The following is a 54129-nucleotide window of genomic DNA, read 5'->3' as shown; positions in this document are numbered from 1 at the left end:
CGAGGCGCAGTCCTGGCGGTGAATGGACACGCCACGGCCCTGGGTGATGTAGCCGACGATGGGGTCACCCGGCAGCGGCTGGCAGCAGCCGGCCATCTGCGTGAGCAGGTTGCCGACGCCCTCGATCTGGATATCGCCGCGCCGCCCCGGACGCAGGCTCTGACTCCGGCGCGGGATCAGCTCGAGCTGTTCGGTGCCGCGTTCCGGCTCCACCAGTTGCTGGGCCAGGTTGACCGCATGAGCCAGGCGCAGGTCGCCGGCACCGAGGGCGGCGTACATGTCCTCGGCGGTCTTCAGGTTGCACTTGTCGGCCAGCTTGGCGAAGTCCACGGTCGGCAGCGCCAGGCGCGCCAGGTCGCGTTCGAGCATGGCCTTGCCGGCGGCGACGTTCTGCTCGCGATCCTGCAGCTTGAACCAGTGAACGATCTTGGCCCGCGAACGGCTGGTGGTGATGTAACCGAGGTTGGGGTTGAGCCAGTCGCGGCTCGGCGCGCCCTGCTTGGAGGTGATGATCTCCACCTGCTCGCCGGTCTGCAGGCTGTAAGTCAGCGGCACGATGCGCCCATTGACCTTGGCGCCACGGCAGTTATGGCCGATCTGGGTGTGCACGCGGTAGGCGAAGTCCAGCGGCGTGGCGCCCTTGGGCAGGTCGATGGCGTGGCCGTCCGGGGTGAACACGTAGACCCGGTCCGGCTCGATGTCGACGCGCAGCTGCTCGGCCAGGCCGCCGATATCGCCCAGCTCCTCGTGCCACTCGAGCACCTGGCGCAGCCAGGCCATCTTCTCTTCGTAGTGGTCGGAGCCGCCCTTGACGTCGGTACCCTTGTATTTCCAGTGCGCGCACACGCCCAGCTCGGCTTCCTCGTGCATGGCGTGGGTGCGGATCTGCACCTCCAGCACCTTGCCGTCCGGGCCAATCACCGCGGTGTGCAGCGAGCGGTAGCCGTTCTCCTTGGGGTTGGCGATGTAGTCGTCGAACTCCTTGGGAATGTGCCGCCACAGGGTGTGGACGATGCCCAGCGCGGTGTAGCAGTCGCGCACCTCGGGCACCAGCACGCGCACGGCGCGCACGTCATAGATCTGGCTGAACTGCAGGCCCTTGCGCTGCATCTTCCGCCAGATCGAATAGATGTGTTTGGCGCGGCCGCTGATGTCCGGCTTGATGCCGGTGGCGGTCAGCTCGTCGCGCAGCTGCTGCATCACGTCGGCGATGTACTGTTCGCGATCCAGGCGGCGCTCGTGCAGCAGCTTGGCGATCTGCTTGTACTGCTCGGGCTCCAGGTAGCGGAAGGAGATGTCCTCCAGCTCCCATTTGATATGGCCGATGCCCAGGCGATGGGCCAGCGGCGCGTAGATGTCGAACACCTCGCGCGCCACGCGGTGGCGTTTTTCATCGTCGGCATGCTTGACCGCGCGGATCGCGCAGGTACGTTCAGCCAGTTTGATCAGGGCCACGCGCACGTCGTCGACCATGGCCACCAGCATCTTGCGCAGGTTCTCCACCTGGGCCTGGGAGCCGAGCACCAGGGAGTCGCGCGGATTCAGCGAGGCGCTGATGGCGGCCATGCGCAGCACGCCCTCGATCAGCTTGGCCACCACCGGGCCGAACTTGTCGTTGACCGCCTTGAGTGTGGTCTTGCCCTCGCGCACGGCGCGGTAGATCACCGCGGCCACCAGGCTGTCCTGGTCGAGCTTGAGGTCGGCGAGGATCTCGGCGATCTCAAGGCCCGTCTGGAAGCTGGAGTTGCCCTCCGCCCACAGGTTCTGCGCGGCATTGGCCTGCTGCTCGACCTCGCGGGCGAACTCGCAGGCCGCCTTCAGAGCCTCGCGATCCAGCGCCGGGTCGACGCTCAACGTATGGTCCAGCCAAGCCTCGAGGTTGATGCTGCCGTCGAGGTTGATCGGCTGGTGTGCTCTCACCTGTACCATCTTCTGCCTTCCCTACGGCGGGCCTGAACCCGCCGGATTAGCTCTGACCTTCTATGGGTCAGTCGGATTACATGAGCTTCCTAGCCCATCTCGAATAACGCCATCGCCTCCACATGTGCCGTCTGCGGGAACATGTCGAGAATCCCGGCCCGCTTCAGCCGGAAACCCTGCCTGACCAGTTCGGCGGCATCGCGCGCCAGGGTCGCCGGGTTGCATGAAACATAAACCAAACGCCGCGCGCCCAACACGCCGATCTGCTTGACCACCTCGAACGCACCGTCACGCGGCGGGTCCAGCAGGATCGCATCGAAGCCTTGGGCGGCCCAGGGTTCACCGGCCAGCGGGTTCGACAGGTCGGCACGGAAAAAGTGCAGGTTGCCCAGGCCATTGCGCTGCGCGTTGTCGCGCGCCCGCTCGACCATGGTCTGCACGCCTTCCACCGCCACTACCTCGCGTACCTGCTGGGCCAGCGGCAGGGCAAAATTGCCCAGGCCGCAGAACAGGTCCAGCACTCGCTCACCCGCCTGCGGCGCCAACCAGTCTAGCGCCTGTTCGACCATCGACTGGTTGATCAGGCCGTTGACCTGCACGAAGTCGCCCGGGCGGTACTGCAGCTCCAGGCTCCAGGGCTCCAGACGATAGCCCAGGCTCAGCTCGGGCTGATCCGCCTCCGGCTCACCGGCACCGTGCAGCCACAACTGCGCGTCATGCTCGGCGCAGAAATCACGCAAACGCTGCACATCCGGCTCGCCCAACGGCGCCGTGTGGCGCAGCAGCACGGCCGACTGAGTACCGTGGAACAGCTCGACGTGACCGAGCGCCTGCGGCTTGTCCAGGCTACGCAACAACTGCGGCAAAGCACGCAGGATCGATTGCAAGGGCTGTACCAGTACCGGGCAGTCGTCGATGGCGACGATGTCCTGGCTAGCGGCGGCGCGGAAGCCTACCTCCAGACGCTTGGCCTTGACGTCCCAGCGCACGGCGATGCGCGCGCGGCGGCGATAGCCCAGCTCCGGCCCGCTGAGCGGCGCAACCCACTCACCGGGTTGCAGCTCGGCGAAGCGCTTGAGCTGCTCGGCCAGGGTGCGCTGTTTCAGGGCGAGCTGTTCGTCGTGGGGCAGATGTTGCAGGGTGCAGCCGCCGCAGGTGCCGGCGTGGGCACAGGCCGGCTCGCGGCGCAGCTCCACGGCGCGCAGCACGCGCTCGGTGCGTGCCTCGACCACCTGGGCACGGGCATTCAGCACGCGAGCCTCAACCTCCTCGCCCGGCAGGGAGCCGGCGACGAACCAGCTGCGCCCCTCGACGAAGGCGATGCCACGGCCGTCATTGGCCAGACGCTCGATGGTCAGCTTCTGCTTCTTGCCCACCGGTACCTGGGCCTTGCGCTCGCCACCGGAGGGCTGGAAGCGCAGCGACTTGTGCTTGGCCATGGTTATTGGTTGAACAGGCCGGAAGACAGGTAGCGGTCGCCGCGATCGCAGATGATCGCCACCATCACCGCGTTCTCGGTCTCGCGCGCCAGCTTGAGCATGGCCGCCACGGCGCCACCGGAGGACACCCCGCAGAAGATGCCTTCCTCGCGAGCCAGGCGGCGCATCATGTCCTCAGCCTCGGCCTGGGTGATGTCCAGTACGCGATCCACCCGCGCGGCATCGTAGATGCTCGGCAGGTATTCCTGCGGCCAGCGGCGGATGCCGGGGATGGCCGAGCCGTCCTGCGGCTGCAGGCCGATGATCTCGATGGCCGGGTTCTGTTCCTTGAGATAGCGCGAAGTGCCCATGATGGTGCCGGTGGTGCCCATCGAGCTGATGAAGTGGGTGATCGCACCCTGGGTCTGGCGCCAGATCTCCGGGCCGGTGCCGCGGTAGTGCGCCTCGGGGTTGTCGCCATTGGCAAACTGGTCGAGCACCTTGCCCTTGCCTTCGGCCTGCATGGCCAGGGCCAGATCGCGGGCGACCTCCATGTTGTCCACCAGGATCAGCTCGGCGCCGTAGGCGGTCATCGCCGCCTTGCGCTCGTCGGTAGAGTTGTCCGGCATGATCAGGATCATCTTGTAACCCTTGATCGCCGCCGCCATCGCCAGGGCGATGCCGGTGTTGCCGCTGGTGGCCTCGATCAGGATGTCGCCGGGCTGGATGTCACCGCGCAGCTCGGCGCGGGTGATCATCGACATGGCCGGACGATCCTTCACCGAACCGGCCGGGTTGTTGCCTTCCAGCTTGACCAGCAAGTGGTTGCGTTCGCTGCCAGGCAAGCGTTGCAGGCGGACCAGAGGGGTGTTGCCGATGCAGTCGGCGATGGTGGGGAACTGCAGGGTCATGGCGAAGCGGCCATCCGTTCGTGAAACAGGTGCGCCATGATACCGGCAAACAGCCGCCGACCCCAGATCGGCGGCGACTTCGGCTCAACCGCCCAGCAGCCAGAACAGGCCCCAGAGCGGCAGAGCCCCTAGCGGCAGCAGTGCCGCCAGGCGCGGACGATAGGGCAACAGCAGGACCAAAGCGAAGCCGGCCAGGCTGATCTGGCCGAACCAGCCGACCGGGCCCATGGCCCAGCCCCAGGCCGCCACGCAGGCGGCGAAGCTGGCCAACAGCAGCGCCCAGCCGGCGAAACGCAGGCCGCGCCGCAGCGCTGGTGCCGGCAGGCGCTGCCAGACCTGCTTGTAATGCCGCTCCATGCCCTGGCACAGACCAACCATGCCGGCGTAGGCCAGCAGCACGCCGCCGAAGAATGCACTCAGCATCTCAGTTCACCTCCAGGGCAGGTTGCACCTTGCGCCGGGGCACCGGCTTGTCGCTCGGCCGGCCGACGCGCCAGGAGGCCCAGGCCAGCAGCGCGCCGCAGGTCAGGCTGGTCAGCTCCAGTAGCAGACGCGTGTCATCGGCCCAGGGCTGCTCCAGCGTCAGCGCGCTGAGCAGCGGCAGCGCCAGGCAGAGTGCCGCGGCAGCGCCCAGCTGCTCGCGCCAGGCCTGCTGGCAGGGGCGCAGGCAGGCATGCAGCAGCGTCAGCAGCCACAGGCCGAAGAACACCTGCACCTCCCAGCCGGCTCGGCCGGCCAGCTCCACCGGAAGCAGGCGGTTGGCCCAGAGCATACCGACGCAGGCGATGCCCAGACCGGCGATCACCGCGATATTCACCCGCTCGGCGAAGCCATGCATACGCGCGGCCAGCGCGCCCTCGGCATCCGGACGGCGGCGGCGTTTGACGGTGAACAGCACCAGGCCGGTGGCGATCATCGCGCTGCTGAGCAGGCCGCAGACGAAGTACAGCCAGCGCATCGGGTAGCCACCGAACTGGGCGAAGTGCAGGCCAGCCATGACCCGCTGGGTCAATGGCACCGGGCGAGCGACGTTGGGCGTACGCAGCACCGCGCCGCTGACGCCATGGAACTGCATGCTCTGCCCCTTGGTCAGCTCGATGCGATTGCCCAGCACCGGACGCACCTCGATCAGCGCATCGGCCCGCCCCGGATTGCGGATCGACAGCCCGGCCACCGGCCCCATCAGGCGCTCGGCCTCGGCCAGCAGAAGCGCCAGGTCGGTCAGCTCAGCCTGTGCATGCTCGCCACGGGCCGGCGCACGTTCACGCTCGCGCCCACCGACACCCCGCGCCTCGCCTTGCTGTTCGGTACCGCGCACCATGCGTTCCGCGCCCTGCCCTTCGCGTGGCGCTCGCTCCTCACGTTGCTCGCCACCCTGGCCGCCACGGCCAAAGGCGGCTTCGCGATTGCCGTCGAACAGCGCATCTACCGCCGCCGGCATATAGATGAGGTAGAAAATCACCAGACCGGTGTAGGTGATCATCAGGTGGAACGGCAGCAGCAACACGCCACTGGCATTGTGCGCATCGAGCCAGGAGCGCTGGCCCTTGTTCGGGCGGAAGGTGAAGAACTCCTTGAAGAACTTCTTGTGGATGACGATGCCGCTGACCAGCGCCACCAGCATAGCCACCGCAGCTAGCCCGACCACCCAGATTCCGATGTTGCGCGGCAGGTTGAGGGTGAAGTGGAAGCGGAAGAAGAAGCCGCCGCCGGCGGTCTCGCGCGGGGTGATCTTCTCTCCAGTACGCGGGTCGAGCACCTCGCCGCCGCCACGGCGCTGCTCGCCGGCAGAGACGGTGAGGCCCGGCGAGCGCTCGGTCGGCAGGCCGATGTTCCAGGCGCTGGCGTCCGGGTGCTTGGCTTGCAGGTAGGCCAGCGCACGCTGAGCGGCATCGACCTGGCTGACGGCGTGGGCGGGAATCTCCGGGCGCATCCACTCGTCGATCTCCTTGTCGAACACCGCCAGGGTGCCGGTGAGGAAGATGGCGAACAACAGCCAGCCGAAAATCAGCCCGCCCCAGGTGTGTAGCCAGGACAGTTTCTGGGTGATGGTCTGCGGCTTGCTCATGCCAGCGCCCTCACCAGCTGCGGCCAGAAACCGACCAGCGCCAGCGGCGCTGCCAGGGCCAGCCCCAGCCAGGCGCGCGTCGCGCTGCGGCAGGCGAAGGCCCAGAGAATGGCCAGCGGATAGATGATGAAAGCCGGCAGCGTGGCAACCACCAGGGCGTCCTGCGGCGTCAGCGGCAACAGCCGGGCAAGAAACGCGGTGAACGCGTAGGTGAAGGCGTAGCCACCGAGGATGGCGGCCAGGGTGCGGGACAGTACAGGCATCACGGTCATTCCTGTCATTCGTTCTTGGTGTTCACTGCCGGCCAAACAGACGCAGCGCCTGCTCCAGCGACGCCGGCAGCATCGGCCCGTGTTCCAGACCGGCTATTTCCTGGTACTGCACGTCGAGCCCCGGCAGCCGGTCGAGGCGCTCGGCCATTTGTGGCAGCGCAGTGGCCGGCAGCGAGGCCCTGGCCCGCGCACCCGCACTGTCCTGGTCGCGATGCCGCTGCCCTTCGGCGCCGCCGCGCATGAGTACCAGCTGCGCTACGGCGCCCTTTGGCAGGCGCTTTTCCAGTTCCAGCACCAGGCCACCCTGCCACCACAGCGACGGGCTGGCGGCGTAGTAGTGCTGGAAGCCCTGCGGCGCCGCGAACAGGCTGTCGAGTACGAACAACCCGCCGAAGGAGTGGCCCCACAGGCCCTGGCGGTTGCGATCCAGCGGATAGCGGCTTTCGACCAGCGGCTTGATGCGCTGCTCGATCAGCTGGCGAAACACCTGCGAGCCGCCCGCCGCACGCCCCTGGTCATCGAGCAAGGCTTCGCCCGGCTGCACGGCTGGGGTGTAGTCATAGGCACGCGCCGCCACGTCGAAGCGCAGCTCGGTGGCATAGCCGATCATCACCAGCAGCGGCGGATTGCCCGCATCCAGCTGCTGCAGCCACGGCTCGCGCAAGGCGGCCAGCGCGGCATTGCCATCGAGCAGGTACAGCGCCGGATAACCTGCAGTCGGTGCCGCTCGTTTGGGAATGCCGAGCACCACGCGGTAATGCCGCTGGCCGTCAACGGAGCCCAGCTCGTAGCGCTCGAAGCGGTAATAGGACGAGCCACTATCGGCGAGGGTCGGACCGACCTTCTGGGTCAGGTCCGGCTTGCCCATGGCCAAGGCCGGCAGCAGGGCCAGCAGCACCAGGCCACCATAGATGGCGCGATTGCCGGGGATGGCGCGGGCAACCCGGTGCGCAATGTTCCAGCACCATGCACTCAGGCAACCGTTTGGGAGTGTTGTCATCGAGGTCTTCTCACACAAAAGCTCCGTCAGGCGAGCCTGACGGAGCCAAAGACCCACTCATCTGAGCGGGCCAGGAGCCCGTGCAATCAGAATGCGGCGGTTACCGAAGCGAAGTAGGCGCGGCCCGGTTCGTTGTAGGTGTTGGCACCTGCGCCGCCGGAGTTGTTCTCGCGGAACAGCTTCTTGTCGAACAGGTTGCTGACCCCGGTGGAGAAGCTCCAGGTTTCGTTCAGCTCGTAGTTGGCATTCAGGCCGAACACGCTGTAGCTGCTACGCGTCTCGAGCTCGCCGCCGCTGGCCGCGGCGCCGCGCGAGGTCAGGCTGCGCGGTTTCTGCTCGCCGTAGTGGGTCATGCTGGCGGACAGATCGAGCGATTGGGTCACCGCCCAGTCCAGCATCGAGTTGATGGTGTACTCGGGGATGATGGACAGCGGCTCGCCGGTTTCCTTGTTCTTGTTCTCGATCATGTAGGTGAAGTTGGTGCTCCAGCTCAGCACCTCGCCGGCGTTGCCGAGCAACGGCACGGTCAGGTTGCCTTCCCAGCCGGAAACGACTGCCTTGGAGGCGTTCTCCCAGCGGAACACCTGGCCCAGGCCGGAGGTGCCTGGCAGCACATAGAGCGGATCGGAGCCGTTACCCATGCCGGCGACGATCTTGTTCTTGTAGTCGTTGTGGAAGTAGGTGACGCCGGCAATCCAGCCATCCTTGTCGAAGGCCAGACCGAGTTCCTTGTTGACGCTGGTCTCGGCATCGAGGTTGTCGTTACCCAGCACGTAGCAGCCATTGCCGAGGTTCGGGTAGTCGATCGGGCAGCCGTTGCCGTTGGTGCGGTACACGTAGTTGGGGTTGGACTGGTACAGGTTCGGCGCCTTGAAGGCACGCGCTACACCGCCCTTCACGGTCAGGTGGTCGGTGAGCTTGTACGAGCTGTTCAGGCTCGGGCTCCAGTTGCCGCCGAAGTCGCTGTGACGGTCGAAGCGCAGGCCGGGCGTGACGATCCAGCGCTCGCCGATCTCGATGTTGTCCTCGACGAACAGCGCATAGTTGTCGGCATCGGACTCGCCGCTACGCACACCGGTCTGCACGCCGGGAACAGTCACGCCCTGCATGCTCTGGGTCATGGAGTACGGGTCGTTCAGCTCGTCGCGGATGGCCTCGGCGCCCAGGGTCAGCACCTGGTTGTAGACGAATTCCAGCGGCAGGTTGACCTCGCCAGCCAGGCGATAGGACTTGAGCTCGGAAGTCGACATGACCGCGGTGGTGTTGATGCTGCCTTCCGGGCCACCGGCCAGGCCCTCGTTGAGGCGGCGGTTGCGGGTGTTCTCGTAGCTGGCCACCAGCTGCGAGGTGCCCCAGTCCCAGTCGCCACGGTGGGTCACCGAGGCATCCTGGCGGTACATGATGTTGGTTTCCGCACCGGAGTTGGCCAGGTCGGTGATCAGCTGGGTACCTGCGGTACTCACCGCGCGATCACCCGCATAGATGTTGCCCTGACGGCTGAAACCACCTTCGAACTCCAGCACCTGCTGCGAATCGAGGTCCCAGCGCAGCAGGCCGTTGATGTCCTTGTTGCGCACACCCTCGCGGCCAGCCGGCGGGGTCACGCCGGTGGCGTACTCCTCGTTGAGCGACAGGTCATCGGCGTCGGTCTTGTTCAGGTTGCCGTACAGGCGGTAGGACAGCGAGTCGACCAGCGGACCCGCCAGGTTGAAGCTCATGCGCTCGGTGGTGCCTTCGGCATCGTTTTCCGGCAGGTTGTAGTAGGTGGTGACCGAGCCACTGTGCTTCTCGGTCGGCGCCTTGGTGATGATGTTCACCACGCCACCAGCGGCGCCGGAGCCATAGCGGGCGGCAGCCGGGCCACGCAACACTTCGATGCGCTCCACTGCTTCGGCCGGCACCCAGTTGCTGTCGCCACGGCTGTTACGCTCACCGCTGCGCCCCATACGCACCGAGTTGCGCGAGCTGACCGGCTTGCCGTCGATCAGGATCAGGGTGTTCTCCGGGCCCATGCCGCGGATGTCGATCTGGCGGTTGTTGCCGTACTGGCCGGTAGAACTGTTGCCGGTCAGGTTGACGCCCGGCATCTTGCGGATGAGTTCGGAGAGATCGTTGACCGGCGGACGCTTCTTGATGTCCTCGGCGGTGATCACCGATACGCCGGGCGCCTGCTTGAGCTCCTCCTCGGCGGTGCCCAGTACCTCACTCTCCCCCAGCTGCAGCAGCTCAGTGCTTTCTTCGGCGGAGTCCTTCGTCTCGGCCAGCGACATGGACGGGGCGGCAGCGGCCAACAGGGCCAGAGTCAGGTAACTGAGCTTGAATCGGCTTTGCATCAACGTCTCTCCGTAAGCGTTTGGATGGCTTGTAGGGCGAGCACGAGACGGTGGCCGCCCGCTCGGTCTGACGCCGAGCGGAGCAAATGCTATTTATTCTCAGTTGAGAATAAAGCTTATTTACGTTCTATACACTTGCCAGGCTCAATTGCAGGCGCAAACCTTCGGCGCCGTTTTCCGCCCACAGCTCGCCGCCCTGCATGCGCACCGCACCACGGGCGATGGCCAGGCCCAGGCCGAAACCCTCGCCACCCGGACGCGAGGCATTGAGCCGGGTGAAGGGATGGAAGATCGCGCCCAGCTGCGCCGCCGGCACGCCGCCACCCTGATCTTCGATAGAGAGACGCCAGCGGCCATCTTTGTGCCGACCGGACAAACGCACCATGCCCTGCTCCGGCGAATGACGGATGGCATTGCGCAGGATGTTTTCCAGCGCCTGAGCCAGGCCATTGAGGTGGCCGCGCACCCGACAGTCGGACGGCAGCTCGCAGCGCAGGCGCTCGGCCGGCCAGCCACTCTCGAAACAGGCGTTCTCGGCCAGCACGCCCCATAGGGCCGGCACATCGATGTCCTCGAGCTGCAGGTGCGGACGTTCGGTGTCCAGCCAGACCAGCTCGAGGGTGCCATCGACCAACTGCTGCATGCACTCCAGCTCCAGTTCCAGGCGCCGCCGCAGGGTCTGGGCGTCATCCACGCACTCGGCGGCCACGCGCAGGCGCGCCAGTGGTGTACGCATCTCGTGGGACAGGTCGCGCAACAGCTGGCGCTGGTAGCCCACGGTGTGCTGCAGACGCTCGGCCATATGGTCGAAGGCCCTGCCCAGCTCGCCCAGCTCGTCGCGGCGCCGGCTCACATCGCCCGCGCGAGCGCTCATGTCGCCGCCACTCAGTGCCTGGGCCTGGCGCCGCAGGGCCACCAGCGGGGAGATCAGCAGGCGATACAGCAGCAGGCCGAACAGCACTGCCAGCACCGTTGGCAGCACCTTCTGCAGCAAGATCAGATAGAGCCCCAGGTGCTGGCGCGGGCTGAGCCGCTCGGGCAGCTGCATCACTAGGCGCGCCTGGCCATCGCTGAACGGGATGTAGAGATTCGGCCGGCCATCCGGCCGACCCATGCTGCCCGACAAGGGGCGGATGAAGCTGAGTCGACTGGCAATTTCCGCCGGCACGGCCCGGTCGGACAACGAGTGATTGCTCTCGTCGACCACTACGGCCCAAGCCTGCTCACGGGCCTGCAGTTGCTCGAGATACTGCCCCAGGGCCTGCGGACCACCGCTGCGCAGGCTCGCCTCGGCCTGCGTGGCGTAGACCTGCATCTGCTCACGAGCTTCGCGCGGCAGGCGCGAGGTCATCTCGATAACCCGCCAGCCGAGATCGGAGGCCAGGCTCAGCAGGAGCAGGCAGAACAGCCCGAGCAGCCCCGCCAGCTTCCAGAACAATGAGTGACGCAGCTGCATGCTCACTCCTCGTCACTGCGGAACAGGTAGCCCTTGCCCCACACCGTCTCGATACGCCCGGCCTGGTAGCCCACGGCCTGCAGCTTGCGGCGGACGTGGCTGACATGCATGTCCAGTACCCGATCATGGGCAGAGAACGGGCGGTTCAGCACCTGCTGATAAAGGAAGGCCTTGCTCTGCACCTCGCCGGCATGGCGCATGAACAGCTCCAGCAGGCGGTATTCGGTCTGGGTCAGCTGCAGCCAGTTACCCTGGTAGCGCGCATCGCTGCGTCCCTCGTCGAGTTGCAGCCCCTCCGCGCTGACACTCTCCGGCTTGCGCCGCTCATAGGCGACCCGCCGCAGGATGGCGTCGATGCGCACCTCCATCTCGGCCATGGCGAAGGGCTTGGGCAGGTAGTCGTCGGCGCCCTGGCTGAAGCCGGCGATGCGATCCTGCTCGGCGCCCAGGGCGGACATCAGGATCACCGGCACACCGCGGCGCCGGCGCAGTTCGGCCAGCGCCTCCAGGCCGCTGCGTCCGGGCAGCAGGATATCCAGCAGCACCAGATCGAACGGCTCGGCACAGGCCAGCGCCAGGCCGGCCTCGCCGTCGCCGCGCAGGGTCACGTCGAAGCCACGGCGGCCGAGGTGATCCTGCAGGTGCGCGGCCAGCACCGGATCGTCCTCGATGGCCAGGATGCGTGCGGTCGAGTTCATGATAATGGGCATCTAATGAGAATTGATCTCGACTATTCTGCCAAAAGCCACTGCAGATTCCCACCGCACGAATCGCTAAACTCCCGCTATCGCCTGGATGGAGACTGCCGTGTTCAAGGACCTCGGGATCAAGGGCCGCGTACTGCTGCTCACCCTGCTACCCACCAGCCTGCTGGCGTTGGTGCTGGGCGGCTACTTCACCTGGACGCAATTGGCCGACCTGCGCAGCCAGCTGCAGCAGCGTGGCGAGCTGCTGGTGCAGCACCTGGCGCCGCTCTCCGCCTCGGCCCTGGCGCGGGGCGATGCCGCGCAGCTCGAGCGCCTGGCCGAGGAGGCGCTGAACCAGCCCGACGTGCGCGCCGTGGGCTTTCTCTCCGCCGAGCGGCAGAGCCTGGCCAAGGCCGGGCCGCACATGATCAACCCGGCGCCGCAGACCACCGTCGAACCCCTGACCACCACCACCAGCCAGGACGCCACGCGCTTCCTGCTGCCGGTGTTCGGCCGCCACCAGAACCTCGCCGGCAGCGTCGAGTCGGACAGCGCCGACCGCCTGCTCGGCTGGGTCGAGCTGGAGCTGTCGCACCACCGCACCCTGCTGCAGGGCTATCGCAGCCTGTTCGCCAGCCTGCTGCTGATCATCACCGGGCTCAGCGTCACCGCCCTGCTCGCCCTGCGCATGAGCCGCACCATCAACGACCCGCTGCGCACCATCCAGCAGGGCGTCAACCAGCTCAAGGACGGCCAGCTGGAGACCCGCCTGCCACCGCTGGGCAGCCATGAGATGGACCAGCTGGCCGCCGGCATCAACCGTATGGCCGAGGCGCTGCACAACGCCCAGGAAGAGCTGCAGCACAGCATCGACCAGGCCACCGAGGACGTGCGGCAGAACCTCGAGACCATCGAGATCCAGAACATCGAGCTGGACCTGGCGCGCAAGGAGGCCCTGGAGGCCAGCCGCATCAAGTCCGAGTTCCTGGCCAACATGAGCCACGAGATCCGCACCCCGCTCAACGGCATCCTCGGCTTCACCGGCCTGCTGCAGAAGAGCGACCTGACCCCACGCCAGCAGGACTACCTGGGCACCATCGAGAAGTCCGCCGAGAGCCTGCTGGGGATCATCAACGAGGTGCTCGACTTCTCCAAGATCGAGGCCGGCAAGCTGGTGCTGGAGAACCTGCCGTTCAACCTGCGCGACCTGATCCAGGACTGCCTGACCATCCTCGCCCCGGCCGCCCACGACAAGAATCTCGAGCTGGTCAGCCTGATCTACCGCGACACCCCGCTGGCCCTGCAGGGCGACCCGCTGCGCCTCAAGCAGGTACTGACCAACCTGGTCAGCAACGCGATCAAGTTCACCCGCGAGGGCACCATCGCCGTGCGCGCCATGGTCGAGGACGAGAGCGACGACCGCGCGCAGCTGCGCATCAGCGTGCAGGACACCGGCGTCGGCCTCTCCGACGAGGACCTGCGCGCGCTGTTCCAGGCCTTCAGCCAGGCCGATAACTCGCTCAGCCGCCAAGCCGGTGGCACTGGCCTCGGCCTGGTCATCTCCAAGCGCCTGATCGAGCAGATGGGTGGCGAAATCGGCGTCGACAGCAGCCCCGGCACCGGCTCGGAATTCTGGATCAGCCTGACTCTGCCCAAGGCCCGCGACGACGCCGACGACCTGCCACGCGCACCACTGCAAGGCCGCCGCGTAGCCCTGCTGGAGAGCCACGAGCTGACTCGCCAGGCCCTGCAGCACCAGCTAGAAGACTGCAGCCTGGAAGTAGTTGCGCTCGACAGCCTGGAGCAGTTGCTGGAGCGGGTGACACAACAGCGCGAGAACGGCCAGCCAATCGACCTCGCGGTGCTCGGCGTCAGCCTGCAGGAGCTGCCGCCGGAGCAACTCGGCAAGCACCTGTGGCAGCTCGAAAACCAGGCCTGCAAGACCCTGGTGCTCTGCCCCACCACCGAACAGGCGCTGTACCACGAGGCGCTGCCGGAGCTGCAACTACAGGCCAAGCCGGCCTGCACGCGCAAGCTGTTGCGCGCCCTCGGCGAACTGGTCAGCCCGCGCGCCTTCCGCGCCGAGCCACTCGCCCCGCTGACCAGTCGCGCACCGCGCCTGCTCTGCGTCGACGACAACCCGGCCAACCTGCTGCTGGTACAGACCCTGCTCGGCGACATGGGCGCCGAGGTAATGGCGGTGGACAGCGGCTACGCCGCTGTCGAGGCGGTGCAGCGGCACAACTTCGACCTGGTGTTCATGGACGTGCAGATGCCCGGCATGGACGGCCGCCAGGCCACCGAGGCGATTCGCCAGTGGGAACAGGAAAACGAGCGCAATCCGCTGCCCATCGTCGCCCTCACCGCCCACGCCCTGGCCAACGAGAAACGCCTGCTGCTGCAGGGCGGCATGGACGACTACCTGACCAAGCCGATCAACGAGCGCCAACTGGCTCAGGTGGTGCTCAAGTGGACCGGCCTTGCCCTGCGCAACCATCCGCAACCGGCCACGGCCGCACCGCAGATCGCCAACGCCAGTCTGCGCGTGCTCGACCCCGAGGAAGGCCTGCGTCTGGCCGCCGGCAAGGCCGACCTGGCCAGCGACATGCTGGCGATGCTGCTGGCCGGCTTGCATGCCGACCGCCAGGCCATTCGCCAGGCCCGCGACGGCGGCGAGCGCAGCGCCCTGCTCGAACGAGTGCACCGCCTGCACGGCGCCACGCGTTACTGCGGCGTGCCGCAGCTGCGCGCCGCCTGCCAGCGCAGCGAGACCCTGCTCAAGCAGGATGACCCGACGGCGCAGAGCGCCCTCGACGAACTCGACGCCGCCATCGCCCGCCTGGCCGAGGAGGCCGCGGTAGACGCCTGAGGACCGCCCATGCGCATCACCCTGTTCAGTGCCAAGTCCTATGACCGCGCCAGCTTCGATGCCTGCGCGCTGCCGCCGGGCTGGCAGCTGCGCTACCAGGACAGTCTGCTGAATGCCGATACCGCCGCCCTGGCCGCCGGCAGTGAAGTGGTCTGCGCCTTTATCAACGACGATCTTTCCGCAGCGGTGCTGGAGCGCCTGGCGGCTGGCGGCACACGGCTGATCGCCCTGCGCTCGGCCGGCTACAATCACGTCGACCTGCAGGCTGCCCAGCGCCTGGGTCTGGCCGTGGTCCGGGTACCGGCCTACTCGCCGCATGCGGTGGCCGAGCACGCCGTGGCGCTGATCCTGGCGCTCAATCGGCGCATCCACCGCGCCTATAACCGCACCCGCGAGGGCGATTTCAGCCTGCACGGTCTGACCGGCTTCGACCTGCACGACAAGAGCGTTGGCGTGATCGGTGGCGGGCAGATCGGCCTGGCCTTTGCGCGGATCATGGCCGGCTTCGGCTGCCGGCTGCTGATCAGCGACCCCTACCCCATCGCCGGCCTGGAGCAGATCGGCGCCCGCCAGGTCGGCCAGGACGCGCTGATCGCGCAAAGCGACGTGATCAGCCTGCATTGCCCGCTGACCGAGAGCAGCCGCCACCTGATCAATGCCGCAAGTCTCGCGCAGATGAAGCACGGCGCCATGCTGATCAACACCGGCCGCGGCGCCCTGGTCGACACCCCCGCGCTGATCGACGCGCTGAAGAGCGGCCAGCTCGGCTACCTGGGCCTGGATGTCTATGAAGAAGAGGCCGAGCTGTTCTTCGAGGACCGCTCCGACCAGCCGCTGCAGGATGATGTGCTGGCGCGCCTGCTGACCTTTCCCAACGTCATCGTCACCGCCCACCAGGCCTTCCTAACCCGCGAGGCGCTGGCCGCCATCGCCAGCACCACCCTGAACAACATCGCCGCCTGGGCCGCCGGCGCGCCGGTCAACCGGGTGACATCGGCGGCGTGATAGCATCCCGCGCATTTCCGGAGGCGCCATGACCACCCACGATTTCCGCTACACCCTGCTCAACCCGCAACACACCCTGACCGAGTGCCGCGCCCTTTCGCCGGGCCGCTACCAGGTCACCGGCAACGGTGGTGCCATCCAGGCCGGCGACACCCTGCTGGTGACCCTCAAGGGCAGCCGCGACCTGTCCATGAGCCTGGCCGTGGAAAAGGTCCGCCACTTGATCAACCCGCCCGGCCAGTGGCTGGCGGTGGCCAGCGGCCCGGCCTTCCGCGAGCTGGCCATCCACAACTGGCAGGTCGACTGCGACGGCTGCGACAAGCGCATCGATCTGGAATTCGCCGTCGACGCCAGCCTCGGCGCCAAGGCCCAGCCGGCCGCCGCCGAGGCCCGCCTGAGCGAGCTGGGCTGGGCCAGCCGCGCCGGCAAACACTTCTGCCCCGCCTGCAAGGAGAACAGCGCATGAAACACGCCCTGGCCCCCACGCTACTGGCCGTTGCCCTGGTCGGCTGCGCCAGCGATCGGCCACAACTGGAAAGCGAGAAGACCTACCAGGTGGAGTGGATCGGCGAACGCCCACTGATCGACCGCAGCCACCTGACCATCACCCTCGGCGAGGATGGCCGCGCCTACGGCAGCGCCGGTTGCAATCACTGGTTCGCCGGCTACAGCCGCGACGGCGACAAACTGACCTTCGCCCAGCCCGGCGCCACCCGCAAGATGTGCGCCCCGGCGTTGATGGAGCAGGAACAGCGCTTCCTCGAGGCCCTGAGCCAGGTGCAGCGCTGGGACGTGTCCGGCATCGGCCAGCTGCAGCTGTGGCCGGCCACGGGCAAGCCGATCCGCCTGTGGCCTGAGGAAGGCTGAGAGCCGCCACTTAAGGCGCAAACAGCTCCAGCTGTTCATGCCGGCCACGCAGGTCGAGCAGGCGCACGCCCACACCGAGCAGGCGCACCGGCTTGCCTCCTCGGGCAAAGGCGGCGCCCAGCAGGCGCTGGTAGCTCTCCAGATCGCGCCGCGCGCCGGCCTGCTCCAGGGTGGTCTGGCTGAAATCGTGGAACTTGATCTTCACGAACGGCTTGTCCGGCCGGTAGCTCGCATCCAGCCGCGCCATGCGCGTGTCGAGCTGCTGCAGCAGCTCCGGTAGCTGCTCCAGGCAGGCGGCCAGGTCCGGCAGATCCTTGTCGAAGGTGTTTTCCACGCTCACCGACTGGCGCCGGCTATCCACCTGCACCACACGCTCATCAATGCCGCGGGCCAGGTTCCACAGGCGCTCGCCGAAGCTGCCGAACTCGCGGGCCAGGGCCAGCTTGCTCCACTCGCGCAAGTCCAGGCAGCTGACGATGCCCAGACGCTCCATCTTGCTCGCCGTGACCTTGCCGACCCCGTGCAGCTTGCTCACCGGCAGTGCGGCGACGAATTCCTCGACCTGATCCGGAGTCACCACGAACAGGCCATTGGGCTTGCGCCAGTCGCTGGCGATCTTGGCCAGGAACTTGTTCGGCGCCACACCGGCGGACACGGTGATATGCAGTTCCTGGGATACGCGCCGGCGAATGTCCTGGGCGATGCGCGTGGCGCTACCATCGAAATGCGGGCTATCGGAGACGTCGAGGTAGGCCTCATCCAGCGACAGCGGCTCGATGGTCTCGGTGTAGTCGCGGAAGATCGCGTGGATCTCCCGCGACACTGCTTTATAGGCATCCATGCGCGGCCGCACTACCTGCAGGTCCGGGCACAGCTTGAGCGCCTGGCCCATGGGCATGGCCGAGCGCACGCCCCAGGCTCGCGCCTCATAGTTGCAGGTGGCGACCACGCCACGCCGATCCGCCGCCCCACCCACCGCCAGCGGTCTGCCGGCCAGGCGCGGATCGTCGCGCATCTCGATGGCGGCGTAGAAACAATCGCAGTCGATGTGGATGATCTTGCGCACGCAAAGCCCCGTCCGGCCTGCTCCGAAGCCCGGCAGTCTAGCACCCGCGAAACGCTAACCATCTGACGGAAAAACAGTTTTTTCTTAATTAGAGGTTGACAGGGTGGCGTTCGCCGCTAGAATGGCGGCCGCGGGATGGAGCAGTCTGGTAGCTCGTCGGGCTCATAACCCGAAGGTCGTCGGTTCAAATCCGGCTCCCGCAACCAGATTCCGCAAAAGGCCACTCAATCGAGTGGCCTTTTGCGTTTCAGGGGCTTTTATTTCTAGAGGCAAGCCACATATCAGGGAACCAGCCGGCCACGCCGAACTCTGAGCGCAATCTGATCGAGGTGCTCGATGCGCGCTACACCCTCTACCGCCCCTGCTACTGAAGTCCCTCCCTCCTCTGACGCCGACGCGCCCGACATACCTGCCGAACTGGACATCCCCGCGCCGCCGACCTGGCTGCAGCGTGTCACTGCCTATCGCCAGCCACTGACCCTGGGCTTCACTCTGCTGCTCTTCGTCATCGGCCTGCTGGCCTGCTGGCACCTGCTGCAGGCGCTGGACCCGGATGCCCTGCGAACGGCAATCCATGAGATTCCAGGCGAACGCCTGGGCGGCGCTCTGCTCGCCACTGCGGTGGGCTTCCTCGCCCTGGCCGGCTATGAATGGTCGGCCTGCCGCTATGCCGGGGTGAGCCTGCCGTTGCCGCGCCTGTTCATGGGCAACTTCTGCGCCTCGGCGGTGAGCAACGCCATCGGCCTTTCGGTGCTCAGCGGCGGCTCCGTGCGCTATCGCCTGTACGGCCGCGAGGGCGTGAGCACCGCCGACATCGCCCGCATCAGCCTGTTCGTCAGCCTCTCGCTGGGTTGCGCCCTGCCGGTGCTGGCCGCCCTTGCGGCGCTGAGCGATCCAGCCGATGCCGCCCTGGCTCTGCATCTGCCGGAGCCGATACTGCAAACACTGGCGGCGCTGCTGCTGGTGGGCATTGCCGGAATACTGCTGTGGCTGAGCCGCCGACGCCTGGCCGAGAACACAATGCCCGGCACCATCGATGTGGCCCTCGGCAAGAGCCGCCTGCGCCTGCCGGGGCTGCGCATGAGCCTGCTGCAACTGGTCATCACCGCCATCGACGCCTGCGCCGCCGCCAGCGTGCTCTATCTATTACTGCCGGAAGGTCCGCCGCTGGGCGCTTTCCTGCTGGTCTACCTTCTAGCCCTGGCCGCCGGCGTGCTCAGCCATGTGCCGGGTGGCGTCGGCGTATTCGAGGCCGTGCTGCTGGCCGCCTTCGCCGGGCAGATCGGCGCCGCGCCGCTGGCCGCCGCGCTGCTTTTGTATCGACTGATCTACATCGGCCTGCCGCTGCTACTGGCCTGCCTGCTACTGCTCGCCAACGAGGCGCGACAATACCTGCCGGCCGGGCGCCAGGCGCTGCGCACCATGTCCGGGCCGGCAGCGCCGGTCCTGGCTCTGCTGGTGTTCCTCGCCGGCATCGTGCTGCTGTTCTCCGGCGCCACGCCCTCGGTGGACGTGCGCCTGGAACACCTCAGCTTCCTGATTCCACACCGCCTGATCGACGCCTCGCACCTGGCCGCCAGCCTGATCGGCGTCCTCTGCCTGCTGCTCGCCCACGGTCTGCGTCGGCGCCTGTCGGCGGCCTGGGCCCTGACCCTCGGCCTGCTGCTGGCCGGCGCCCTGCTCTCTCTGCTCAAGGGCTTCGACTGGGAAGAGGCGCTGCTGCTGAGCGCCACCGCCGCCCTGCTGGCGTCCTTCCGCCGCGCTTTCTATCGCCCCAGTCGCTTGCTGGAAATGCCTTTCTCGCCGGTCAACCTGGTGGCCGCCATCTGCGTGCTGAGCGCCGCCCTGTGGCTGATGTTCTTCGCCTACCAGGATGTGCCCTACGAGCATGAGCTGTGGTGGCAGTTCGCGGTGGACGGCGACGCCCCGCGCGCACTGCGTGCCGCCCTGGCCAGCGGCCTGTTGCTGGCCGGCCTGGCGCTGCTCTGGCTGCTGCGCCCGACGCCACCGAGCATTGACCGCCCGGATGAAGCCCAGTTGCAGCAGGCCGCGCGCATTCTGTTGGCCTCGGACCAGCCCGACGGCGGCCTGGCCCTGACCGGCGACAAGGCCCTGCTGCTGCACCCCAGCGGCGACGCCTTCCTGATGTACGCCATGCAGGGCCGCAGCCTGGTGGCGCTGTTCGACCCGATAGGCTGCGCCGCGCACCGCGCCGAGCTGATCTGGCAGTTCCGCGACCTCTGCGACCTACACCACGCGCGCCCGGTGTTCTACCAGGTGCGCGCCGAGAACCTGCCCTACTACATGGACATCGGCCTGTCCGCGATCAAGCTCGGAGAGGAAGCGCGCGTGGACCTGCCGCGCTTCGACCTGGAAGACAAGAACAAGGCCATGAAGGATCTGCGCTACACCCTCAGCCGCGGCCAGCGCGACGGCCTGGCGCTGCGCATCCACGAGCCCGGAGAGGCGCCGCTGGAGCTGCTGCGGCCGATCTCCGACGCCTGGATGCAAGGCAAGCAGGTGCGCGAGAAGGGCTTCTCCCTGGGCCGTTTCGACCCGGCCTACCTGCGCCACTTCCGCATCGCGGTGATCGAGTTCGAGGGCCGCCCGGTGGCCTTCGCCAACCTGCTGGAAACCGACGCACGCAAGGTCGCCAGCATCGACCTGATGCGCATGCACCCCGAAGCGCCCAAGCTGACCATGGAGTTCCTCATGCTCAGCCTGCTGCTGCACTTCAAGGCCCAGGGCTACGAGCGCTTCAGCCTCGGCATGGTGCCGCTCTCCGGCCTGCAGCCACGCCGTGGCGCACCGCTCACCCAGCGCCTCGGCGCCCTGGTTTTCCAGCGCGGCGAGCAGTTCTACAACTTCCAGGGGCTGCGTCGTTTCAAGGAGAAATTCCAGCCCGACTGGGAGCCCCGCTACATGGCCGTGCCCGCCGGACTCGACCCCCTGGTGGCCCTGGCCGATACCGCCGCGCTGATCGCCGGCGGCCTGACCGGACTGGTGAAACGATGAAACGCACCCTGCTGATCGCCCTGCCCCTGCTCGCCACATTAGCACTCGCCGGCGGCGGCGCCTGGTACTACAGCCAGTACCGCGCCGTGCAGCAAAGCGTGCCGCTGGCCAGCGGCGGCGAGCTGAACATCGCCCTACCCGCAGGCCGCCCCGAGCACCGCGTGCTGCTTGCCCTGCCCGCCGACCAGCTGTACAGCGCTGACGAGCTGGCAGCGCTGGCCGAGGCCGGGCATACGCGCATCGCCCAGTACGCCATCGCCACCGACGCCAGCTGCGGGGCACAACGGCAACGTCTCGACCAGGCACTGGAGCTACTTGGCAGCGCCGACCTCGTGGCCGGCAGCGGCCCCGGCGCGGTGCTGGCCTGGCGCTGGTTGGCCAGCCAGCCGAGCGACCAGGCCAAGGCGCTGTCGGTGGACTTCAACATGAAGCATCCCGACTGCAATGCGGTGCTGCCCCAGGAGCTGCAACACGGCCACTGGCTGGTGGCCTGGAACAACAACCCGGACGACAACAGCGCGCGCTTCGTGCGTGGCCAGCCGAACAGCGAAACCCTGATCGGCGACTACGACACCTCGCTCAAGGACCTGCTCCACGCCCAGCTGCTGCGCACCCTGCAGGCCAGCCCGGACGCGCTGCCCGTGATCGAAGTGCCGGCAGCCAAGCCGAGCGACACCGTGACCCTGTTCTACTCCGGCGACGGCGGCTGGCGCGATCTCGACCGCGACGTGGCCGCCGAGCTGGCCAAGCGCGACTTCCCCGTCGTGGGCATCGATTCGCTGCGCTACTTCTGGCAGCACAAGAGCCCGGAAACCGGCGCCAGCGACCTCGCCAAACTGATGCAGAGCTACCGCGAGAAATGGGGCGCCAAGCGCTTCGTGCTGATCGGCTTCTCCTTCGGCGCCGACACTCTGCCGGCCTTCTACAACCGCCTGGACGCGACCGACCAGCAGCAGGTGGACGCCATCGTCCTGCTCGCCCTGGCGCGCAGCGGCAGCTTCGAGATCGAAGTACAGGGCTGGCTCGGCAAGGAAGGCAAGGAAGCGCCCACCGGCCCGGAACTGCTCAAGCTGCCGGCAGCCAAGGTGCTCTGCGTGTATGGCGAGGAGGAAGGCCCGGAGAGCGGCTGCACCCTGCCGAACATTCCCGGCGAAATGCTCCAGCTGCCCGGCGGGCACCACTACGACGGCGACTATCCGAAACTCGCCGAACGCCTGTTGCAGGGCATTCGCCAACGCCAGCAAGGCGCGCCGCAGTAACGGCGACTATGCAATGAACAACGGCGCCCAAGGGCGCCGTTGTCGTCTGCGGCCAGCGCCTCAGATCTCCACCTGAGTGCCCAGCTCGATCACCCGATTCAATGGCAGCCGGAAGAAGCGCAGGTTGCTGTTGGCGTTGCGCAACATGAAGGCGAACAGCGCCTCGCGCCAACGCGCCATGCCGAAGCGCTTGCTCGCCACCACCGTCTCGCGACTGAGGAACCAGGTGGTGCTCATCGGGCTGAAATCCAGATCGTTGAGGTGACACAGGCGCAGCGCCTCCGGCACGTCCGGCTCCTCCATGAAACCGAAATGCAGGATCACCCGGAAGAAGCCATCGCCATAGGCCTCCACCTCGAAGCGCCGCTCGGGCCGTACCCGCGGCCGGTCCTCACTGGCCACGGTGAGCAACACCACCTGCTCATGCAGCACCTGGTTGTGCAGCAGGTTGTGCAACAGCGCATGCGGCACCGCATCCGAGCGCGCGGAGAGAAACACCGCAGTGCCCTTGACCCGGTGCGGCGGCTGGCTGCGAATGCTGGAGATGAATATCGGCAACGGCAGGGCGTTGTCGTCCAGATGCTCCACCAGCAGATGGCGGCCGCGCTTCCAGGTAGTCATCAGGACGAACACCACCAGGCCGGCAATCACCGGGAAGGCCCCGCCCTGGATGATCTTCGGCACATTGGCGGCGAAGAACAGCGCATCCACCAGGAAGAACAGCAGCAACAGCGGAATGGCGAACCAGCGCGGCGCCTTCCACAGCAGCAGCACCACGGCGGCCGACAACAGCGTGGTGATCAGCATGGTGCCGGTCACCGCCACGCCATAGGCCGAGGCCAGCGCATCGGACGACTCGAAGCCGAGCACCAGCAGCACCACGGCGACCATCAGCGACCAGTTCACCGCGGCGATGTAGATCTGCCCTTGCTCGGCATCCGAAGTGTGCTGGATGTGCATACGCGGGATGTAACCGAGCTGGATGGCCTGGTGGGTCAGGGAGAAGGCCCCGGAGATCACCGCCTGCGAGGCGATGATGGTGGCAAAGGTCGCCAGCCCCACCAGCGGCAACAGTGCCCAACCGGGAGCCAGCAGATAGAACGGGTTGCGCGCCGCGGCCGGGTTCTCCAGCAGCATCGCGCCCTGGCCGAAGTAGTTGAGCACCAGTGCCGGCAGCACCAGGAGGAACCAGGCGCGGGCAATCGGCTTGCGGCCGAAGTGGCCCATGTCCGCATACAGCGCCTCGGCACCGGTCAGCGCCAGCACCACCGCGCCGAGAATGGCCACGCCGATGCCGGGGTGGGCGATGAAGAAGTGGATGCACCAGTACGGATTGAGCGCTTGCAACACCTGCGGCTGATGGACGATGCCGTAGATGCCCAACGCACCCAGGGTGCCGAACCACAGCAGCATCACCGGGCCGAACAGGGTGCCGATGCGCGCGGTGCCGTGCTTCTGGATCAGGAACAGGCCCACCAGCAGGATCAGCGCCAGCGGCACCACCCAGTGCTCCAGGCCATCGAAGGCGATCTCCAGGCCCTCCACCGCCGACAGCACGGAGATAGCCGGGGTGATCATGCTGTCGCCGTAGAACAGCCCGGCGCCGAACAGCCCGAGCAGCACCAGCACCATGCGCAGCCGCGGGCGATCGGCCGCAGCCAGGCGCGCCAGCGCAGTCAGCGCCATCACCCCGCCCTCGCCCTGGTTGTCCGCACGCAGCACGAACAGCACGTACTTGACCGTCACTACCCAGATCAACGACCAGAAGATCAGCGACAGTACGCCGAGCACCCCCTCGTGGTTGACCTGTACCCCATAGCCGCCGTTGAACACCTCCTTGAGGGTGTACAGCGGGCTGGTACCGATATCGCCATACACCACACCCACGGCGCCGATCAGCAGACCGATGGAGGACCCTGCATGGGAGGACTTGTGCTGCTCGGCAGCGATTTCGCTCATGGATGGCTCCATCCGGAAAACAGGCTGTGCTTCCTACTGCCCGCCTCGGCAGCGCCTGGGAGTGGCACGTGCAAAGGAGATAGCTACGGGGAGGATAGATCAACCCGCCGAGCTGGAGGTTCAAGCGGCCGTCCTGCGGCCGAAAGCACACAGAGTCGCCAGCGACGGCATACAAAACAAAAAAGCCGGAGCCTGAATCAGGCCCCGGCTTTGTGTTCTAGCGAAGGATCATTTGCCCCCGGTCAGGGCGCTGTAGCTGGTGATCAGGTTGCGGTAGTCCGGGATATGGTCGGAGCAGATCTTGGCCAGGCCTTCCACGTCGTTACGCCAGTCGCGGTGCAGCTCGCAGGCCACGGCGAACCAGTTCATCAGCTGCGCGCCGGCCTGGGTCATGCGGCTCCAGGCGGAGTCACGAGTGATCTGGTTGAAGGTGCCGGAAGCATCGGTGACGACGAACACGTCGAAGCCTTCCGCGATGGCCGACAGGGCCGGGAACGCCACGCACACTTCGGTGACCACACCGGCGATGATCAGCTGCTTCTTGCCGGTGGCCTTGATCGCCTTGACGAAGTCTTCGTTGTCCCAGGCGTTGATCTGGCCGGGACGGGCGATGTACGGCGCATCCGGGAACATCTCTTTCAACTCGGGGACCAGCGGGCCGTTGGGGCCGGTTTCGAAGCTGGTGGTGAGGATGGTCGGCAGCTTGAAGAACTTGGCGAGGTCAGCCAGGGCCAGCACGTTGTTCTTGAACTTGTCCGGCTCGATGTCGCGAACCAGGGACAGCAGGCCGGCTTGGTGGTCAACCAGCAGAACGACGGCGTTATCTTTGTCCAGGCGGTTGTAGGTGGCGTTGGTCATGGTGAAGTCCTCGATTTGCTTTCAGTAGGTTCCGGCCGGGCCGGTGTTTGGTTTCGCCTTGCAGTGCGTCACTGCATGGAGGAAAGATTAAATTCGAGACCTTTGATGCACTAGACTGCAAAAATCGCCTCTAGCGTTCTATTTGGTGAACGATCCATGGAAGACCTCAACAGCCTCTACTACTTCACCCAGGTGGTGGAGCAAGGCGGCTTCGCCGCCGCCGGGCGCGCGCTGGACATGCCCAAGTCCAAGCTCAGCCGGCGCATTGCCGAACTGGAGGAGCGCCTCGGCGTGCGCCTGCTGCACCGCACCAGCCGGCATCTGTCACTCACCGAGATCGGCCAGGAGTACTACCAGCGCTGCGTGGCCATGCGCGTGGAGGCCGAGGGAGCGGCCGAGGTGATCGAGCGCAATCGCTGCGAACCACGCGGCCTGGTGCGCCTGGCCTGTCCGACCACGCTGCTGAACTCCTGGGTCGGGCCGATGCTGACCCGCTACATGCTCAAGTACCCGCTGGTGGAGCTGTATATCGAGAGCACCAACCGCCGGGTGGACCTGCTTCACGATGGCTTCGACGTCGCCCTGCGCGTGCGTTTCCCGCCACTGGAGAACACCGACATGGTGATGAAGGTGCTGGGCGCCAGCACCCAGTGTCTAGTGGGAAGCCCGGCCCTTCTGGCCTCATTGCCGAAGAACTTCCTACCAGAGGAACTGGGCAGCCTGCCGAGCCTGTACTGGGGCAGCTCCCAGCGCGAGTACCAGTGGGAACTGCTGGGCCCGGACGATGGCCGACTGGTGATCGCGCACAAGCCACGGATGATCACCGACGACCTGCTGGCCCTGCGCAACGGAGCACTGGCCGGCGTCGGCATCGTGCACCTGCCACGAGTGGCGGTACGCGCCGACCTGGCCGCCGGTACCCTGGTGGAAATGCTGCCGGGCTGGACGCCCAAGTGCGGCATCGTCCACGCCATCTTCCCCTCACGCCGCGGCCTGCTGCCCTCGGTGCGCACCCTGATCGACTTCCTCGCCGAGGAGTTCAGTCAGAGCGATATGGCGTGATGCAGTAACGGTAGGCAGCAATGGCGTCCGCTTTCGGCACTTCCGACCTACCGACTTAGAGTGAAAGTTTACTGTCACGCTGGACACCTCCAGTTATCACCACTACTGGAAAACCACCTCAAGCGCCGCTAGAATTGCGCACTTTTTGATCAGAGGCGCCCTCCCGAGCGCCCGTTTGAGGTTAGCCACCGATGTCCACCGCCACACCGAAAGTCGGATTTGTCTCGCTCGGATGCCCGAAAGCGACCGTCGACTCCGAACGCATCCTCACCCAGCTGCGCATGGAAGGGTACGAGATCGTCCCGACCTACCAGGATGCCGACGTCGTGGTGGTCAACACCTGCGGCTTTATCGACAGCGCCAAGGCCGAGTCTCTGGATACCATCGGCGAGGCCATCGCCGAGAACGGCAAGGTGATCGTCACCGGCTGCATGGGCGTGTCCGAGAACGCCATCCGTGACGTGCACCCGAGCGTGCTGGCCGTCACCGGTCCGCAGCAGTACGAGCAGGTGGTCAACGCGGTGCACGAGGTGATCCCGCCCAAGGCCGATCACAACCCCTACGTCGACCTGGTGCCGCCGCAAGGCATCAAGCTGACCCCGCGCCACTATGCCTACCTGAAGATTTCCGAGGGCTGCAACCACAGCTGCGCCTTCTGCATCATCCCGTCCATGCGCGGCAAGCTGGTCAGCCGCCCGGTCGGCGACGTGCTGTCCGAGGCCCAGCGCCTGGTCAAGGCCGGCGTCAAGGAGCTGCTGGTGATCAGCCAGGACACCAGCGCCTACGGCGTGGACCTGAAGTACAAGACCGACTTCTGGGAAGGCCAGCCGGTCAAGACACGCATGAAGGAGCTGTGCGAAGCGCTCTCCAGCATGGGCGTGTGGGTGCGCCTGCACTACGTCTACCCGTACCCCAACGTCGACGACGTGATCCCGCTGATGGCCGCCGGCAAGCTGCTGCCGTACCTGGACATCCCGTTCCAGCACGCCAGCCCGAAAGTGCTCAAGTCCATGAAGCGCCCGGCCTTCGAGGACAAGACCCTGGCCCGCATCAAGTCCTGGCGCGAGATCTGCCCGGAACTGACCATCCGTTCCACCTTCATCGTCGGCTTCCCCGGCGAGACCGAGGAAGACTTCCAGTACCTGCTGGACTGGCTGACCGAAGCCCAGCTCGACCGCGTTGGCTGCTTCCAGTACAGCCCGGTGGATGGCGCCCCGGCCAACGACCTGGGCCTGGAGCCGGTGCCGGATGACGTCAAACAGGACCGTTGGGACCGTTTCATGGCGCACCAGCAGGCGATTTCCGCCGCGCGCCTGCAGCGCAAGGTCGGCACCGAGATCGAAGTGCTGATCGACGAAGTCGACCACGAAGGCGCAGTCGCCCGTTCCTGGGCCGATGCCCCGGAGATCGACGGCAGCGTGTTCATCGACTCGACCAGCGTGAAGCCGGGCGACAAGGTCCGCGTGCGTGTGGTCGATGCCGACGAGTACGACCTGTGGGCCGAGCTGGTCTGATCGCCTCGCGCCGATGAAAGAGCCCCGCCACTGCGGGGCTTTTTTCTGCCCGGCATTTGCCGGCTGCGCCCTCGCCTACCTCGCGCCGCCTATGCTGCAGCGCAGGAGGACGCCACCATGCAGCTGCTGATCAACATCGATGTGGACGACCTGGAGCGCGCCACGCGCTTCTACACCAGCGCCTTCGAGCTGAAGCCAGGGCGACGCTTGGGCCCCGAGGTGCTCGAACTGCTCGGCGGCAATGCGCCGATCTACCTGCTGGCCAAGGCCGCCGGCAGCCGCGCCAGCCCCCAGAGCAGGCAGACACGTGACTACGCCCGACATTGGACGCCGCTACATCTGGACTGGGTGGTGGATGATCTGGATAGCGCCCTGGCTCGTGCTCTGGCTGCCGGTGCCACCTTGGAACGGCGCCAGAAGCATGCCTGGGGGCGCCTGGCACTAATGGCCGATCCCTTCGGGCATGGATTCTGCCTGCTGCAGTTCATCGGCCGCGGCTACGACGAAATCCTGTCGCCCTGAGCCGGCGGTTGCCTGCGCCGAGGTGCGGCGCTAGGGTACGCGCCATCTGAGCGGAGCTTGTCATGCGTCCTTTGCTTTTCCTGCTGCTGTCGGCCCTGGCCGGCGCTGCCCTCGCCGCCCCGGCGCCCTTCTATCTCTGGCAGAGCAAGGCCAGCGGTCAGTACACCTGCGCGCAACTCAGCCCCGGTGAAGGCTGGCAGAAGCACTCCGGCCCGTTCCGCGACGCCGGCTGCCGCACCCCGCAGGGCGACCCCGTGCGCTCCAGGCTGCTGCCGTGACGACCTACTCCATGAGCCCGGTGGGCTTCGTGCGTTCCTGCTTCAAGGAAAAGTTCGCCATCCCGCGCCAGCCACAGTTGGCCCCGGCCGCCCGCGGCGTGCTGGAGCTGGTACCGCCGTTCGATCGCGCCGAGGCCATCGAGGGGCTGGAGCAGGTCAGCCATGTCTGGCTGCTGTTCCTCTTCCACCAGGCGCTGGAAGACAAGCCACGGCTCAAGGTGCGCCCGCCACGCCTGGGCGGCAACGCCTCGATGGGCGTGTTCGCCACCCGCGCCACCCACCGCCCCAATGGCATCGGTCAGTCGGTGGTGAAACTGGACAAGGTCGAGCCAGGCCGCCTGTGGCTGTCCGGCATCGACCTGCTGGACGGCACCCCGGTGCTCGACATCAAGCCCTACGTGCCCTACGCCGACCAGGTGCCCGAGGCCTTCAACCGCATCGCCGATGCACCGCCGCCACAGGTGGCGCTGGAGTGGGATGACAGCGCCCTGCAGCAGGCACGGGAGCATGCCCTACGCCTGGACGAGCCGCTGGTGCAGCTGATCGAGCAGTGCCTGGCCCAGGACCCGCGCCCGGCCTATCAGGTACCGGAACCCGAGCGCCGCTACGGCGTGCTGCTGTGGGACGTGCAGGTGCGCTGGCACTACCCCGAGCCAGGGCGCATCCGCGTGCTGGAAGTCGAGCTCAGCCGCGCGGATTGAAGGCCAGCACGTCAGCCTCGATCACCGACTGTTCCAGGATCAGCGGCTCCACCAGTGGGCGGCTGGCCAGGTAGTGCTCGGTCTGCATATGCGCATCCAGCGCCGCCTCGTCGACATACACCTCGTATAGCCAGACCAAGTCGGCCTGGCGCCGGTCACGCAGCACATCGAAGGCCAGGCAACCCGGCTCATCGCGCACCGACGCGGCGGCATTGACCCGCATGGCCTCCATGAAGGCGTCCAGGCTGCCAGGGCGCAGGCGGGTCTTGAGCAGAATGCTGTACATGGGATCTCCTTTTGTATAAACATTAAGTTAATTTTGTATACAAACTGGAGAGCATGATGCCCAACCGCCCCGCGAGACTCAACGGCCTGCGTCACGTGGCGATCCTCGTGCCCAACCTGGAGGAGTGCGAGCGTTTCTATGTCGAGGTGCTGGGCATGCAAGTGCTCAACCGCGCCAACGAGGACCTGGTCTACCTGACCTGCGGCAACGACAACCTGTCGCTGGGCCGCGCCTTCGTCCCCAGCAGCGGGCCGCAGACGGTCGACCACTACGGCTTCGTGGTCGACAGCCTCGATGAGCTGCACGCCTGGTACACCTACCTCAAGGAGTGCGGGGTCACCCTGCTCGACCGCCCCTTCGCCCATGGCGACGGCGCCCACAGCTTCCACGTGCTGGACCCGGCGGGGAACAAGATCCAGCCGATCTACCACCCAGCCATCTCCGGGCAGCGCTTCGCTTCACCGGCCTGAAACGACGAAGCCCGCCAAAAGGCGGGCTTCGGGGTGCAGCGGATGGCGCTTACTTCTCGACGAAGGCGCGCTCGATCAGGTAGTCACCCGGCTCGCGCATACGTGCGGAGATCTTCAGGCCGAAGCTGTCGAGCACTTCGCTGGTCTCGTCGAGCATGCTCGGACTACCGCAGATCATCGCGCGGTCGTCCTGCGGGTTGATCGGCGGCAGGCCGATGTCTTCGAACAGCTTGCCGCTGCGCATCAGGTCGGTCAGGCGACCCTGGTTCTCGAACGGCTCGCGGGTCACGGTCGGGTAGTAGATCAGCTTGTTCTTCAGCGCGTCGCCGAAGAATTCGTTCTGCGGCAGGTGCTCGGTGATGAACTCGCGGTAGGCGACTTCGTTCACGTAGCGCACGCCGTGGACCAGGATCACTTTCTCGAAGCGCTCGTAGGTCTCCGGGTCCTGGATCACGCTCATGAACGGCGCCAAACCGGTGCCGGTGCTGAGCAGGTACAGGTGCTTGCCCGGGTTGAGGTCGTCGAGTACCAGCGTGCCGGTGGGCTTCTTGCTGATAATGATCTCGTCGCCTTCCTTCAGGTGCTGCAGCTGCGAGGTCAGCGGGCCATCCGGTACCTTGATGCTGAAGAACTCCAGGTGCTCTTCCCAGTTCGGGCTGGCGATGGAATAGGCACGCATCAGCGGACGGCCGTTCGGCTGTTGCAGGCCGATCATCACGAACTGGCCGTTCTCGAAGCGCAGGCCCGGGTCGCGGGTGCACTTGAAGCTGAACAGGGTGTCGTTCCAGTGATGCACACTGAGTACGCGTTCCGAGTTCATGTTGCTCATGCGGGTGTCCTCAAAAGTCTCGGTATTCAGATTGCCGGAAATTGCGTTCGCCCTGTTTGAGCCAGGTCAATGCGGAAAAGGCGCACCGGCAGGATTGCGCGCCATTCTAGTGACGACCAGAATATCTGTTAAGCGAATTATTACGATATCGAATATTGGTTATATAGATATGCGATTTACTCTCAGGCAATTGGAAGTCTTCGTCGCCGTGGCCAAGCAGGAAAGTGTCTCCCGCGCCGCGGAATCTCTGGCTCTGTCGCAGTCTGCGGCAAGCACTTCGCTGAGCGAACTGGAGCGGCAATCCGACTGCCAGCTGTTCGACCGGGCCGGCAAGCGCCTCTCGCTCAACGCCCTCGGCCGCCAGTTGCTGCCCCAGGCCGTGGCCCTGCTCGACCAGGCCAAGGAGATGGAGCGCCTGCTCAGCGGCAAGACCGGCTTCGGCCTGCTGGAACTGGGCGCCACCCTCACCGTGGGCAACTACCTGGCCACCCTGCTGATCGGCAACTTCATGCAGCGCCACCCGGAGTGCCGCCTCAAGCTGCATGTGCAGAACACCGCCAACGTGGTGCAGCAGGTCGCCCACTACGAGCTGGACCTGGGCCTGATCGAGGGCGACTGCCAGCACCCGGACATCGAGGTGCAGCCCTGGGTCGAGGACGAGCTGGTGGTGTTCTGTGCCCCGCGTCACCCGCTGGCCGAGCGCGGCACCGCGACGCTGGAGGAACTCAGCCGTGAGGCCTGGATTCTGCGTGAACAGGGTTCGGGCACCCGCCTGACCTTCGACCAGGCCATGCGCCATCACCCCGCACAGCTGAATATCCGCCTGGAGCTGGAACATACCGAGGCGATCAAGCGCGCCGTGGAATCCGGCCTGGGCATCGGCTGCATCTCGCGCCTGGCCCTGCGCGACGCCTTCCGCCGTGGCAGCCTGGTACCGGTGGAAACCCCGGAGCTGGACCTCACCCGCCAGTTCTACTTCATCTGGCACCGGCAGAAGTACCAGACCGCGGCCATGCGCGAATTCCTCGAACTGTGCCGGGAGATGACTGCAGGCATTCGCCGCAGCGACGAGATCGTCCTGCCGTCGATCGCCTGAACGGAGACGGGGTCAATCAGGCCGAAGCGGCCAGAGGATGAAAGCTGAAGTAGCTGCGCAGCGCGTCGACCATCTCGACGTACTCGGTGGGCGGCGCCACCAGGCAGAAGCCGGAGTCGTAGGTGCCGGGAGTGACATCCTCGCGGCTCCACTGGCAGGTGGCGGTGAAGTCGACGTTGTGAATGCGGCCGTCACGGCCAGGCACCTTGAGGCGCATATCGAAGCGACCACTGACCAGCATCGGGTACTGGCTGATCAGCATCAGGCCATCCAGCGAGACATTGCCGATGTAGCCCATGGGCTTGTCGGTAATGCGATTGAACACCTTCAGGTAGTAGGGAAGCTGATGGCGTTCGATGTGGCGCTGGATATGCATGGTGGCCATTCGCTATGGAAGGAAATCCAGTATGGCCTCTAGGTCGCGGCTCGACCAGAGTCAGCCACACCGCTCGGCAATACGAGACGACAAACGGCTGCGGGCGGCGTCCATCTGCTCGTCGCTGTAGTAGCTGCGCTCGCCCTTCTCATCAGTGCGGTAGTAAAGGCCGCCGTGCTGGATCTGCGCCAGGCTGTCGCGCAGCTTGCTGCACTCTTGCGCGCGTTCGGCCCGCGCCTGCGCGGAACGCGCATCGGCCTGCTGCCGCTCGTCACGCCGGGCATCGAAGTACTGCTGGGTGCGCTGTTCGCGCTGGCGAGTCGCCTCGTCGCGCTCGACCACCTGCGGCTTCACCTCGACCTGCTGCGCGCCGCTGGCGCCCGGTTTCTCGCCGAAATGCACACGGCCCTGCGCGTCCGTCCAGCGATAGATTTCGGCACTGACCAGGCCCGGCGCCAAAAGGGCCACGAACAGAAAATAAAGCTGGTGACGCATGCGAAGCCCTCCCTGGGCGCAGCTTAGCGCTGCGCTGCAATCCCTGACTGCGAGCCGACTGGCGGCTGCCTCACAGGGATGCGGGCGTCGCCTTGGCCGGTTCGACCGCCTGATGATGCCCGAGCTGGCGCAAGGTCTCCAGTCGCGCGCGGGCACGGTAGGCGTACTCGCTGGCCGGGTAGCGATTGACGATGAACTCGTAGGTCTGCGCTGCGTCGACGAACAGGTTCTGCCGCTCCAGGCACTGGCCGCGCAGCAGGGAGATTTCCGGCTGCATGAAGCTGCGCGAACGGCTGTTGCGTTCGGCTCGCGACAGGTCGAGCAGGGCCTGGTCGCAGTCGCCCTCGTTGTAGTGCCGGTAGGCTTCGTCCAGGTTGCGGTCCAGCGACACGCGCGTGCAACCGACCAGGCTGGCCAGGGTGAGAATCAGAATCAGGGTACGCATGGTGAGCTCCTCCGCTGTTGCAGTGTATCGGCAAGCGCGCGGTTTTCTGCAGCTTCAAAGAGTAGTGCAGGCGAACAATGACTACAGTAATCGGCCGTAGTAGCCTCGCCGCATGCATTGAGAAATGGAGTTACCGCATGACCCTGCGCCGCACCAAGATCGTCGCCACCCTCGGCCCCGCCAGCAGCTCCCCGGAAGTTCTGGAGCAACTGATCGTCGCCGGTATCGACGTCGCCCGCCTGAACTTCTCCCACGGCACCGCCGACGACCACAAGGCCCGCGCCACGCTGGTCCGTGAGCTGGCCGCCAAGCACGGGCGCCACGTGGCGCTACTCGGCGACCTGCAGGGTCCGAAGATCCGCATCGCCAAGTTCACCAACAAGCGCATCGAACTCGAAGAAGGCGTGCTGTTCCGTCTGTCCGCCAGCCACTCGCGCACCGAAGGCACCGAGGAAGTGGTCGGTATCGACTATCCGGCGCTGATCCAGGACTGCAATGTCGGCGACGACCTGCTGCTGGACGACGGCCGCGTGGTCATGCGCGTCGAGCTCAAGGGCGCCGACGAGCTGCACTGCCGCGTGCTGATCGGCGGCCCGCTGTCCGACAACAAGGGCATCAACCGCCGCGGCGGTGGCCTGACCGCACCGGCCCTGACCGAGAAGGACAAGGTCGACATCAAGCTGGCCGCCGAGATGGAGCTGGACTACGTCGCCGTGTCGTTCCCGCGTGATGCCGCCGACATGGACTACGCCCGCAGCCTGCTCACCGAGGCCGGCGGCAACGCCTGGCTGGTGGCCAAGATCGAGCGCGCCGAGGCGGTGGCCGACGACGCCGCGCTGGACGGCCTGATCCGCGCCAGCGACGCGGTGATGGTGGCCCGTGGCGACCTCGCCGTGGAAATCGGCGACGCCGAGCTGGTCGGTATCCAGAAGAAGATCATCGCCCACGCCCGTCGCTACAACAAAGCGGTGATCACCGCGACCCAGATGATGGAGTCGATGATCCACAGCCCGATGCCGACCCGCGCTGAAGTTTCCGACGTGGCCAACGCCGCGCTGGACTACACCGACGCGGTGATGCTGTCGGCCGAGAGCGCCGCCGGCGAATACCCGGTGGAGGCTGTGGAGGCCATGGCCCGCGTGTGCCTGGGCGCCGAGAAGCACCCGACCAGCCAGAAGTCCAGCCACCGCATCGGCCGTACCTTCGAGCGCTGCGACGAGAGCGTGGCCCTGGCCACCATGTACACCGCCAACCACTTCCCGGGCGTCAAGGCCATCATCAGCCTGACCGAGAGCGGCTACAGCCCGCTGATCATGTCGCGCATCCGCTCGTCGATCCCGATCTTCGCCTTCACCCCGCACCGCGAGGCGCAGGCTCGTGTAGCGATGTTCCGCGGCGTCTACACCGTGCCGTTCGACCCGACCTCCATGCCGGCCAACAAGGTCAGCCAGGCGGCGGTGGACGAGCTGCTCAAGCGTGGCGTGGTCGAGCCCGGCGACTGGGTGATCCTGACCAAAGGCGACAGCTACCACGGCACCGGCGGCACCAACACCATGAAGATCCTCCACGTGGGCGATCCGCTGGTCTGATCCCCGGCGCAAACGAAAAGGCCGCTCGATGAGCGGCCTTTTTCATGCCTGGCAGCAACTACAGGCGCACGAAGTAGGGAATCGCGCTGAGCGTGCCGCCAATCAGCACCAGGGCCAGGTTGCTGTCCACCAGATAGGGGAAGCCCATCAGCGCCAGGCCGCAGAGAAATGGCACCGGCTTGCTCTGCCGGCGGCCGTAGAGCACGTAGCCCAGGCCGATGCTGCCGAACAGCAGGCCCCAGAGCAGCTCGGCGCCATCCATCAGGCGAACTTCGAGAAGTCCGGCTTGCGCCGCTGCATGAACGCCGACAGCGCCTCGATGGCCTCCGGCGAACGCAGGCGCTGACCGAACAGGGCGCCCTCCTCCTCGATCACCCTGCGCAGCTCGGCGCGCCCCGGCGCACGCATCAGGCGCTTGCTGTCGGCCACCGCCGAGGGCGCCAGCTCGAGGAAGCGCAGGGCCATCTCGCGGGCCTTGGCCAGAGTGCTCGGGCCATCCTCCAGTGCTGCGCCGGCGATGCCCCAGGCAGCCGCTTGCTCACCGGTGAAGGCCTCGCCCAGCAGCAGCACCTCGGCGGCCTTGGCCTGGCCAAGCAGACGCGGCAGCAGCAGACTGGAGCCGAACTCCGGGCACAGGCCGAGGTTGACGAAGGGCGTGCGCAGCTTGGCGTCGCGGGCCACATAGACCAGATCGCAGTGCAGCAACAGCGTGGTGCCGATGCCCACAGCCGGGCCGGCCACGGCAGCCACCACCGGCTTCTCGAAGTCGAACAGTGCGCGCATGAACTGGAACACCGGGCTGCCCAGGCCGGTAGGTGGCGCCTGCAGGAAGTCGGCCACGTCGTTGCCGCTGGTGAAGCACTCCGCCCCGCCGGTGATCAGCACGGCGCGCACCTCACGATCCTGATTGGCGGCGTCGAGCACCTCGGCCATCTGGCTGTACATGGCGCGGGTCAGCGCATTCATCTTGTCCGGGCGGTTCAGGCGCAGGGTCAGCAGACCGCCTTCGCGCTCGACCAGCAGGTGTTCACTCATTGCAGCTCCAGAGGCATAGGCCCCGAGCCGGAACATTCAGGCGTGGGGCAGGAAGACGTCGGCCAGCACTTGGTTACGCGGCACGCCGAGGAGATAGAGGCGGCGGGCGAAGGTTTCCACGCTGGCGGGTGAGCCGCAGAGTAAGGCGACGGTTTGCCGCGAAACAAGCCGCAGTTCCGCCAAAACCGCCGCCAGCTCGGACGCCAGCACCTGCTGCAGCTGCACCTGCGGGTGGGCCGCAGCCAGCGCCTGCAGCGGCTCGGCGAGGTAATGTCCGGCGTCGTCATGGGCCAGGTGAATGATCCGTATCGGCCCCTGGTGATGCTGGCGCAATGCCTCGCGCAGCAGTCCCCACAGTGGCGCCAGGCCGGTGCCAGCGGCCAGCAGCCAGAGCGGCCGCTCGTGCCAGTCGGCGTCGTAGTGCAGCGCACCACCACGCAGCTCGCCCAGGCGCAGCACATCGCCCGATTGCAGACGGCGAGCGGCGTCGCTGAAGGCGCCGGGGCGCTGGCAATCGATGTGGAATTCCAGCCAGGGCTCCTCCCCCGGCAGGCTGGCCAGCGAATAAGGCCGGGCCACGCCCTCGGCGCTCCACAGCAGCAGGTGCTGGCCAGCGCTGTAGCGCAGCGGCTTGTCCGGCAGCAGGCGCAGGCGCAGCACATCCGCGCCCAGCCAGTCGAGCGCCTGGACCCGTGCCGGCAGGCCATCGCGGGCCGGATCGAACAGCTCGACCTGCAGGTCCTCCAGCACCTGGCACTGGCAGGCCAGGCGCCAGCCCTGCTCGCGCCGCTCAGCACTCAGCGCCTCCGGCTGCAGGTCCAGTGGCTCGCCGCGCACGCAGCGCACCTGGCAGGCATGGCAGCTGCCGGCGCGGCAACTGTAGGGCACGCGCAGGCCGGCGCCGTTGAGGACGTCGAGCAGATTGCTTCCGGAAGAGACCGACCAGGCACGGCCGGCAGCAGACAACTCAGGCACCGGCGCCCTCCCAGGCCGCATCGCAGCGGTTGCGCCCGCCGCGCTTGGCCCGGTACAGCGCCTGGTCGGCCCGTTGCAGGGCCTCGTCTAGGTCGTCGCCCTCGTTGAGCAGGGTCATGCCGGCGGACAGGCTGAGGTTGTCCACTTGCACGCCCACCGGCTCGGCGTTGGCGAAGGCCTCGCGCAGGCGCTCGCAGCAACTGGTGAACTGGTCGGCGTCGGTGTTTGGCAGCAACAGGACGAACTCCTCGCCGCCGTAGCGCGCCAGCACGTCACCGTCGCGCAGGCAGGCCCGCGCCACCGCGGCGAAGGTCTGCAGCACGCGGTCGCCGGCGGCGTGGCCGTGGGCGTCGTTGATGCGTTTGAAGTGGTCCAGGTCGATCAGCGCCAGGCCGTGCTGGCGGCCGAAGTCCAGCCCATCCAGCTCGCGCAGGGCCAGGCGCAGGAAGTGGCGACGATTGAACAGCCCGGTCAGCTCGTCGGTGGCCACCAGGTCTTCCAGCTGGCGCATCATGCCGCGCAGGGTGTCCTGGTGCGCCTGCAGGGCGTAGCGACGCTGGCGCATGCGCTGGCGCAGGGCCTGCACGTAGCTGGCGAACAGGCTCAGCCAGACCAGGCCGATGAACAGTGCACAGCACTGCAGCAGGGCCTGCCCCGGCGCACTCAGGCGCAGGTGGTAGCCCTCCCAGAGATTGAGCCCTGCGAAGGCGAAGAAGGCCACGGCCGCGCAGCGAACGAACACCCGCGGGCGCAGCTGGAACACGCCGAACATCAGGATGATCAGGTAGAACATCAGCAGGCTGCCGCGGGCGCCATCGATATGGGCGAGCAGCAGGGTGTGCAGGGCGATACCGACGAGGACCTGGGCCTCGGTCAGGCTGGGGTCGACGAAGCGCAGGTTGCGCCCGCTGCGGAACAGCCCATAGAAGATCAGCTGGCTGGCAGCGACCAGCGCGGTGCAGAGCAGGCCGAAGGCCACCGTGCCGCTGTACACCCCGGCCCACATGGCGATCCACATCAGCACCAGCACCAGGGCATAGCTCGCCACCGCCATGCCGAAACGCTTCAGCAAGAGGCTTTGCAGGCTTCTTTTAGTGACCCCTGGACTACTCGTGCTCATGGGCTCCGTCCCGTACTGGCACCTTGCCTCACTCTAACTCCGTGATCACAAAATTGGTAGCAAGCCAAAGGGCGATCCTCGACTATGGTCCGACTGCCTGCGGCTGTGCCCGCCTCGGCCGCCGCGCTATACTGCGGCGCCGTTTTTAGCCGTTGCGCCGGGTCGTGGTCCGGCGTTTCCTTATAGATGTTCCCTGATAGAGGAGCGCCCCCAATGACCGTGATCAAGCAGGACGACCTGATTCAGAGCGTCGCCGACGCCCTGCAGTTCATCTCCTATTACCACCCCGTCGACTTCATCCAGGCCATGCACGAGGCATACCTGAAAGAAGAATCGCCGGCCGCGCGCGACTCCATGGCGCAGATCCTGATCAACTCGCGCATGTGCGCCACCGGCCACCGCCCGATCTGCCAGGACACCGGCATCGTCACCGTGTTCGTCAAGGTCGGCATGGACGTGCGCTGGGACGGCGCCACCATGAGCGTCGACGACATGATCAACGAGGGCGTGCGTCGCGCCTACAACCTGCCGGAGAACGTCCTGCGCGCCTCGATCCTGGCCGACCCGGCCGGTGCGCGTAAGAACACCAAGGACAACACCCCGGCGGTGATCCACTACTCCATGGTGCCCGGCGACAAGCTGGAAGTGGACGTCGCGGCCAAGGGCGGCGGCTCCGAGAACAAGTCGAAGATGGCCATGCTCAACCCGTCCGACTCGATCGTCGACTGGGTGCTGAAGACCGTGCCGACCATGGGCGCCGGCTGGTGCCCGCCGGGCATGCTCGGCATCGGCATCGGCGGTACCGCCGAGAAGGCCGCGGTGATGGCCAAGGAAGTGCTGATGGAGCACATCGACATCCACGAACTGAAGGCCCGCGGCCCGCAGAACAAGATCGAGGAAATGCGCCTCGAGCTGTTCGACAAGGTCAACCAGCTGGGCATCGGCGCCCAGGGCCTGGGCGGCCTGACTACCGTGCTCGACGTGAAGATCATGGATTACCCGACCCACGCCGCTTCGCTGCCGGTGTGCATGATCCCCAACTGCGCCGCCACCCGTCACGCCCACTTCGTGCTCGACGGCTCCGGCCCGGCCGAACTGGAAGCGCCGGACCTGTCCGCCTACCCGGAAATCGTCTGGGAAGCCGGCCCGAGCGCGCGCCGCGTCAACCTCGACACCATCACCCCGGAAGAAGTGCAGAGCTGGAAGCCGGGCGAGACCGTGCTGCTCAACGGCAAGATGCTCACCGGCCGCGACGCCGCGCACAAGCGCATGGTCGACATGCTGAACAAAGGCGAAGAGCTGCCGGTGGACCTGAAAGGCCGCTTCATCTACTACGTCGGCCCGGTCGATCCGGTCGGTGACGAAGTGGTGGGCCCAGCCGGTCCGACCACCGCCACCCGCATGGACAAGTTCACCCGCCAGATCCTCGAAAGCACCGGCCTGCTGGGCATGATCGGCAAGTCCGAGCGTGGTCCGATCGCCATCGACGCAATCCGCGACAACAAGGCCGTGTACCTGATGGCCGTTGGCGGCGCCGCCTACCTGGTCGCCCAGGCGATCAAGAAGTCCAAGGTGCTGGCCTTCGCTGAGCTGGGCATGGAAGCGATCTACGAGTTCGAAGTGAAAGACATGCCGGTTACCGTGGCAGTCGACACCAGCGGCGAGTCGGTGCACATCACCGGCCCGGCGATCTGGAACAAGAAGATCGCCGAAAGCCTGGCGGTGGAAGTGAAGTAAGCGCCCACGCGCGGTGAAGGAGCCTGGCCCAGTGCCGGGCTTTTTTATGCGCCATTGCGGTGCAGCGCTGAGCCTGCCGTACGAGCCGGCGACGAAATGCAGGCCACGGCCCCAGCGGCCTCTGGCCAAATCCGCAAAAACAGGAATAATCCTTGCCTGATTTTTCACGCCCGCCACCACCCCGGCAGGCATGAAGAGCTGCGCCCTACCCGGGCGACGCCAGACATGCAGGAGATACACAATGTCTACCGATCCGGTCACCATGCTGGTGGCACGTCGCGTCCCGCGCGAGTGCTTCCACGATTTCCGCGCCTGGCTGCACGAAGGCCAGCAACTCGCCGCCGACTTCCCCGGCTACCTCGGCTCCGGTGTACTCGCCCCGCCGCCCGAGGACGACGAATTCCAGATCGTCTTCCGCTTCGCCGACGCCACCACCCTCACCGCCTGGGAACACTCCGCCTCGCGCCGTGCCTGGCTGCAGCGTGGCAGCGGCCTGTTCGCCCAGCCGCACGAACGTCGCGTCAGCGGCCTCGACGCCTGGTTTGGCAACGCCCTGCGCCGCCCGCCGCGCTGGAAGCAGAGCGTGGCCATCTGGCTGGCGTTCTTCCCGGTATCACTGGCGTTCAACCTGCTGTTCGGCGGCTTCATGAGCGAGTGGCCGCTGGTGCTGCGCGTGCTGCTCAGCACCCTGGTGCTGACGCCGCTGATGACCTACTGGTTCATCCCGCTCTCCACCCACCTGCTGGAGCCCTGGCTGCAAGGCCGCCGCGCGCGCCAGGTGGACGAGGTACTGCAGCCGCGCTGAGGCGCTTTCCCCCACGCCGCGCATGGTTGTAGCGCGGCGGGGCCTGGGGTTTACTTGCTCGATCCAGCCTGATCGACGAGCCCCGCAATGACTGCCCCCGCCCCCATCCTGATCACCGGTGCCGGCCAGCGCCTAGGCCTGCACTGCGCGCTGCGCCTGCTCGACGACGGCCAGCCGGTGATCTTCAGCTACCGCAGCGAGCGCGAGGGCGTGCAGTTGCTGCGCGAACGCGGCGCCATCGCCCTGCACGCGGACTTCTCCGGCGAGGCCGGGATCATCACCTTTATCGAACAACTGAAAGGCCACACCGAGCGCCTGCGCGCCATCGTGCACAACGCCTCCGACTGGGAGACGGAAACCCCGGGCCACGAGGCCGAGGTATTCCAGCGCATGGTCAGCGTGCACATGCTCGCGCCCTACCTGATCAACCTGCGCTGCGAAGCGCTGCTGCGCCACGGCGGCCCGGCGGACATCGTCCACCTCGGCGACGACGTCTCGCGCAAGGGCAGTGCCAAGCGTCCCGCCTACTGCGCCAGCAAGGCCGGTCTGGACAGCCTGACCCAGTCCTTCGCCGCGCGCTTCGCCCCGGCGATCAAGGTCAACGGCATCGCCCCGGCGCTGATCCAGTTCAATGAAGGCGACAACGCCGAGTACCGCGCCAAGCGCCTGGCCGAAACGCCGCTGGGCTTCGAACCCGGCGCCGAGGTGATCTACCAGAGCCTGCGCTACCTGCTGGACAACCCCTACGTCACCGGCACTACCCTGACCGTCAATGGCGGTCGCCACTTGGTCTGAGGACCGCACCATGAACCTGCCGCAGCACTACCGCGAGATCCTCATCGGCCTCGGCGAAGACCCGCAGCGCGAAGGCCTGCGCGACACCCCCGAGCGCGCCGCCAAGGCCATGCAGTACCTGTGTCACGGCTACGCCCAGTCGCTGGAGGAGATCGTCAACGGCGCACTGTTTGCCTCGGCCAGCGACGAAGTGGTTATCGTCCGCGACATCGAGCTGTACTCGCTGTGCGAGCACCACCTGCTGCCCTTCATCGGCAAGGCCCATGTCGCCTATATTCCCACCGGCAAGGTGCTGGGCCTGTCCAAGGTGGCGCGTATCGTCGACATGTATGCACGGCGCCTGCAGATCCAGGAGAGCCTGACCCGGCAGATCGCCGAGGCCATCCAGAGCGTCACCAACGCCGCCGGCGTGGCCGTGGTGATCGAGGCGCAGCACATGTGCATGATGATGCGCGGGGTGGAAAAGCAGAACTCGCAGATGCTCACCTCGGTTATGCTGGGCGCCTTCCGCGAGTCCAGCAACACTCGCCAGGAATTCCTGCAACTGATCGGACGGAGCAAGTAAATGCCGCGACTGGAACCTGGGATGGCGCGCATCCGGGTCAAGGACCTGCGCCTGCGCACCTTCATCGGCATCAAGGAGGAGGAGATCAACAACAAGCAGGACGTGTTGATCAACCTGACCATCCTCTACCCCGCCGCCGAGGCGGTACGCGACAACGACATCGACCACGCGCTGAACTACCGCACCATCACCAAGGCGGTGATTCGCCACGTCGAGGAAAACCGCTTCGCCCTGCTCGAGCGCCTGACCCAGGAAATCCTCGACCTGGTCATGGCCAACCCGGCCGTGCGCTACGCCGAAGTGGAAGTGGACAAGCTGCACGCCCTGCGTTTCGCCGAATCGGTGTCGATCACCCTCTCCGGCCACCGCTGATACGCCGGCAACCCGCGTTGCCGGCCTGCGGGCCACCTCTTATCATCCGCCCCCTGATTTTCCGGGAGTCCGCCATGACCGAACAACAACGCCTCGAGCTGGAAGCCGCCGCCTTTCGCCGCCTAGTCGAACACCTGCGCGAGCGCACCGATGTGCAGAACATCGACCTGATGAACCTCGCCGGCTTCTGCCGCAACTGCCTGTCCAAGTGGTACAAGGCCGCCGCCGATGAGCAGGGCGTGGCCGTCGACATGGAGCAGGCCCGCGAAGTCGTCTACGGCATGCCCTACGCCGAGTGGAAAGCCCAGTACCAGAAGGAAGCCACTGCCGAGCAGCAGGCCACCTTCAACAAAGGAAACCAGCACTGATGAGCCTGCAAGACTTCCGCGCCCGCCTGCATGGCGAGCAATTCCAGTTCGCCGAGACCCTGGCCTTCGTCGCCGAACACTACGACTACCAGCCCAGCGCCTTCCGCAACGGCGCGGTGGAAAGCGCCGCAGGGCAGAATGAGGGCTCCTGCAAGACCCTCGGCCTGGCCCTGCTCGAAGGCCTCAGCCTGGAAGAAACCCTGCGCGCCTTCGGCGAGCACTACCGCTCCGTGCTGGCCACTCCCGATGGCAGCGACCACGCCAACATCCGCGCCCTGCAGGACACCGGCCTGGGCGGCGTGCAGTTCGCGCAGCAGCCGCTCAAGCGCAAGGCCTGAGCTGCGCAACTAACTGCTCACTGTCGGCTTTGGCTGACAGACAGCAGCGCTGGCCTCGCTTATCCTCCTCACTCATCGCGCCTCGGCAGGATGCCGGTCGCCTCGAGCGAGGAGTTGCAAGGATGCAGCACAATCTGGTCTGGAAGCCCTGGACCAACCCCGGGGTCGAACACCTCAGCCTGATCATCGCCGCCGATGGCGTCACCGCCAGCGGCCAACTGATCCAGAGCATTCGCGGCAACAGCATCGCCGCCACCTATGTCCTCGCCTACGACGAACGCTGGCGTTTTCGCCGCCTCTGGCTGAAGGTCGACAATCAGGGCCAGCGCGGCCTGGAGCTGCAGCGCGACATCCGCGGCCACTGGTATCAGGACGGCCGCCTGCGCGAAGACCTCGTCGGCTGCCAGCAGGTGATGTTGTCCGCCTCGCCCTTCCCCCACACCCCGCTACTGCGCCACGCCGGTCTGGCCGCAGGCGACAGCGAGCGTTTTCGCCTGGCCCATGTCGACCTGCTCGGCCTGCGCGTGGAGCCGCGGCTGCAGCGCTACCAGTGCCTGCAACGCCAGCCCAGCCACGCCGTCTACCAGTGCGACGCCGAAGGCCACGCGCCCTGCGAACTGACCCTGGACGAGGACGGCCTGCTGGTGCAGGCCATCGGCCAGTTCGTGCGCAGCAACCGGCAGACCCTGCGCCAGGCCGACTGCGCCTAGGGTCTATCCCGCAGCCATAAAAAAGCCCCGCCGAAGCGGGGCTTTTTGTACGGTCGACAATCAGCGTGTGTTGAGCTGCTGCTGCAGGTTCTGCACCTGGGCCTGCAGGCCATTGATGTTGCGGGTGACCTGGGCGCGGAAGGCGTCGAACTCGGCGGTGTTGTTCTGCGCGGCGCGGTTGTCCAGCTCGCTGCGCAGCACCAGCAGGTCCTGCTCCAGATTGCGTACGGCCTGGCTCGGGTCACCTTTCTTCTTCAGCGCGTCGATATCGGCGGACTGCCCCTTGAGTTGCTCCTGCAGCTTGCCGACCCCGGCGAGGCCGCTCTTCTGCTCGCTGGCCAGCTGCTCCAGCTTGCCGTCAAACTGCGCGGTGGCGCCCTGCTGGCTCTTCAGATCGGCGGCCAGCTGGTCGATGCGCTTGCCCTGCCCGCTCTGCTGGCCATTGAGGTTCTGTTGCTGCTTGGCCACCTCGGCCAGCTTGGTCTCCAGTTGCTTGACGCGCAGCTTGAGCGCCTCGCTGCCACTGGTGACGTTGGATTCGGTGGCCACCACCTTGCCGGAGATATCCTGGATGCGCCCGGCGGCGTCCTCGCTGATACGCGCGAAGGTCTCCTGGGTCACCACCAGTTGCGCCTGCATCTGGGCGATCTGCTGGTAGCTCCACCAGCTCAGGCCACCCAGGGCGATGACCAATGCGCCGATCAGCGCCCACAGCGGGCCGGTACCGAAGCCACGGCGGCGTTCCACCTGTGGATAAGTCGGCGCGCTGCGCTGCGGCGCATGGCTGTGGCTCGGGGAGTGGCCGAGCGAGTGGTCATCACGGTCACGCGGGTCGGTGGTCAGGCTGGGAACGTGGTCCAGCTCGTCATGGGCGTCGTTGCGCATAAAAACCTTCAAAAATACGGAAAGGCGATCGAATGGCGGGGAGTATACCCGGTTCGCCGCTTCGCCTTCATTGGGCGCCAGACCGGTGCAACCCGCACCAGCGACGTGCAACCGGCAGCCCCATTGACCTGTGAACCAGGCCACAGTTCGCCATTTCGCCACGCTGGTACAGCGCTTGCAGTGTCTCCTCGGGGTTTACGTCCATCGACGGGGGAGCCGACATGGAGCTGAACAAGGCCGTAATCGATTGCATGCGCGTATTGCGCCGCCGCCTGCGTGACGAGATGTCCGAGGACATCCATCTCAACCAGCCCGACGCCATCGAGGCGATGCTGCACGCCTGCCAGCGCTCCGCCGACGCGGAAACCCGCGCCTTGGGCGTACACCTGGCCGAAATCAGCGACTATCAGGCCGCCAGCAAACAGGCCAATGCCCGTCAGTACCGTGGCCATGAAACGGCCGCGCCGGCGAGCGCAGCGCCCCAGGCGCCCAGCGAAGACGCCCAGCGCGGCCACTCGGTGCGCATGTACCGCGGGCAGCGCGTCTACAACTGACCCGCAGCGGAACACTGGACGAAGCGAACCCGCCTGACCGATAGTCGGCAAACCGCGCCTCGTCCCGGGAGAACCGCATGACTGCTCGCCCCGCCTGGTTGCACTGCCTGGAGTCCGATCCGCCCGCCCTGCTCGAAGCGGCCCTGTGGATAGCCGCCGAGCACACGCCGACGCTGCAGCCGGCGCAGGTCATGCGCGAGTTCGCCAACCTGCGCCAGCAGGTATCCGCCGGCCTGCCCAACCTGGCGGCGCCGGACCTGGCCCAGCCCCTGCTACGCCGCCTGGGGGAGCTGGACTTTCACGAGGATGACGATCAGCCGCTACGGCCACGCGCTGCCCTGCTCGACCAGGTGCTGCAACTGCGCCGCGGCCAGCCGCTGTCGCTGGCGCTGATCGCCCTGGAACTGGCCCAGCGCCTAGACATTCCTCTACAGGCGGTGAACTTCCCCGGCCACCTGTTGCTGCGGGTACCCGGCGCCGACCACCTGCTCGATCCCTGCAACGGCCGCCGCCTGTACACCCGCGACTGCCGCGAGTTGCTGACACGCATGTCCGGCCCGAACTCCGAGCTCAGCGCCAGACACTTCCAGGTCTGCGACGGCCCGGCCCTGATGCTGCGGCTGTCGCGCAATCTCTGCCACCTGCACGGCGCGGCCGACGATCACATGGCGGCGCTCAAGGATGCCGAACGCATCCTCCTGCTGGCACCACCAACCAGCGCCGACCACCTGCTGCGCGCCGCCATCTACCACCAGCTGGATTGCCCGCAAGCCGAACGCTTCGATCTGGAGCGCGCGCTACTGCTGTGCGAGGACGAGCGCGAACGCATGCAACTGGCCCAGCGCATCGACGCGCTGGGACGCCGAGGAAGCTTCGCCGCCCTGCACTGAGATCAGGTTCTAAAACTCCCCGTGCCGCCCCGCCCCCGCCGTGAAACGCTGGGCGCCGGCACGGGTCTCCCCGCTCTGCACCACCGCCAGGCCACCACGGAACTCCGCCCGCAACGCCTCATCCAGCGGCAGCTGCCACTGCCCGTAGGCACTGGCGCGGTCGGCCAGCATGCAGCGCTGGGGGAACCCGGCAATTTCCAGGGCCAGCGCCTCGGCGGCGACAAGCGCCTGCCCCGGTGCCACCACTCGATTGACCAGGCCCATCTGCAACGCCTCCTCGGCGCCGACCGGGCGGCCGGTAAGGATCAGGTCCAGCGCCCGGCCCTGGCCGATGATGCGCGGCAGGCGCACGGTGCCGCCGTCGATCAGCGGCACGCCGAAGCGCCGGCAGAACACGCCGAGTACGGCGTCCTCGGCCATTACCCGCAGGTCGGCCAGCAGCGCCAGTTCCAGGCCGCCGGCCACCGCATGCCCCTCGATGGCGGCGATCAGCGGCTTGCTCAGCTGCATGCGGCTCGGGCCCATGGGGGCATCGCCCTCCTCGTCCAGGCGATTGCTGCGCGCGCCACCCTCGGCCACCGCCGAGAGGTCGGCACCGGCGCAGAAGGTGCCGCCGCTGCCGCTAAGCACCGCCACACGCGCCTCATCGTCCGCCTCGAAGGCGCGCAACGCGGCGGCCAGCGCCTCGGCGGTAGGACGGTCGACGGCATTGCGCAACTGTGGCCGCTCCAGGGTGATCAGGGTGACCGGGCCCTTGCGTTCGACGCGGATACTCATGGGCATTCTCCAGGGAAAAACCGCAGGCATGAAAAAGGCCGGCATCACTGCCGGCCTTCAACTTAACCCTGCCCGGAATCGATTACAGCCCGCTGGCCGAATCCCCCGGATCGCTGGCGGTTCAGCCCGCGTGCTTCTGCAGGTTGGCCATCATCTCGCGCAGGGCGGTGACGTTGTCGTCCGGGTGAACGGCGCCCTCGAAGTCGCCGATCTGCTTCCAGCTGGCCGCGACGTCGTCCGGGCTGAAGCCGGTCTTCGGGTCGAACCCGGCGCCCAGGCTGCGCTCCCAGCGCACCTTGCCGACCCAACCGCCGCCCACTTCGTAGAGACCACCGGTGTCCTTGCACTGCTCGCTGCCGAGGAACACCACCAGCGGGCTGACCAGTTCCGGCTTGAGCTGCTCGAACACCTGCGGCGGGATCAGCCCCTCGGTCATGCGCGTGCCGCCGGTGGGAGCAATGGCGTTGACCAGCACGTTGTTCTTGCGGCCCTCGATGGCCAGGGTACGGGTCAGACCGTACAGGCCGAGCTTGGCCATGCCGTAGTTGGACTGGCCGAAGTTGCCGTAGATACCCGAGGTGGACGCGGTGAAGATCACCCGACCGAAGTTCTGCTCACGCAGGTGCGGCCAGGCCGCGTGGGTCACCTTGTAGGCACCTTCGACGTGGACCTTGTAAACCAGGTCCCAGTCGGCGTCTTCCATCTTGACGAAGGACTTGTCGCGCAGGATGCCGGCGTTGTTCACCACCACGTCGATACGACCGAAGGTGTCCAGCGCGCACTGCACGATCTTGCCGCCATCGGTTACCGAGTCATGGTTGGCCACGGCCTCGCCGCCGAGCGCCTTGATCTCGGCGACCACCTTGTCGGCGGCGGAGGCGTTGGCGCCCTCGCCATGGGTGCTGCCACCCAGGTCGTTGACCACCACCTTGGCACCGTGCTGGGCGAACAGCAGCGCGTGGGCGCGACCCAGACCACCACCGGCACCGGTGACTACCACGACCTTGTCTTCGAAACGGATGGCATCGCTCATGAACGGGCTCCTAAGCAGTCAGCAAAGGCCCGGATTTTCCGGCAGTTGCGCTGCGCTGTACAGGACGCGCGGCCTGCCTGAATGGCGGCCGATAATGCGACCTTATGCGCGCCTACTGGCTGCCGCCGGTCGAACCACCAGTAGAGCCACCAGTGGTGCCGCCTGTGCTGCCACCGGTCGCTCCACCCGTGCTACCGCCGCTAGTGCCACCGTCGCTGCCGCCTGTGGTGCCACCTTGCGGGGCGCTGTTGCCCGGGACAGTACCTGTACCCGTGCCACTGCCATTGTTTGTGCCGGTGCCCAGGCCGCCGTTATTGGTGCCGGCTCCCGGCTGGCTGCCACCTTGCGGCAGACCGCCCGGATTGCCAGGCGAACCTGGATTGCCGGGGCTGCCAGGGCTGCCCATGTCGGGATCGACGCCGGTGGGCGGATTGCCGGCGGGAATGTCCGGCGGGGTCGGCGAGCTCGGGCCCGGTACGGTCGGCCCGGTGGAATCGGTGCCATCGGTCTCGGCCAGGGCCGGCAGGCCGGCGCCGGCCAGCAGCCCGCCGAGCAGCAGTGCAGGAAGGGAAAGTCGGTTCATGGGAGTCACCTCGAGAAGTCAGTGCATTCCCAGAAGACGACTGCCACGCCGAGCGAGATGTTCGAGTCGACGGATCAGCGGTCGGCCAGCGCAACGGCCGGCGCCGGCCCGCTTGAGGCGCGATCAGGCCGGCTGGATCAGGCTCAGGTGGTTGTACAGGTGCATCACGTGAGCCTGGGCGTATTCCTCATGGTCGAGGGCGCCATAAGCGAAGTGCGGCTGCAGCTCGCCGGTATGCACGGCGAAGCGCTCGAACGCGACCTGCAGGCGCTGCAGGGCGGCCTCCTGGCTGGCAGGTTCGGCCAGCGGCGCGGCACCGGGGATGGCCTCGGTCAGTGGGTGACGCATGGCGCCACGGGCGCTGAACACGGCGAAGGCGGCCGGACCGACACTATGGCGGAACCAGGCCGGCTTCAGCTCGGGGTAGCCATCCAGCGAATACTCGATGCTCTGCGCGCAGTGGTTGAACACCTCGGTCGGGGTCCAGCCCTTGATGCTGGCCAGGGCCTTGCCCTTGAAGCCGTCCAGCACCATGCGCGCGCCATCCAGGCTCAGCGCCGCCGGCGCCACGCCACTGGGCAATGCCCAGAAGCCGGCGCCCAGGACCACGGCACCGCCTACGGCGGCACCTTTCAACAGAGTGCGTCTTTGCATGCCTTCGCCTCCCAGCGCTCACGGAATTCCAGATAGTGGGCGAGCACCTCTGCGGGTGCCTCGGTCTGCGGATAGTGGCCTATGGCCGGCAGCAAAACCGTGTCCGGGTTGGCGATCAGCTCGCGATAGCGCTCCACCATGTGCGCCCCGGAAATCGGGTCGACGGCGCCATCTATCACTCGCATGGGTACGCTGGTTTCCTGCATCGCCGCCACCCAACGCTCGCGGTTGGTGCGGCGATCGAGGATGTAGCGGATCAGCAGGTGCATGACCTTGGGCCCGTCGTTGTGCGCGATCAGCTCCCAGAAGGCGTCCAGCTCGCTCTCGCTGGGCGGCGTCTGCGGGCCGAACACCTTGGTCAGGTTGGCCTTGAGCTTGGCCCGCGAGAACAACCCACCCAGCAGCGGCCCCAGCGGGCTGAGCAGCAGCTTCTGCATCAGCACCGGACGGTGCGTTTCGGGGAACAGACCGCCGTTGAGGAACACGCAGCTGGCCAGTTGGATGCGCCCCTCCTGGTGCCGCGCCACCAGCTCCTGAGCCACGCTGTCGCCATAGTCATGCGCCAGCACATGCACTGGCTCGGCGATGCCCAGATGGCCCAGCAGCGCCTGCTGCAGGTCGGCCTGCTCCAGCAGGCTGTAGCGATGGCCAAGCGGCTTAGCCGAATAGCCGAAGCCGAGCATGTCGCAGGCGATGACGCGGTACTTCTGCGCCAACGCCTGCCACAGGTAGTGCCAGTCCCAGCTGGCGGTGGGGAAGCCGTGGATGAGCAGCAGCGGCTCGCCCTCGCCCGCCACCCAGTAGCGGATGGCCTGGCCGTTGAAGCTGAAGCCACGCCCCTGCGCCCGCCAGTCGGCCAGGGCAATGCCCGGCAGGGCCGTCACTGGTCGTAGCCCGGCATCTGTGCGTCGAGCTTGCGCAGCAGCGCCGGCCACGGCAGCGCGCCGCCCATGCCCTGCGGGCTCTTCATCACGCCGGCGATCATCGCCCGCGCGCCGTCGAGGATCTGCTGCGGAATGTGGATCAGCTCGCCGCCGCCACTCTGCGCCATCACCTGGATCTCGCAGGCGCGCTGCAGGGTGAACATGCCGAGGAAGGCATCGGCGATGCTGCCGAAGGCGGTGAGCAGGCCGTGGTTGGGCAGGATCATGAAGTTCTTGTCGCCCAGGTCATGCTGCAGGCGCGACTTCTCGTCGTGGTTCAGCGCCACACCCTCGTAGCCGTGGTAGGCCAGGCTGGCGAGGACGAACAGCGACTGCTGCGACAGCGGCAGCAAGCCGCCCTTCTGCGCCGATACGGCAATGCCGGCGGCGGTGTGGATGTGCAGCACGCAACCGACGTCGTGACGCACCTCGTGCACGGCGCTGTGGATGGTGTAGCCGGCCGGGTTGATGTCGAACGGGCCGTCCATCAGCTTCTTGCCGGCCAGGTCGACCTTCACCAGGCTCGACGCGGTGATCTCGTGGAACATCAGCCCGTAGGGGTTGATCAGGAAGTCTTCGGTGCCCGGCACCTTGGCCGAGATGTGGGTGAAGATCAGGTCGTCCCAGCCGTACAGCGCGATCAGGCGGTAGCAGGCGGCGAGATCGACGCGGGCCTGCCATTCGGCGGTGGAAACCTGGTCCTTCACATTGGGCAGCTTGAGTGGAGCGTTCATGGCAATCACCTCGGCACTTGTTGTTGTGCCGAGGAGTCTAGCGAGCGACGCGCGTGCGACCAGTCGCCTTGCGGGCCAGCGCAGTGGCCTTGCAGGTCACAGCAGGATCAGCAGCAACGGCGCGGCAAACAGGTTGAGCAAGCCCATCAGCACCATTACCAGACCGGCCACGGTGCCTTCTTCGCGCCCCACTTCCTGGGCCCGCGCCACCCCGGCGCCGTGCGCGCCGACGCCGAACAGCGCGCCCCGCGCCAGCGCCGTGCGCAGCGGCAGCCACTTCAGCAGCAGGCCGCCGACCAGGGCGCCGAAGGTGCCGGTAAGCATGACGAAGATCGCCGCCAGCTCCGGCACGCCGCCGAGGCTCTGCGCCACCGGCATGGCAAACGGCGTGGTGATCGAACGCGGCACCAGCGAACGGCTGACCTCGCCGTCCAGCGCCAGGGCATTGGCCAGCCACCAGGAACTGGCGATGGCCACCGCGCTGCCGGCCAGCATGCCCAGCAACAGCGCCGGCCAGTGCCGCGCCAGCAGCGCACGCTGCTGCCAGATCGGCACGGCGAAGGCCACGGTGGCCGGGCCGAGCAGCGCCATCAGCAGGTGCGTGTTGCTGGAATACTCGGCGTAATCGGTATGCAACGGCACGGCCACCGCCAGCAGCACGGCGGGCACCAACAGCAGCGGCGACAACAGATAGCGCCCGCTGCGCCGATAGGCCCAGCGGCTGAACAGGTAGGCGGCCAGGGTCAGGCCCAGCCAGAACAGCGGCATGGGCTCAAGGTTCACGGCGCATCCTCCAGCGGCACATGGCCTCCACGGTCAGCGCCGTGGTCAACATCACCAGCAGAGTGCTGCTGCCGATCACCAGCATGATCCGCCAGCCCTCCTCGCGCAGCAGCGCGCCGTAGTCGAGCAGGCTCATCAGCGCCGGAATGAAGAACAGCAGCATCTCGGCCAGCAACAGACCGGCGCCCAGTTGCAGAGCCGCCGGTTTCACCCGACCACTGGCGAAGGCCGCCAGCAGCAGACCCAGGCCGATGACGCCGCCCGGAATCGGCCAGCCCAGCCAGGCGGCCAGCTGGCAACCGAGCAGGTACAGGCCGAGCAGCACGGCCAACTCGGCGCCCAGACGAAACAGATGACCCACACGCGCGCGATTCACGGCGAAAACCCTCTTGCACTGGCAAGCAGGTTAAGCGCGGGCCTATCATCCCAAAAGCGAATTGTTCGAATGAAAGGCATTCCAGAATGGAATTCAAACAGCTGCGCGCCTTTGCCGAAGTGGTGCGCCAGGGCGGCTTCACCCAGGCCGCCGGCGTGCTGCACGCCAGCCAGTCGGCGGTCAGCAAGCAGGTGGCGCAGCTGGAGCAGCGCCTCGGCGTGCAATTGCTCGAGCGCAGCGGCCCGCACCTGCGCCTGACCGATGCCGGGCGCGTGGTGCAGCGCCGCGCCGAGGACTTCCTGCGCCTGCGCCAGGAGCTGCTGCGCGAACTGGATGACCTCGGTCAGCTGGAGCGCGGCGAGCTACGCCTGGGCCTGCCGCTGCTGGGCAGCGATGCGCTGTTCGCCGGGTTGTTCGCCGAGTACCGGCGGCGCTACCCGAACATCGTCGTGCACCTGCAGGAGGGCGGCAGCAAGCTGGTCGAACAATTGGTGCTGAGTGGCGAACTGGAACTGGGCGCCGGCCTGCAGCCGGATGATCCGGCCTTCGCCAGCCAGCCGTTCTGCAACGAACCGCTGGACGTGCTGCTGCCGGCCGGCCATGCGCTGGCGGGCGCCGCCGGGGTGAGTCTGAAGGAGCTGGCCGACACGCCCTTCCTGCTCTACCAGCAAAGCTTCACCCTCAACGACCGCCTGCTGCGCGCCTGCCAGGAAGCCGGTTTCACCCCACTGGAAGGCGGGCGCAGCGGCCAGGCCGACTTCCTCGCCGCGCTGGTGGCGGCCGGGCAAGGTGTGGTGCTGCTGCCGCGCATCGTCGCGCGTGAGCTGGAACGACCAGGCGTGGTGCGGGTGGCGCTGCACGAGTCGAACCTGCGCTGGGACATCGCCTTCATCTGGCGCCGCGGCGCCTACCTGTCACGCGCCGCTCAGGCCTGGCTCGACCTGCTGGCAGAGCAGGCTCAGACCAGCTCGGAGTAGTCGCGCCCCAGCAGCGGCCAGGCCGACTGCGCGACCGGATCGTCGGCGAGCAGACGGAAGTCCTCGAAGCGAAACTCCGGCGCCACCGTGCAACCGACCAGGGTGAAATCGCCCAGACTGCGCGCGGCCTGCCAGGCATTCGCCGGCACCACGCGTTGCGGCAGTTGATCCAGCGCCACCGGGCCGAGCACTTCGCGGCGCACGGCATCCGCTGACTCACCGATCAACAGCTCCAGCGGCGCGCCTTCGTGGAAATGCCACAGCTCGTCGGCATCGATGCGGTGCCAGCGACTGGCGGTGCCGCCGGGCAGGAGGAACAGAATGGCGCTGGAGGCGGCGCGACCATGGGTATCGCGCACCGATGAGGTGAACAGCCGCCGGTAGTAACCGCCCTCGGGGTGGGCGGCCAGCTGCAGCTCGCGGATCAGCTCGGCGGCGCGCGTGTGCATCAGCCTTTCAGCGCTTGCGCCAGCTCGGCCAGCCAGGGCTTGGCATCGCTGTCCGGGGTGACGGTTTCGCTGGCATCCAGGCGCAGCATCGGCAGCGCCTCGCGCACGCCCAGCTCCAGCAGCAGCTCGCGCATCTGCTCGCCACCGCCACAGAACACGTCGTAGCTGGAGTCGCCCAGGGCAATCACCGCGCCAGGCAGGCCGCTCCATGCCGGGAAACGGTCACGCAGCGCGTAGTAGAGGTTCTGCAGGTTGCCGGGCAGCTCGCCCATGCCGGTGGTGGAGGTCACCACCAGGATCGCCTCGGGAGCGAAAGCCAGCACTTCCTCGAACGCCACGCCGGGCTTGTGCCAGGCCTCGAAGCCGGCGCCTTCCAGCATCTGCACGGCAACCCGGGCGACGTCTTCGGCAGCTCCATAGACGGAACCAGAGAGGATGGCGACTTTCATGAGGCACTCCAGAGATCGGGAAAAAACGCCGCGCATTATGCCGTATGTCGGCTGACGGGGAACTCGCCGCTGCGCCGGCCGTCCTACACTGGTGGTCGCCAGCGCCCAGGGACAGGCGCATTTCTTGCTTTCGGCCACAGTGCGTAGCCCCTTGGAGGGCACCATGTCCGACCATTCAACTCTGTCCAGCGAGGAGCTGGACTTCATACGTCAGGTATTCAGCAGCCAGCTGATCGGTAAACCCTTGTCGGTTCGCGCCTTCAAGGTCGACGGCGGGCCACTGGCCAACGCCCTGCTCGCCCGCCTGGGCAGCCACGCCAGGCTCAGCCTGGACGCGCAGATGGACGACTGCCGCATGACCTTCCCCCTGCAACTGGTGGAAGACGAGCTGCACGGCATGCAACTGGAAATGGGCGCCCCCAGCATCTTTGAAGATGGCGACGTGAGCCGCCCCTGGCGCCTGGATCTCGACGAACCACTGCACCTGCGCGACAGCAATGGTGACGAGAGCGAGCTGCTGGTTTTCGAACTGGCGCCCGGTAGCCTGGTGCTAAGCTCGCCATTGCGCGAGCCACCCGAAAAATTCAGCCTGTGGCTCCAGCTGCCAGGTTGCGAGA

At 66.8% G+C, this 54129-nt stretch carries 59 protein-coding genes and 1 tRNA gene (2 of these 60 running past the window's edge); 27 read left to right on the top strand and 33 right to left on the bottom strand.

The genetic code is table 11. The annotated features are described in order from the left end of the window. The 10 genes from relA to IP89_RS19815 all read right to left on the bottom strand — a co-directional run. On the bottom strand, positions 1 to 1929 hold the 5' portion of the coding sequence (gene relA / locus IP89_RS19860; protein ID WP_043311455.1) for a GTP diphosphokinase. The gene continues 318 nt to the left of window position 1, outside the view; the window shows 1929 of its 2247 coding nt (coding positions 1-1929); it begins with the start codon at positions 1927 to 1929; its stop codon lies beyond the left edge, outside the window. Between the two features lie 80 nt (positions 1930 to 2009). Next, positions 2010 to 3359 carry a 23S rRNA (uracil(1939)-C(5))-methyltransferase RlmD gene (gene rlmD, locus IP89_RS19855; RefSeq protein ID WP_043311453.1) on the bottom strand — a complete coding sequence of 450 codons (1350 nt, stop codon included), beginning with the start codon at positions 3357 to 3359 and terminating at the stop codon, positions 2010 to 2012. Between the two features lie 2 nt (positions 3360 to 3361). After that, the gene (gene cysM, locus IP89_RS19850) at positions 3362 to 4249 is read right to left on the bottom strand and encodes a cysteine synthase CysM (RefSeq protein WP_043311452.1); all 888 of its coding nucleotides are present in this window, start codon (positions 4247 to 4249) and stop codon (positions 3362 to 3364) included. A gap of 84 nt (positions 4250 to 4333) precedes the next feature. Further along, complete coding sequence (locus tag IP89_RS19845; protein ID WP_043311451.1) at positions 4334 to 4672, bottom strand: DUF3325 domain-containing protein; 339 nt, start codon at positions 4670 to 4672, stop codon at positions 4334 to 4336. A 1-nt stretch (position 4673) separates the two neighbouring features. Then, a complete protein-coding gene (locus IP89_RS19840; protein WP_043311450.1) occupies positions 4674 to 6317 on the bottom strand; it encodes a PepSY domain-containing protein in 1644 nt (547 codons plus the stop codon). Then, a complete protein-coding gene (locus tag IP89_RS19835; protein ID WP_256203170.1) occupies positions 6314 to 6580 on the bottom strand; it encodes a DUF3649 domain-containing protein in 267 nt (88 codons plus the stop codon). Before IP89_RS19835 ends, IP89_RS19840 begins: the two co-directional genes overlap by 4 nt. Positions 6581 to 6611: 31 nt before the next feature. Further along, on the bottom strand, positions 6612 to 7589 hold the full coding sequence (locus tag IP89_RS19830) for an alpha/beta hydrolase (RefSeq protein ID WP_081963324.1): 978 nt from the start codon (positions 7587 to 7589) through the stop codon (positions 6612 to 6614). Positions 7590 to 7675: 86 nt separating this feature from the next. After that, entirely contained in the window at positions 7676 to 9922 is a 2247-nt protein-coding gene (locus tag IP89_RS19825) for a FepA family TonB-dependent siderophore receptor (RefSeq protein WP_043311447.1), read from the bottom strand. 127 nt (positions 9923 to 10049) lie between these two features. Beyond that, the gene (locus IP89_RS19820; protein ID WP_043311446.1) at positions 10050 to 11384 is read right to left on the bottom strand and encodes a sensor histidine kinase; all 1335 of its coding nucleotides are present in this window, start codon (positions 11382 to 11384) and stop codon (positions 10050 to 10052) included. After that, positions 11381 to 12076, bottom strand: coding sequence for a response regulator transcription factor (locus IP89_RS19815; RefSeq protein WP_256203168.1), 696 nt, complete (start codon positions 12074 to 12076; stop codon positions 11381 to 11383). Before IP89_RS19815 ends, IP89_RS19820 begins: the two co-directional genes overlap by 4 nt. A 109-nt stretch (positions 12077 to 12185) precedes the next feature. On the opposite strand from IP89_RS19815, the gene IP89_RS19810 reads away from it, so the two are divergent. The 4 genes from IP89_RS19810 to IP89_RS19795 are packed head-to-tail and all read left to right on the top strand — an operon-like array spanning position 12186 to position 16805. Beyond that, complete coding sequence (locus IP89_RS19810) at positions 12186 to 14933, top strand: response regulator (protein ID WP_043311513.1); 2748 nt, start codon at positions 12186 to 12188, stop codon at positions 14931 to 14933. Positions 14934 to 14942: 9 nt separating this feature from the next. Then, on the top strand, positions 14943 to 15938 hold the full coding sequence (locus IP89_RS19805) for a 2-hydroxyacid dehydrogenase (protein ID WP_043311444.1): 996 nt from the start codon (positions 14943 to 14945) through the stop codon (positions 15936 to 15938). 28 nt (positions 15939 to 15966) lie between these two features. After that, a complete protein-coding gene (locus tag IP89_RS19800) occupies positions 15967 to 16404 on the top strand; it encodes a hypothetical protein (protein WP_043311443.1) in 438 nt (145 codons plus the stop codon). Next, on the top strand, positions 16401 to 16805 hold the full coding sequence (locus IP89_RS19795) for an META domain-containing protein (RefSeq protein ID WP_043311442.1): 405 nt from the start codon (positions 16401 to 16403) through the stop codon (positions 16803 to 16805). The genes IP89_RS19800 and IP89_RS19795 overlap by 4 nt, the downstream gene beginning before the upstream one ends. Before the next feature lie 10 nt (positions 16806 to 16815). Here IP89_RS19795 and dinB read toward each other — a convergent pair whose 3' ends face one another. Further along, on the bottom strand, positions 16816 to 17871 hold the full coding sequence (gene dinB / locus IP89_RS19790) for a DNA polymerase IV (RefSeq protein ID WP_043311441.1): 1056 nt from the start codon (positions 17869 to 17871) through the stop codon (positions 16816 to 16818). A 129-nt stretch (positions 17872 to 18000) separates the two neighbouring features. Between dinB and IP89_RS19785 the strand changes: the two genes are divergently transcribed. The 3 genes from IP89_RS19785 (at position 18001) to IP89_RS19775 (ending at position 22145) form a co-directional block, all read left to right on the top strand. Next, a tRNA-Met gene (locus IP89_RS19785) sits at positions 18001 to 18077 on the top strand. A 130-nt stretch (positions 18078 to 18207) separates the two neighbouring features. Beyond that, entirely contained in the window at positions 18208 to 20886 is a 2679-nt protein-coding gene (gene mprF / locus IP89_RS19780) for a bifunctional lysylphosphatidylglycerol flippase/synthetase MprF (protein ID WP_052081145.1), read from the top strand. Then, positions 20883 to 22145: a virulence factor family protein gene (locus IP89_RS19775; RefSeq protein ID WP_043311440.1), complete on the top strand. Its 1263-nt coding sequence runs from the start codon at positions 20883 to 20885 to the stop codon at positions 22143 to 22145. The genes mprF and IP89_RS19775 overlap by 4 nt, the downstream gene beginning before the upstream one ends. Positions 22146 to 22205: 60 nt before the next feature. Here IP89_RS19775 and IP89_RS19770 read toward each other — a convergent pair whose 3' ends face one another. After that, positions 22206 to 24104, bottom strand: a complete 1899-nt coding sequence (locus IP89_RS19770) for a potassium transporter Kup (RefSeq protein WP_156115088.1) — start codon at positions 24102 to 24104, stop codon at positions 22206 to 22208. Positions 24105 to 24332: 228 nt separating this feature from the next. Beyond that, complete coding sequence (ycaC, locus tag IP89_RS19765; RefSeq protein ID WP_043311438.1) at positions 24333 to 24962, bottom strand: isochorismate family cysteine hydrolase YcaC; 630 nt, start codon at positions 24960 to 24962, stop codon at positions 24333 to 24335. 156 nt (positions 24963 to 25118) lie between these two features. Between ycaC and IP89_RS19760 the strand changes: the two genes are divergently transcribed. From IP89_RS19760 to tsaA, 5 genes are all read left to right on the top strand, one after another. Beyond that, positions 25119 to 26024 carry a LysR substrate-binding domain-containing protein gene (locus IP89_RS19760; protein ID WP_043311437.1) on the top strand — a complete coding sequence of 302 codons (906 nt, stop codon included), beginning with the start codon at positions 25119 to 25121 and terminating at the stop codon, positions 26022 to 26024. Between the two features lie 191 nt (positions 26025 to 26215). After that, entirely contained in the window at positions 26216 to 27538 is a 1323-nt protein-coding gene (gene rimO / locus IP89_RS19755; RefSeq protein WP_043311435.1) for a 30S ribosomal protein S12 methylthiotransferase RimO, read from the top strand. A gap of 117 nt (positions 27539 to 27655) precedes the next feature. After that, positions 27656 to 28060 (top strand): VOC family protein, encoded by a 405-nt coding sequence (locus tag IP89_RS19750; RefSeq protein ID WP_043311434.1) that lies wholly within the window; start codon positions 27656 to 27658, stop codon positions 28058 to 28060. 62 nt (positions 28061 to 28122) lie between these two features. Then, positions 28123 to 28338 carry a hypothetical protein gene (locus tag IP89_RS19745; RefSeq protein ID WP_043311433.1) on the top strand — a complete coding sequence of 72 codons (216 nt, stop codon included), beginning with the start codon at positions 28123 to 28125 and terminating at the stop codon, positions 28336 to 28338. 11 nt (positions 28339 to 28349) lie between these two features. Next, the gene (tsaA, locus tag IP89_RS19740) at positions 28350 to 29039 is read left to right on the top strand and encodes a tRNA (N6-threonylcarbamoyladenosine(37)-N6)-methyltransferase TrmO (protein ID WP_043311432.1); all 690 of its coding nucleotides are present in this window, start codon (positions 28350 to 28352) and stop codon (positions 29037 to 29039) included. On the opposite strand, the gene IP89_RS19735 is transcribed toward tsaA, so the two are convergent. Beyond that, positions 29023 to 29325 carry a putative quinol monooxygenase gene (locus IP89_RS19735; RefSeq protein ID WP_043311431.1) on the bottom strand — a complete coding sequence of 101 codons (303 nt, stop codon included), beginning with the start codon at positions 29323 to 29325 and terminating at the stop codon, positions 29023 to 29025. The two genes, tsaA and IP89_RS19735, sit on opposite strands and share 17 nt — an antisense overlap. A 56-nt stretch (positions 29326 to 29381) precedes the next feature. Here IP89_RS19735 and IP89_RS19730 point away from each other — a divergent pair, with 56 nt between their 5' ends. Then, on the top strand, positions 29382 to 29795 hold the full coding sequence (locus IP89_RS19730; RefSeq protein ID WP_043311430.1) for a VOC family protein: 414 nt from the start codon (positions 29382 to 29384) through the stop codon (positions 29793 to 29795). A 49-nt stretch (positions 29796 to 29844) separates the two neighbouring features. Here the strand turns inward: IP89_RS19730 and fpr are convergent, their stop codons facing one another. After that, positions 29845 to 30624, bottom strand: coding sequence for a ferredoxin-NADP reductase (gene fpr / locus IP89_RS19725; RefSeq protein ID WP_043311429.1), 780 nt, complete (start codon positions 30622 to 30624; stop codon positions 29845 to 29847). A gap of 169 nt (positions 30625 to 30793) precedes the next feature. On the opposite strand from fpr, the gene IP89_RS19720 reads away from it, so the two are divergent. Continuing rightward, positions 30794 to 31720, top strand: a complete 927-nt coding sequence (locus IP89_RS19720) for a LysR family transcriptional regulator (protein WP_043311428.1) — start codon at positions 30794 to 30796, stop codon at positions 31718 to 31720. 16 nt (positions 31721 to 31736) lie between these two features. On the opposite strand, the gene IP89_RS19715 is transcribed toward IP89_RS19720, so the two are convergent. From IP89_RS19715 to IP89_RS19705, 3 genes are all read right to left on the bottom strand, one after another. Next, the gene (locus IP89_RS19715; RefSeq protein WP_043311511.1) at positions 31737 to 32096 is read right to left on the bottom strand and encodes a PilZ domain-containing protein; all 360 of its coding nucleotides are present in this window, start codon (positions 32094 to 32096) and stop codon (positions 31737 to 31739) included. 60 nt (positions 32097 to 32156) lie between these two features. Continuing rightward, positions 32157 to 32591 carry a DUF4124 domain-containing protein gene (locus IP89_RS19710; protein ID WP_043311427.1) on the bottom strand — a complete coding sequence of 145 codons (435 nt, stop codon included), beginning with the start codon at positions 32589 to 32591 and terminating at the stop codon, positions 32157 to 32159. A 70-nt stretch (positions 32592 to 32661) separates the two neighbouring features. Beyond that, on the bottom strand, positions 32662 to 33036 hold the full coding sequence (locus IP89_RS19705; RefSeq protein WP_043311426.1) for a tol-pal system YbgF family protein: 375 nt from the start codon (positions 33034 to 33036) through the stop codon (positions 32662 to 32664). A 137-nt stretch (positions 33037 to 33173) separates the two neighbouring features. Here IP89_RS19705 and pyk point away from each other — a divergent pair, with 137 nt between their 5' ends. Continuing rightward, positions 33174 to 34625 carry a pyruvate kinase gene (gene pyk / locus IP89_RS19700; RefSeq protein ID WP_043311425.1) on the top strand — a complete coding sequence of 484 codons (1452 nt, stop codon included), beginning with the start codon at positions 33174 to 33176 and terminating at the stop codon, positions 34623 to 34625. 58 nt (positions 34626 to 34683) lie between these two features. Here pyk and IP89_RS19695 read toward each other — a convergent pair whose 3' ends face one another. The 4 genes from IP89_RS19695 to IP89_RS19680 are packed head-to-tail and all read right to left on the bottom strand — an operon-like array spanning position 34684 to position 37755. Next, positions 34684 to 34887, bottom strand: a complete 204-nt coding sequence (locus IP89_RS19695; protein ID WP_043311424.1) for a hypothetical protein — start codon at positions 34885 to 34887, stop codon at positions 34684 to 34686. Beyond that, positions 34887 to 35660 (bottom strand): enoyl-CoA hydratase-related protein, encoded by a 774-nt coding sequence (locus tag IP89_RS19690; protein ID WP_043311423.1) that lies wholly within the window; start codon positions 35658 to 35660, stop codon positions 34887 to 34889. Before IP89_RS19690 ends, IP89_RS19695 begins: the two co-directional genes overlap by 1 nt. A 36-nt stretch (positions 35661 to 35696) precedes the next feature. Continuing rightward, the gene (locus IP89_RS19685; RefSeq protein ID WP_043311422.1) at positions 35697 to 36635 is read right to left on the bottom strand and encodes an iron-sulfur-binding ferredoxin reductase; all 939 of its coding nucleotides are present in this window, start codon (positions 36633 to 36635) and stop codon (positions 35697 to 35699) included. Next, positions 36628 to 37755: a diguanylate cyclase gene (locus IP89_RS19680; RefSeq protein WP_043311421.1), complete on the bottom strand. Its 1128-nt coding sequence runs from the start codon at positions 37753 to 37755 to the stop codon at positions 36628 to 36630. The genes IP89_RS19685 and IP89_RS19680 overlap by 8 nt, the downstream gene beginning before the upstream one ends. 213 nt (positions 37756 to 37968) lie before the next feature. On the opposite strand from IP89_RS19680, the gene IP89_RS19675 reads away from it, so the two are divergent. The 8 genes from IP89_RS19675 to IP89_RS19640 all read left to right on the top strand — a co-directional run bounded on the left by IP89_RS19675 (position 37969) and on the right by IP89_RS19640 (position 43445). Further along, on the top strand, positions 37969 to 39492 hold the full coding sequence (locus tag IP89_RS19675) for a fumarate hydratase (protein ID WP_043311420.1): 1524 nt from the start codon (positions 37969 to 37971) through the stop codon (positions 39490 to 39492). A 241-nt stretch (positions 39493 to 39733) separates the two neighbouring features. Beyond that, positions 39734 to 40297: an antibiotic biosynthesis monooxygenase gene (locus IP89_RS19670; RefSeq protein ID WP_043311419.1), complete on the top strand. Its 564-nt coding sequence runs from the start codon at positions 39734 to 39736 to the stop codon at positions 40295 to 40297. An 87-nt stretch (positions 40298 to 40384) separates the two neighbouring features. Next, the gene (folM, locus tag IP89_RS19665; protein ID WP_043311418.1) at positions 40385 to 41092 is read left to right on the top strand and encodes a dihydromonapterin reductase; all 708 of its coding nucleotides are present in this window, start codon (positions 40385 to 40387) and stop codon (positions 41090 to 41092) included. Between the two features lie 10 nt (positions 41093 to 41102). After that, positions 41103 to 41657 carry a GTP cyclohydrolase I FolE gene (gene folE / locus IP89_RS19660; RefSeq protein WP_043311416.1) on the top strand — a complete coding sequence of 185 codons (555 nt, stop codon included), beginning with the start codon at positions 41103 to 41105 and terminating at the stop codon, positions 41655 to 41657. Beyond that, on the top strand, positions 41658 to 42029 hold the full coding sequence (gene folX, locus IP89_RS19655; protein ID WP_043311415.1) for a dihydroneopterin triphosphate 2'-epimerase: 372 nt from the start codon (positions 41658 to 41660) through the stop codon (positions 42027 to 42029). A 74-nt stretch (positions 42030 to 42103) separates the two neighbouring features. Further along, complete coding sequence (locus tag IP89_RS19650; RefSeq protein WP_043311414.1) at positions 42104 to 42397, top strand: DUF1244 domain-containing protein; 294 nt, start codon at positions 42104 to 42106, stop codon at positions 42395 to 42397. Further along, a complete protein-coding gene (locus IP89_RS19645; RefSeq protein ID WP_043311413.1) occupies positions 42397 to 42735 on the top strand; it encodes a HopJ type III effector protein in 339 nt (112 codons plus the stop codon). The genes IP89_RS19650 and IP89_RS19645 overlap by 1 nt, the downstream gene beginning before the upstream one ends. A gap of 122 nt (positions 42736 to 42857) precedes the next feature. Next, positions 42858 to 43445, top strand: coding sequence for a putative glycolipid-binding domain-containing protein (locus tag IP89_RS19640; protein WP_043311412.1), 588 nt, complete (start codon positions 42858 to 42860; stop codon positions 43443 to 43445). A gap of 60 nt (positions 43446 to 43505) precedes the next feature. Here IP89_RS19640 and IP89_RS19635 read toward each other — a convergent pair whose 3' ends face one another. After that, positions 43506 to 44330, bottom strand: a complete 825-nt coding sequence (locus IP89_RS19635) for a hypothetical protein (RefSeq protein WP_043311411.1) — start codon at positions 44328 to 44330, stop codon at positions 43506 to 43508. 221 nt (positions 44331 to 44551) lie between these two features. On the opposite strand from IP89_RS19635, the gene IP89_RS24010 reads away from it, so the two are divergent. Both IP89_RS24010 and IP89_RS19625 read left to right on the top strand, forming a co-directional pair. Then, on the top strand, positions 44552 to 44884 hold the full coding sequence (locus tag IP89_RS24010) for a hypothetical protein (protein WP_043311410.1): 333 nt from the start codon (positions 44552 to 44554) through the stop codon (positions 44882 to 44884). A gap of 77 nt (positions 44885 to 44961) precedes the next feature. Continuing rightward, entirely contained in the window at positions 44962 to 45774 is an 813-nt protein-coding gene (locus IP89_RS19625; RefSeq protein WP_043311409.1) for a SirB1 family protein, read from the top strand. A gap of 9 nt (positions 45775 to 45783) precedes the next feature. Here the strand turns inward: IP89_RS19625 and IP89_RS19620 are convergent, their stop codons facing one another. The 8 genes from IP89_RS19620 to IP89_RS19585 form a co-directional block, all read right to left on the bottom strand. After that, entirely contained in the window at positions 45784 to 46551 is a 768-nt protein-coding gene (locus IP89_RS19620; RefSeq protein WP_043311408.1) for a crotonase/enoyl-CoA hydratase family protein, read from the bottom strand. A 121-nt stretch (positions 46552 to 46672) separates the two neighbouring features. Then, a complete protein-coding gene (locus IP89_RS19615; protein ID WP_043311407.1) occupies positions 46673 to 47584 on the bottom strand; it encodes an SDR family oxidoreductase in 912 nt (303 codons plus the stop codon). A 112-nt stretch (positions 47585 to 47696) separates the two neighbouring features. Then, positions 47697 to 48167: a hypothetical protein gene (locus IP89_RS23430; protein WP_043311406.1), complete on the bottom strand. Its 471-nt coding sequence runs from the start codon at positions 48165 to 48167 to the stop codon at positions 47697 to 47699. A 123-nt stretch (positions 48168 to 48290) separates the two neighbouring features. Continuing rightward, positions 48291 to 48821, bottom strand: coding sequence for a DUF1569 domain-containing protein (locus IP89_RS19605; protein ID WP_043311405.1), 531 nt, complete (start codon positions 48819 to 48821; stop codon positions 48291 to 48293). Beyond that, a complete protein-coding gene (locus tag IP89_RS19600) occupies positions 48800 to 49705 on the bottom strand; it encodes an alpha/beta fold hydrolase (protein ID WP_043311404.1) in 906 nt (301 codons plus the stop codon). Before IP89_RS19600 ends, IP89_RS19605 begins: the two co-directional genes overlap by 22 nt. Further along, positions 49702 to 50478, bottom strand: a complete 777-nt coding sequence (locus IP89_RS19595) for a class II aldolase/adducin family protein (RefSeq protein WP_043311403.1) — start codon at positions 50476 to 50478, stop codon at positions 49702 to 49704. The genes IP89_RS19600 and IP89_RS19595 overlap by 4 nt, the downstream gene beginning before the upstream one ends. A 96-nt stretch (positions 50479 to 50574) precedes the next feature. After that, the gene (locus tag IP89_RS19590) at positions 50575 to 51261 is read right to left on the bottom strand and encodes an LrgB family protein (RefSeq protein ID WP_043311402.1); all 687 of its coding nucleotides are present in this window, start codon (positions 51259 to 51261) and stop codon (positions 50575 to 50577) included. After that, positions 51251 to 51637 carry a CidA/LrgA family protein gene (locus tag IP89_RS19585; protein ID WP_043311401.1) on the bottom strand — a complete coding sequence of 129 codons (387 nt, stop codon included), beginning with the start codon at positions 51635 to 51637 and terminating at the stop codon, positions 51251 to 51253. The genes IP89_RS19590 and IP89_RS19585 overlap by 11 nt, the downstream gene beginning before the upstream one ends. An 86-nt stretch (positions 51638 to 51723) precedes the next feature. Here IP89_RS19585 and IP89_RS19580 point away from each other — a divergent pair, with 86 nt between their 5' ends. Continuing rightward, positions 51724 to 52614, top strand: coding sequence for a LysR family transcriptional regulator (locus IP89_RS19580; protein WP_043311400.1), 891 nt, complete (start codon positions 51724 to 51726; stop codon positions 52612 to 52614). Here the strand turns inward: IP89_RS19580 and IP89_RS19575 are convergent. After that, on the bottom strand, positions 52596 to 53063 hold the full coding sequence (locus IP89_RS19575; RefSeq protein ID WP_043311399.1) for a cupin domain-containing protein: 468 nt from the start codon (positions 53061 to 53063) through the stop codon (positions 52596 to 52598). The genes IP89_RS19580 and IP89_RS19575 overlap by 19 nt on opposite strands. Then, on the bottom strand, positions 53063 to 53512 hold the full coding sequence (locus IP89_RS19570) for a flavodoxin (RefSeq protein ID WP_043311398.1): 450 nt from the start codon (positions 53510 to 53512) through the stop codon (positions 53063 to 53065). The genes IP89_RS19575 and IP89_RS19570 overlap by 1 nt, the downstream gene beginning before the upstream one ends. A 163-nt stretch (positions 53513 to 53675) precedes the next feature. Here IP89_RS19570 and IP89_RS19565 point away from each other — a divergent pair, with 163 nt between their 5' ends. Continuing rightward, a protein-coding gene (locus IP89_RS19565; protein ID WP_043311397.1) for a hypothetical protein crosses the window boundary here: on the top strand, positions 53676 to 54129 show its 5' portion. Its footprint extends 155 nt past the window's final position; 454 of the gene's 609 nt are visible here — the first part of the coding sequence; it begins with the start codon at positions 53676 to 53678; its stop codon lies beyond the right edge, outside the window.

The organism is Pseudomonas sp. ML96 (assembly GCF_000761545.1).
Classification (GTDB): domain Bacteria; phylum Pseudomonadota; class Gammaproteobacteria; order Pseudomonadales; family Pseudomonadaceae; genus Aquipseudomonas.
Note: the sequence above shows the minus strand (reverse complement) of the source record. Positions and strands in the feature narration are given on the sequence as shown.

Coding starts and splice junctions, on each gene's coding strand:
- rlmD (WP_043311453.1), bottom strand. CDS start 3,359: ATGGCCAAGCACAAGTCGCTGCGCTTCCAGCCCTCCGGTGGCGAGCGC.
- cysM (WP_043311452.1), bottom strand. CDS start 4,249: ATGACCCTGCAGTTCCCCACCATCGCCGACTGCATCGGCAACACCCCT.
- IP89_RS19845 (WP_043311451.1), bottom strand. CDS start 4,672: ATGCTGAGTGCATTCTTCGGCGGCGTGCTGCTGGCCTACGCCGGCATG.
- IP89_RS19840 (WP_043311450.1), bottom strand. CDS start 6,317: ATGAGCAAGCCGCAGACCATCACCCAGAAACTGTCCTGGCTACACACC.
- IP89_RS19835 (WP_256203170.1), bottom strand. CDS start 6,580: ATGCCTGTACTGTCCCGCACCCTGGCCGCCATCCTCGGTGGCTACGCC.
- IP89_RS19830 (WP_081963324.1), bottom strand. CDS start 7,589: ATGACAACACTCCCAAACGGTTGCCTGAGTGCATGGTGCTGGAACATT.
- IP89_RS19825 (WP_043311447.1), bottom strand. CDS start 9,922: ATGCAAAGCCGATTCAAGCTCAGTTACCTGACTCTGGCCCTGTTGGCC.
- IP89_RS19815 (WP_256203168.1), bottom strand. CDS start 12,076: ATGAACTCGACCGCACGCATCCTGGCCATCGAGGACGATCCGGTGCTG.
- IP89_RS19805 (WP_043311444.1), top strand. CDS start 14,943: ATGCGCATCACCCTGTTCAGTGCCAAGTCCTATGACCGCGCCAGCTTC.
- IP89_RS19800 (WP_043311443.1), top strand. CDS start 15,967: ATGACCACCCACGATTTCCGCTACACCCTGCTCAACCCGCAACACACC.
- IP89_RS19795 (WP_043311442.1), top strand. CDS start 16,401: ATGAAACACGCCCTGGCCCCCACGCTACTGGCCGTTGCCCTGGTCGGC.
- mprF (WP_052081145.1), top strand. CDS start 18,208: ATGCGCGCTACACCCTCTACCGCCCCTGCTACTGAAGTCCCTCCCTCC.
- IP89_RS19775 (WP_043311440.1), top strand. CDS start 20,883: ATGAAACGCACCCTGCTGATCGCCCTGCCCCTGCTCGCCACATTAGCA.
- IP89_RS19770 (WP_156115088.1), bottom strand. CDS start 24,104: ATGAGCGAAATCGCTGCCGAGCAGCACAAGTCCTCCCATGCAGGGTCC.
- ycaC (WP_043311438.1), bottom strand. CDS start 24,962: ATGACCAACGCCACCTACAACCGCCTGGACAAAGATAACGCCGTCGTT.
- IP89_RS19760 (WP_043311437.1), top strand. CDS start 25,119: ATGGAAGACCTCAACAGCCTCTACTACTTCACCCAGGTGGTGGAGCAA.
- rimO (WP_043311435.1), top strand. CDS start 26,216: ATGTCCACCGCCACACCGAAAGTCGGATTTGTCTCGCTCGGATGCCCG.
- IP89_RS19750 (WP_043311434.1), top strand. CDS start 27,656: ATGCAGCTGCTGATCAACATCGATGTGGACGACCTGGAGCGCGCCACG.
- IP89_RS19745 (WP_043311433.1), top strand. CDS start 28,123: ATGCGTCCTTTGCTTTTCCTGCTGCTGTCGGCCCTGGCCGGCGCTGCC.
- tsaA (WP_043311432.1), top strand. CDS start 28,350: ATGAGCCCGGTGGGCTTCGTGCGTTCCTGCTTCAAGGAAAAGTTCGCC.
- IP89_RS19735 (WP_043311431.1), bottom strand. CDS start 29,325: ATGTACAGCATTCTGCTCAAGACCCGCCTGCGCCCTGGCAGCCTGGAC.
- IP89_RS19730 (WP_043311430.1), top strand. CDS start 29,382: ATGCCCAACCGCCCCGCGAGACTCAACGGCCTGCGTCACGTGGCGATC.
- fpr (WP_043311429.1), bottom strand. CDS start 30,624: ATGAGCAACATGAACTCGGAACGCGTACTCAGTGTGCATCACTGGAAC.
- IP89_RS19720 (WP_043311428.1), top strand. CDS start 30,794: ATGCGATTTACTCTCAGGCAATTGGAAGTCTTCGTCGCCGTGGCCAAG.
- IP89_RS19715 (WP_043311511.1), bottom strand. CDS start 32,096: ATGCATATCCAGCGCCACATCGAACGCCATCAGCTTCCCTACTACCTG.
- IP89_RS19710 (WP_043311427.1), bottom strand. CDS start 32,591: ATGCGTCACCAGCTTTATTTTCTGTTCGTGGCCCTTTTGGCGCCGGGC.
- IP89_RS19705 (WP_043311426.1), bottom strand. CDS start 33,036: ATGCGTACCCTGATTCTGATTCTCACCCTGGCCAGCCTGGTCGGTTGC.
- pyk (WP_043311425.1), top strand. CDS start 33,174: ATGACCCTGCGCCGCACCAAGATCGTCGCCACCCTCGGCCCCGCCAGC.
- IP89_RS19695 (WP_043311424.1), bottom strand. CDS start 34,887: ATGGATGGCGCCGAGCTGCTCTGGGGCCTGCTGTTCGGCAGCATCGGC.
- IP89_RS19690 (WP_043311423.1), bottom strand. CDS start 35,660: ATGAGTGAACACCTGCTGGTCGAGCGCGAAGGCGGTCTGCTGACCCTG.
- IP89_RS19680 (WP_043311421.1), bottom strand. CDS start 37,755: ATGAGCACGAGTAGTCCAGGGGTCACTAAAAGAAGCCTGCAAAGCCTC.
- IP89_RS19675 (WP_043311420.1), top strand. CDS start 37,969: ATGACCGTGATCAAGCAGGACGACCTGATTCAGAGCGTCGCCGACGCC.
- IP89_RS19670 (WP_043311419.1), top strand. CDS start 39,734: ATGTCTACCGATCCGGTCACCATGCTGGTGGCACGTCGCGTCCCGCGC.
- folM (WP_043311418.1), top strand. CDS start 40,385: ATGACTGCCCCCGCCCCCATCCTGATCACCGGTGCCGGCCAGCGCCTA.
- folE (WP_043311416.1), top strand. CDS start 41,103: ATGAACCTGCCGCAGCACTACCGCGAGATCCTCATCGGCCTCGGCGAA.
- folX (WP_043311415.1), top strand. CDS start 41,658: ATGCCGCGACTGGAACCTGGGATGGCGCGCATCCGGGTCAAGGACCTG.
- IP89_RS19650 (WP_043311414.1), top strand. CDS start 42,104: ATGACCGAACAACAACGCCTCGAGCTGGAAGCCGCCGCCTTTCGCCGC.
- IP89_RS19645 (WP_043311413.1), top strand. CDS start 42,397: ATGAGCCTGCAAGACTTCCGCGCCCGCCTGCATGGCGAGCAATTCCAG.
- IP89_RS19640 (WP_043311412.1), top strand. CDS start 42,858: ATGCAGCACAATCTGGTCTGGAAGCCCTGGACCAACCCCGGGGTCGAA.
- IP89_RS19635 (WP_043311411.1), bottom strand. CDS start 44,330: ATGCGCAACGACGCCCATGACGAGCTGGACCACGTTCCCAGCCTGACC.
- IP89_RS24010 (WP_043311410.1), top strand. CDS start 44,552: ATGGAGCTGAACAAGGCCGTAATCGATTGCATGCGCGTATTGCGCCGC.
- IP89_RS19625 (WP_043311409.1), top strand. CDS start 44,962: ATGACTGCTCGCCCCGCCTGGTTGCACTGCCTGGAGTCCGATCCGCCC.
- IP89_RS19620 (WP_043311408.1), bottom strand. CDS start 46,551: ATGAGTATCCGCGTCGAACGCAAGGGCCCGGTCACCCTGATCACCCTG.
- IP89_RS19615 (WP_043311407.1), bottom strand. CDS start 47,584: ATGAGCGATGCCATCCGTTTCGAAGACAAGGTCGTGGTAGTCACCGGT.
- IP89_RS23430 (WP_043311406.1), bottom strand. CDS start 48,167: ATGAACCGACTTTCCCTTCCTGCACTGCTGCTCGGCGGGCTGCTGGCC.
- IP89_RS19605 (WP_043311405.1), bottom strand. CDS start 48,821: ATGCAAAGACGCACTCTGTTGAAAGGTGCCGCCGTAGGCGGTGCCGTG.
- IP89_RS19595 (WP_043311403.1), bottom strand. CDS start 50,478: ATGAACGCTCCACTCAAGCTGCCCAATGTGAAGGACCAGGTTTCCACC.
- IP89_RS19580 (WP_043311400.1), top strand. CDS start 51,724: ATGGAATTCAAACAGCTGCGCGCCTTTGCCGAAGTGGTGCGCCAGGGC.
- IP89_RS19575 (WP_043311399.1), bottom strand. CDS start 53,063: ATGCACACGCGCGCCGCCGAGCTGATCCGCGAGCTGCAGCTGGCCGCC.
- IP89_RS19570 (WP_043311398.1), bottom strand. CDS start 53,512: ATGAAAGTCGCCATCCTCTCTGGTTCCGTCTATGGAGCTGCCGAAGAC.